Consider the following 49748-nt stretch of genomic DNA (forward strand, 5'->3'; position numbering starts at 1 on the left):
CCCGCGCCCGCGCTGAAGGCGGGCGGCGAAGAAGCCGCGCTCGGCAAGCTGTCGACGCCGTGGCCCGCGCTCGCCTGCCTCGCGCTCGGCGCGGCGCTGACGCAGGCGCCACCCGTCTTCGACGTGCCGATCGCGGGCTATCTCGCCGTCGCGTTGCTGTTGATCGGCGGCATTGCGCTGATGCCGCGCGTGACGTCGATGCTGTTCCGCGCGCTGTCGGCGGCATCCGCTTTACAGCGACACCCGCAGCGACGCCCGCGACGGCGCTCGCCCATGATCGCGCTGGCGCTCGCGCGGCTCGCCAATGCGCCGGGGCAGGCGTCGATCGCGATGGGCGGCGTGCTGTCGAGCTTCACACTGATCGTCGCGATGGCGATCATGGTCGCGAGCTTCCGCGTGTCGGTGGAAGACTGGCTCGCGCATCTGCTCTCCGCCGACATCTACGTGCGCGTCGCGCCGAACGGCGACACGGGCGGCCTGGACCTGCAGCAACAGGCGCAGGTCGCGGCGGCGCACGGCATCCGGCACGCGGCGTTCGCGCGCACGTCGCAACTGACACTCGATCTGCTCGCGCTGCTCGCGCTGCTCGCGCGCGAAATCGATGCCGCCGATCCCGGCGCGACGCTGCAGATCACCGGCGCGGTCTCGCCGCCGTCCGCGTTGCACGAAGGCGAGACGCCCGTGTGGGCGTCGGAGGCGATGGTCGATCTGTACGGCTATCGCGTGGGTGAACGGCTGACGCTGCCGATCGGCGAACGCGGCGCGACGGTCGTCGTCGCGGGAATCTGGCGCGACTACGTGCGGCAGACGGGCGCGCTGCAAATCCGGCTCGCCGACTATCGGCGTTTGACGGGCGACACGGGCGCCACCGATGCCGCGCTCACGCTCGAGCCCGGCGTCAGCGCCGCGCAGGCCATCGCGGCATTGCGCGCGCTGCCGTTCGCGAACGCGCTCGACTTCTCGCAGCCCGGCGAGATTCGCGCGCGCACGTTGACCATCTTCGATCGAAGTTTTGCCGTCACGTATCTGCTCGAGGCCGTCGCGATTGTGATCGGGCTGTTCGGCGTCGCCGCGACGTTTTCCGCGCAGACGCTGTCGCGCTCGCGCGAGTTCGGGATGCTGCGCCATGTCGGCGTGACGCGCGCGCAGATCCTCGCGCTGCTCGCCACGGAAGGCGGCCTGCTCACCGCGCTCGGCATTGCGATGGGCTGCGCGCTCGGCTTCGCGATCAGCCTGATACTCGTGTTCGTCGTCAATCCGCAGTCGTTTCACTGGAGCATGTCGCTGCACGTGCCGTGGGCGCTGCTGTCGACGCTCGCGCTCGTGATGCTCGCTTCGTCGTGTACGACGGCCGTGCTGGCAGGCCGCCGGGCCGTATCCGTCGACGCCGTGCGCGCCGTCAGGGAGGACTGGTGATGCGCCGCGCCTTTGCTTTGCTCGCCGTGCTTGCGTGCGCGTGCGGCGCATCGTCGGTGCTGGCGGAGGGCAACACGTCTGCACAGTTTGAGGCCGTCGCGCCCGGCAAGCCCATCGACCTGCCGCGCGACACCGGCGCGCATCCCGCGTTTCGCACCGAATGGTGGTACGCGACGGGCTGGCTCGATACGCCCGACGGCCAGCCGCTCGGCTTCCAGATCACGTTTTTCCGCTCGGCGACGGGCCATCCGGCAAACGACCCGAGCGCGTTCGCGCCGGCACAACTGATCATCGCGCACGCCGCACTGAGCGATCCGAAGCTGGGCCGGCTGGTGCACGATCAGAAGATCGCGCGGCAGGGCTTCGGCCTTGCGTATGCGAAGGCCGACAATACCGACGTGCGGCTCGACAGCTGGCGCATGGTGCGCGCGGCGGACGGCCACTACGACGTCACCGCCGACGCCGCCGGCTTCGCGCTGCACCTGACGTTCACGCCGACCCAGGCGCCCCTCGTGCAGGGTGCGAACGGCTACTCGCGCAAGGGACCGCGGCCCGAACAGGCGAGCTACTACTACAGCGAGCCGCACCTGCGCGTGACGGGCAGCGTCACGCGTCCGGCCGCCGATGGCGCGGGCCACGCCGACGCGGCCACGGCCGTGACGGGCAGCGCGTGGCTCGATCACGAGTGGTCGAGCACGCTGCTCGCCGCCGATGCCGTCGGCTGGGACTGGCTCGGCGCGAATCTGGCGGACGGCGCGGCGCTGATGGCGTTCAAGGTGCGCGCCGCCGACGGTCATGCAGTCTGGGCGCACGCGGCGCTGCGCGCCGCCGACGGACACATCACGCAATACGGCCCCGGCGACGTCGACTTCACGCCGACGCGCCAATGGCGCTCGCCGCGCACCGATACGCCGTACCCCGTGGCGACCGTCGTCCGTACGGGCAACCTTCACTGGCAACTGACGCCGCTCATCGACGATCAGGAACTCGATTCGCGCGACTCGACGGGCGCGCTTTATTGGGAAGGCGCCGTCACGCTCTCGCGCGGCGGCCGGCAAGCCGGGCGCGGCTACCTCGAGCTGACGGGATACGGTAAAAAATTGACGGTCGAGGGACGCTGAGGGTTGTCACGCAAGGGCGCGCGCGAATTTAAGGGTTAACCCTCCGTTTTTTGGAAGAGTCACTTCCACCGAGGGGTCTTAATCTTAAGCGGCTACATACCTACACTACCTCCATACCGATTGCAAACAGGGCTGTTTGCAACGGCAAAGCAAAATACTGGAGGTTCATCATGAAGTCGCTGATCAAGGCTGTTGCCATTGCTGCCGCTCTCGCTATCCCCGCTGTGTCGTTCGCTCAGTCGAACCAGCCCGTGACCCGCGCGCAAGTTCGCGCGGAACTGGTCCAGCTGGAAAAGGCGGGCTACCGTCCGGGCGCAGGCACGGAAGCGCACTATCCCGATGAACTGCAAGCTGCCCAGTCGCGCGTGAACGCGCAAAACGGTGCAGCAAGCGGTTACGGCGGCGTCGCGAACAGCGCATCGCAATCGGGCGGCTCGCGGGTGTCGTCGGAGGACTGGTTTGCGATGTACGGCCGTCCGTAAGTCAATGACGCAGGTCGCCGCGACGGCATCGGCGGAGGTTTCGTAGACGCTGTTGCTGTGGCGGCCTCGCGGGCGCGTGGCGAGGATCTATCCACAGAATCTGTTGAGAGCACTGTGGAAAAGCTTGGGGCAATAGCGCCAAGTCGCTGATGCGACTGGGATCGCCGGTCGAGGCGCCACACACGTCAAACGCTGCGCGTACGCGAGTGTCGAGCGGGTTTAATGCGCGAGGATATCCACAGATTCCGTGGGTAAGGCTGTGAGCAACTCGCGCACGACCAGCGCAAGTCATTGACGCAATTCAGTTTGCCCGACCTGCATGCACGTTAGCGTCGCTCCTGGCGGTTGCCGCGTGTCGCGCGCGAGACGCGGTTGTCCACAGTTTTTGTTGGCAAAGCTGTGGGTATCCTGAGCACGGCATCCGCAAGTGCTTGATCCTGATGGGATTGGCGGCAGTGCATGCACGCCGCGATTGACGTGTCGCCCGCGCGTCGCAGCCGGTTGTCCACAGATTTCGTGGGTAAGGATGTGGACAAGCTGAGCACACCACGCACAAGTACCTGTTGCGAAAGGAAGATCGGATCGCGTGCGTGTGCGGTGCAACGGCCGTCATGCGCTGTGTACCGTGATGCGAAGGATCGTCGGCTAGAATTCCCGGACCATTCATCAAAGGGCCTTCGACGCAAGGCCGAAGTGACTGACCACGGGAGCCCCTCATGCCGTACGATCCGCAGAACCCGTTCGCCCGCATCCTGCGTGACGAACTGCCGTCCATCCGCATTTACGAAGACGAGCACACCGTCGCGTTCATGGACATCATGCCGCAGGCCGAAGGCCACGTGCTGGTGCTGCCGAAGGAGCCCGCGGCCGAGATATTCGAGCTGTCCGACGATGCCGCCGCCGCCGCGATCCGCACGACGCGCAAGGTGGCCGTCGCCGTGAAGGCGGTGCTCAACCCGCCCGGCATGATGATCGCGCAGCTGAACGGCGCGGCCTCCGGGCAGACAGTGCCGCATGTTCACTTTCACGTGATTCCGCGCCACGACGGCATTCCGCTCAAGATTCACGCCGCCGAGCGCGCCGATCTCGACGAGTTGCGCGCGCTCGCCGAGCGCATCAAGGCGGAACTGAACAAGTCCGCCTGACGCGAAGCGCCGCAGAGGCGGCGTCAGCCCGGACGGCGAAAGTCGTTATCGACCCACGACGCCGCGCTCGCCCGGGTCAACTTGAAGCTTGGCGCGACTTTCACTTGCGCGAGCTGTTCGCCGAACGGATCGAATGCCGTGAGCAGCGCGTACGGATCGTGTTCATCGGGGATGATGTCGAGCGTCACTTCGACGCTCACGTCGCCCGACTCCACCACCAGCCGCTTGTGCAACTGCGCGTGCAGTTGCTGCTCATGCCGGCGCAGCACTTCCGATGCTGTCTTCACGAGCGTGTTGAACGCCGACACGTCGAGCGGCTTCGGATTCTTCTTGTCGCGGCCCATCGTCCACGGGCCCACCAGCGCGGGCTCGGCCTCGCCATCCTTGATCATCTCGACGGCCCAGCCGTCGTCGTCTTCGTTCTTGATGACGCGCGCGGTCCAGCCGTTGTCGTGCCACAGGCGGTCTTCGTGTACAGCTTCGGACGCGCTGTCGGCGTCGGATTCGGGGAGTTGCGTGTCGGTCATTGCGGAGCGTTCGGGTTGTGGGGCGCGGCGCATCGGCGTTGCGCGCCTCGTGCGAAAAACCGGCATTTTACCCGCGCTCGCTGCGTCAACCGCTCTCCTACAACCAATGGACAAGCCGGCGCGCGATTTACCGCTTAAATCAAAGTTCAATCAATCCGGCAATCAAATTGCGAAACAATCAATTGCGTATCGAACAACAGAAATCATGTGTATTTAGAAAGAGCAAAAAAAAAGCGGCCCGAAGGCCGCATAAAAACAGATAAAAAAGACTACCCTTGGTCAAGGGGCAATATGCATTCTATAAGCTGGAGCCAGTCCGAGCGAGCGCATCAGCTGGAAGAGTACCTTTCCAAAAATCGCATGAATTGGCGCTTGCCATCGGTCCACGGAACGGCTTTTATCGGGTTAACCCGCGTCGATTTCAGCCTTCGACGTCGCGTTGTTGCAACAATGTGACAATTGACAAGCCCTCATCATCGCGCACCGGCGGGCCAAAAATCCTTTAAAGAAAAATACTTAGCGACGTTATTTCTTCTGTTCCCGATTCCGGAAATGATTGTTGCGCCAAATTAAAGTAACCGATTCTCCATTAGTAATACACTTCGCTCCCCGACTCGACAGAACGCATCCAACGCGTTTTCTGCATTGGGATCTTCACGCAAAGTCTCGGAGTAATAAAGCATGAAAAAAACCCTTATCGTCGCGGGCATCCTCGGCGCGTTCGCGGCAAGCGCCAACGCACAGAGCAGCGTCACCCTGTACGGCACGCTGGACGCCGGCCTCATCTACACGAACAACCAGGCTGGCCACAGCAACTGGCAGCAAGGCAGCGGCTCGGTGTCGGATACCTACTTCGGTCTGCGCGGCAGCGAAGATCTCGGTAACGGCCTGCACGCAATCTTCACGTTGGAGAGCGGCTTCAACCTGAACAACGGCAGCTTCCGTGAGAACAACACGCTGTTCAACCGTCAGGCGTACGTCGGCCTGCAAAGCGACCAGTACGGCGCGCTGACGCTCGGCCGCCAATATGACTCGGTGGTCGATTACCTGGCGCCGCTGTCGGCTGCGGGTTCGGGCTACGGCAACAACCTGGCCGGCCACCCATTCGACAACGACAACCTCGACAACTCGTTCTCGATCAAGAACTCCGTCAAGTACACGAGCGCGAACTACGCCGGCCTGCAGTTCGGCGGCCTGTACGGCTTCTCGAACAAGGCGGACGGCTTCGCCGACAACCGGGCGTGGAGCGCGGGCGCTTCGTACAAGAACGGTCCGTTGAACATCGCGGCCGCTTACCTGCAACTGAACAACGCAGGCAGCAACAACACGAACGGCGCGATCTCGGCCGGCGCGGGCGGCGCGGCGCAACTGGCTGCGCAGACGCAACGCACGTACGGCGTCGGCGCGAACTACACGTACGGCCCGGCGACCGCCGGCTTCGTGTACACGCACTCGCAGATGGACAACCTGCAGAGCGCGAACGTCGGCGGCACGTTCATCAACGGCCTGTCGGGCACCAACCTGCACCTCGACAACTATGAAATCAACGGCCGCTACGCGTTCACGCCGGCGCTGTCGGTTGCCGCTGCGTACACGTTCACGGACGGCAAGGTGTCGGGCTCGAACGGCGAAGGCTCGCCGAAGTGGCACACGGTTTCGCTGCAAGGCGACTACTCGCTGAGCAAGCGCACCGACGTCTACCTGGAAGGCGTCTACCAGCACGCTTCGGGCAGCCTCGGCGACTTCGGCGCAAACGTCGCAGCGATCAACACGCTGACGCCGTCGTCGACGCAAAACCAGACGGCCGTCGCAGTGGGCCTGCGTCACCGCTTCTAAGCCTCTTCCGACGACGCCATGTCTCTGTGCAGCGGATGACGGTCCGCTGCGGCCATCGTCGTCATCGACGAAAACGCGCGCGTGCTGTTTAACGCGCGCGTTTTTTTTATCTTCGACGCGACAGTGTTTGCTCTTCCAACGTTTCTTCGACACGTTCTGCAACACTTTTTATTCGGTTTACTAATGATCTGACGGCACCGGACGTTAAATGCTCACAAGCGCCAGATATTTCCTACAAGGCGCCCGAATGGAAAACAACATCGGAGAGCATATGACGACGACATTCCAGCGCGCGAGCACGCTCGCGTTGATGCTGGCGGCCAGTTCGGCCGCACATGCCGGCCTGGATTGCAGCGGCTCGCACGGCGGCTGGCAGTGGCAGACTTCGGATAGTTGGACGGGCACCGACAAACTCGGGCATTTCGCGGTATCGGCGCCGTTCGGCGCGATCGGCGGATATCTGGCGCGTGACACGGCGCATCCCATTGTCTACGGCACGCTGATCGGCACGGTGCCCGGACTCGCGAAAGAAGTGATCGACGGCACCTGCCGCACCGACGGCTTCTCGTACAAGGATCTCGCCGCCGACGCGCTCGGCGCGCTGACGGGCGCGGCGCTGGCGCACTGGGCGATCACGTATCGCCGCAATGCGCACGGGACGACGGTGGGGCTGGCGTACACGAACCGGTTCTAGGCATCGTCGCCGACGGCGGAACTCGCGACCGGTTTCGAAATGTTTTCTAACACGATGCCGCATTCGCACATGAGGCGCGCCGGTATACTTCAAGCTAGGACGTGTTTGCAATCGTTGACACTCTTTCGACGATGCGCGCGCCCTCGGCGCAGTCGGCTTCCTTCGCGAAGCATCGGTGTTGGCTTGCGCCGCAGCACAAGGACGCCGACGACAATCATGAAACGACTCATTCTTCTCGCTCCCCTCGCCATCCTCGCCGCGTGCGGCTCGTCGCGCGGCCCCGAAGGCAGCGCCTCCGCCGAACCGATGGTGTACGTGTCGTCGGCGCGCCCCGTGTCCGACATCGCGCGCTGCCTCGACAGCCGCCTGTCGCGCGTGCATGCATCGAAGGCCAACGGCATCACCGATCTGACGATTGGCTCGTCGTCGAACGGTTCGTATTTCATTACGCTGACACCTTCGGGTCACGGCTCGGTGATCAAGGTCGTGCGCGGCTCGGGCGACGATCCACCCGAGGAAGAAATGCGCTTTGCGATTGCGCGTTGCGCGACTTGATGTGTAAGTCTTCGTAACGGCACGATCGCCAGCCATAGCCCGCGCACGTCGCGGGCTATTTTTTTATGCATGCTTCTGCGAAGATGGCCGCCCATCTTTTTCCGCGCCCACCGGCAGCGCGACTTCAATGGCATCGAGCAACGCACATCACGCGACGGGTTGGGCGGCCGGCATCATCTCGGCGGCGCTGGCCGCGCAGCACGGATCGCACGGTCCGTTTCACGTGTGGCTGTGGCTCGCATTCGCCGCGGGCGTCGCGGGCGCGACGGCGCCGGACTGGCTCGAAGTGGCGTGGTGGTCGCGCAAGAAGCGTTTATGGATCACGCATCGCACGGCGACGCACTGGGGGCTCGGCTGGCTCGCCGCGTTGTTCTTCGCGTGGCACGCGATGCCGCATCATCCCGAGGCCGCCGTCGCGTTTGGATTCGCATGCGGCGGCGTGATGCACCTGCTCGCCGACTGGCCGAATCCGCTGGGCGTCCCCTGGATTCTCGGCCGTCATTCGCTGAACCTGTGGAACAGCGGACATTGCGACTTGCTCGTCGTCGCGGCGTCATGGGCGGGCGCGTGGTTCGTCGTTTCGCACGTGTGGATGCGCGGCACGGCACCATTGACGATGCTGAAGCACTTGCTATAGCTTTCTCGTCTCATGCAAAAACGCCTTCCAGCAAGGCTCAAAACGACACAGGGAGACACGCATGGAAGACCTCTTCCGTTCCGTGAACGCATTGTTCGCCTTCATCGCGCCGATCTCGGACTTTCTCTGGGACTTCCCCACCAACTTTCACGGATACGCCCGCATTCCCGTGCTCGGACAGCTTCCGTTCGCGATCCTGCTGCTGGTCGGCGTCGGCGTTCACTTCACGATCCGCACCCGCTTCATCCAGACGATGCGCCCCGGCGACATCGTGCGCATCATGCTGCGCAGGCAATCGTCGCGTACGGGCGTGAGCGCGCTCGCTTCGTTCATGCTCGGACTCGCGATGCGCGCGGGTCCGGGCAATATCGTCGGCATCACGGGCGCGATTTCCGTGGGCGGGCCGGGCGCGTTGTTCTGGATGTGGGTCGCCGCGTTCTTCGGCATGGCGACGGCCTTCATGGAGTCCACGCTCGCGCAGTTGTTCAAGGAGAAGAAACACGACGAGTTCGTCGGCGGGCTGCCGTTTTATGGGCGGCGCATTCTCGGTGACAGGCGAATGGTCGGCACGTTTTGGTCGCTGGTGTTCATCGTCTACGCGCTCTTTAACGTGCCGCCGCAAACCTTCAACGTGTTCACCGCGATCGGCACGATCGCCGATACCGTCGCGGGCACGCATCTCGCGCGCCAGTCGGGCGTCTACTACGCGATCGCGGCGTGCCTGATCGCCGCGTGCTCGTTCATCATCATGGGCGGCATCCGCCGCGTGACTGCTTACACCGATGTGCTCGTCCCCATCAAGGCCGCGCTGTTCTGCCTGATGTCGCTCGTCATCATCGCGATCAATCTGCCGCTGATTCCATATTTCTTCCGCGAAGTGTTCGTCGGTGCGTTCGCGCCGCATGCGCTGTTCGGCGGCGCGATTGGCACCGCGCTCGCACAAGGCGTCAAGCGCGGGCTGATGTCGAATGAAGCGGGACAAGGCACGATCACGATGGCGGCCGCGATCGCCGACAACGATCACCCGTGCGAACAGGGCTTCGTGCAAAGCCTCGGCGTGTTCTTCGACACGATGGTGATCTGCACGATGACGGGCTTCATCGTCGTGATGGCGCACGTGTGGACGGGCAGCGTCGACGGCCAGGCGTGGGAATCGGTGCGCGCGTCGAAGATCACCGTTTATCTCGCTTCCGTGCAGACGCTGGTGCCCGCGTCCGTCGGCAATCTGATCCGCATCACGATGTGCGTCTGCTACGGCCTCTTCGCGTTCACGACGCTGCTCGGCATGATTTCGTTCGCCGAAATCTCGGCTAACTTCATTTCGCGCAGCCGTGGCTTCATCGTGGGCATTCGCGTGACGGGCTCGCTCGTGTTCGTGCCGTTCGGCGCGCTGACCGTGCTGGCGGGACTCGAACTGCCGAACCTGTGGGCACTGTCCGACCTGATGAATATCGTGATGGTGCTGCTGAATGTGCCCATCGTGCTGGTGGGACAAGGTCTCGTCTACAAGGCGCTCGCGCATTATCGGGCAACGCGCGGGCGCGCCGAGCGTTTCGTTTCGGCAGAAATCGGCGTGCGCACCGACTACTGGACGGCCGCCCAGCGCAGCGCCACGCCGCATCGCGACGACCATGAAGCCGCGCCGCGCGAGCGCATCGGCGGCTAGCGAATCAGCTCACACGACGTTCTTCTCGACGATCGGCCGGTTCTCGAGCACGCGCTCGAAGCCAAGCGACGACAGATCGAGCGTCTCGTAGCGGCCGCGCAGGATCAGCTCGCTGACGCCGCGTCCCGTCGCCGGACCTTGCTGCAGGCCGTGTCCGCTGAAGCCGTTGGCGAAGATGCAGTTCTCGATATCCGGATGACGGCCGATAATCGCGTTCTGATCGAGCACGTTGTACTCGTAGTAGCCGGACCAGCAATGCTCGACGCGCAGCGCTTCGAACTGCGGCACGCGGTTCGCGAGCGTCGGCCAGATCACGTCGTCGAACAGCGCATGATCGACTTCGTCGAGGGGCAGATCGTCGGGATCATTGTCGGGCGACGGCGACGTGCCGCAGATGAACGACTGGCCCTCAGGACGAAAATAGACGCCCGTCGGGTCGATCAGCAGCGGACAATGCGCGAGCTTCGCGGGCGAGCTCACATTGAAGATGCTGCGGCGGCGCGCGAACACAGGCAGCTCGATGTCCATCATCGACGCCACGCGGCGCGCCCACGCACCCGCCGCGTTCACGACGACATCGCATGCAAACGTCTCGCCGCTTGATGTCGCCACGCGCGTGACGCGGCGCCCTTCACGATGCAGCGCGGTCACGTCGTCGGCGACATAGCGTGCGCCCAGCGCCTGCGCCTTCTTGCGCAGCGCCTGCACAAGACCGTAGCCGTCGAACCAGCCTTCGCCCGTTTCGCCGAACGCGCCTGCGCTCAGGTCGCCCGTGTTCAGCCACGGAAAGCGGGCATCGAGCGACGCCTTGTCGAGCAACGTGATGTCGGCGCCGAGGCGCTGTTGCAGCGCGTGATTCTCGCGCAGCGTCGCTTCACCCGAAGCTGTGGCGAGAAACAGATAGCCGCCTTCGTGCAGATCGATGGAAGGCTTTTCGCCGTCGATCTCCAGCCGCTCGCCGATCGAGCGCAGGAACTCGATGCCGAACAGCGACATCCGGATCGACAACGGCGTCGAGAACTGCTGCCGGATCGACGCCGCCGATAACGCCGACGACGAGCGCGCATACGTCGGATCACGCTCGATCACGGTCACGCTGACCGTCGGGTCCGACAGCCGCAAGAAATAGGCGATCGAACTGCCGATCACGCCTCCACCGACAACGACGACTTTCGAACTCACAGGCCACTCCAGACGAAGCGGGTCGACGGGCAACGGCTGCCCGCGACGGATTGAATGACGTTCAGGCAGGCTGACGGAAGGAACACGGCGCGCGAGGCGTGCCGCGTTCGAACCTCAGCCGATGTTGAAGTCGATGCCTTGCGCGAGCGGCAGCGCCGACGAGTAGTTGACCGTGTTCGTCGCGCGGCGCATGTATGCCTTCCATGCATCGGAACCCGACTCACGCCCACCGCCCGTTTCCTTCTCGCCGCCGAACGCGCCGCCAATCTCCGCGCCGCTCGGTCCGATGTTCACATTCGCGATGCCGCAATCGCTGCCGGAAGCCGACATGAAACGCTCGGCTTCGCGCAGGTCGGTGGTGAACGCGCACGACGACAGGCCGTGATGCGCGGCGTTGTTCGCGGCGATCGCGTCGTCGAAGTTCGTGTAGCGCAGCACGTAGAGAATCGGCGCGAACGTTTCCTTCAGCACGACGGCCGTTTGCGACGGCATTTCGACGAGCGCCGGGCGCACGTAGTAGCCGCCTTCGTGGCCCTTCACTTCGACGCGCTCGCCGCCGAACACCTTGCCGCCTTCCGCCGTGGCCTGTTGCAGCGCTTCCTGCATGCGCGCGAACGACTGCTTGTCGATCAGCGGTCCCATCAGCGTGCCCTTTTCGAGCGGATTACCGATCGGCACCTTTGCATAAAGCTGCTTCAGGCGCTCGACGGTCTGTTCGTACACGCTGTCGTGCACGAACAGGCGCCGCAGCGTCGTACAGCGCTGACCCGCCGTGCCGACCGCCGAGAACAGAATGCCGCGCAGCGCGAGCTCCTGATCGGCCGTCTGCGCGACGATGCCCGCATTGTTGCCGCCGAGTTCGAGCAGCGACCGGCCAAAGCGCTTCGCCACTTCGACGCCGACCGTACGGCCCATTTCCGTGCTGCCCGTCGCGCTGACGATCGACGCGCGCGGGTCCGCCACCAGTTTCGCGCCCACGTCGCGCCCGCCATTGACGACGGCCGTGAGACCCGCGGGCGCATCGCCGAATTCGTTCAGGGCTTCGTCGAGAATCCTGTTGACGGCGAGCGCCGTGAGAGGCGTTTTCTCCGACGGCTTCCACACGACGGCATTGCCGCACACCAGCGCCAGCGCCGCGTTCCACGACCACACCGCTGCGGGGAAATTGAACGCCGAGATCACGACGCAGGTGCCCATCGGATGCCACGATTCCGACATGCGATGGCCGGGACGCTCCGATGCGATCGTCAGACCGTAAAGCTGGCGCGACAGGCCGACCGCGAAGTCGCAGATGTCGATCATTTCCTGCACCTCACCCAGGCCCTCTTGCAGGATCTTGCCCATTTCCAGCGTGATGAGGCTGCCGAGCGCCTGTTTCTTCTCGCGCAGACGCTCGCCGAGAATGCGCACGAGTTCGCCGCGGCGCGGCGCGGGCACGTTGCGCCATTGCTCGAAGGCCTGTTTCGCGTTGGCGAGCACCGTGTCGACTTGCGCCGCGCTCTGGCTCGCCACGCGGCCGATGAGTTCGCCCGTGATGGGCGAATGAACGGCGATGTCGCCCGCTTGTGCTGCGTCTGCAATGCCGAGTTCGGCGAGAATGCTCGATGCGTTCATTCCGGGTTCCTTTGATTTCCGATACGAAACAAAAGTAAGTTCGGAAACTATACACGCCGGCTTTTATGGCGACAAGCGGCGCTGCGACATGTTCCTGCGTGATGTGATCGCGCGTGAAATCAGGGGAAAATCAGGGTTTTCCTGCGTTTGTACGCATCGTGCCTTTCGGCGGACCACGTGATCGGGCACACTGCACAGGTTGTTTCAGATCGGAAAACGTTCGCCTGTCCGGCATGGCAGCCGCGCTGTCCGGCAGGTCGCGCGTGCGCGAATGTTATGATCGGAAACGCAACGAAAGCGTCATGCCGCACTGTCAATCAAGCTCATGGACACCTCACTGACCAAGTCGACCGAAACCTCGACGTCCGACCTCGGCCGGCGCGTGCGCGCCGCGCGCCTCGCCCACGATCTCACGCTGGAAACGGCGAGCCGCCTGTGCGGCGTGTCGCGCTCCACGTTGTCGAAAGTTGAAAACGGGCTGATGTCGCCAACCTTCGACGTGCTGCAGAAGATCGTCGTGGGACTCAAGATCGATCTGGGCGAACTGTTCGGCTCGACGCCGAAGCTCAACGCGAGCGGCCGGCGCGCGCTCACGCGCAAGGACGCGGGCCAGCGCCATGCGTATCGCGGCTATCAGATGGAACTGCTGGCGACGGATCTCGCGCACAAGGCGATGCTGCCGTTTCGCATCCGCATTACGGCGCACACGCTCGACGCGTTCGACGATTGGGGCCGCCACGAAGGCGAAGAGTTTCTGTATGTGATCAGCGGCAGCGTGTGCCTGTATTCGGAGCTGTATGCGCCGACGCATCTGAACGCCGGAGACAGCCTCTATTTCGACAGCCGCACGGGGCACGCGGCCGTTTCGACGAGCGAAGAAGACGCGGAAGTGCTGTGGATGGCGACGAATGCCGATCTGCGGCAGCCGGGCACCGGCGCATCGAAGAAATAAACGGCGTTATGTGGCCGCGCGCGCCTGCGCCAGCGCGCTGAGATTGCCTTCGCCAAAACCGTGATGCCCCTTGCGCTGCACGATTTCGAAGAAGATTTCTCCTTCGCGGCGCAGCACGAACGTCTGGAAAAACAGCAGCGGCACGCCATCGGCGCCGATCTCGCCGTCGACGAGAATCCGCCCGCGCCTGAGCCGTTCGATATCGAGCCCGTGGCCGGGCAGGCGCGCGTCGAGCTGATCGTAGTAGCGCGGCGGCGGCTCGACGAGTTCGATGCCGTTGGCCAGCATGCTGTCGATGCACGCGAAGATGTCGTCGGTGGCGAGCGCGATGTGCTGCACGCCTTCGCCCGGATGGTCGGGCAAATACTCGTGCATCAGATTCGTGCGCGGCGTGCCTTCCTCGTAGAGCGGAATGCGGATCGCGCCGCACGGCGACACCATCACGCGCGATTCCGCCGACACATGCCAGTTCGCGTGCAGTTCGTGAATCTCGCGGAAATTCAGTAGCTCGCGATAGAAGTCGAGCCATTCCTGCATGCGCCCCGCGCCGACCGTTTGCGTCAGATGATCGACGGCGACGAGGCCCGTGCCCGCGTGGCTCAAGTCGGCCTGCGCGGTGCTCATTTCGATCGGACGAAAGTCGATGTCGAAGATCGAGATATCGCCGAGCCCGCCTTTCTGGCCGCCGCGCCCGCGCCAGCGATCGACGAAATAGATATGTGAATCGCCGATGCCCTGGATAGACGGAATCAGAAGTTCGCCCTTGCCGATGCGCTCGCCTTCATAGGCCCACGCGCCCAGTTCGACGGCACGATCGAAGGCCTTTTGCGCATCCGCGACGCGAATGCCGATGGCGCAGACGCCCACGCCGTACTCCTGCGCATAGCGCTCGGCGAACGAATCCGGCTCGGCGTTCAGCAGGAAATTCATGTCGGCCTGGCGAAACAGCGTGACGTCCTTGCTGATGTGACGCGCGATCGGCTTGAAGCCGAGCTTCTCGAACGTTTCCGCGAGCGCCTGCGGATGGCGCGCGGCAAATTCGACGAACTCGATGCCGGCCGTGCCGAGCGGATTGTGCTGCGGGTCCTCGACGGCCTTGAGCGCATCGGCAGGGGTCGGCAGGTCGCTGGGCATGGGGATCTCCGTGGGTCGTGCGGGGTCGTGCTGGGTGGTGCCGGGTCGTACTGCTTCAACTCGGGCTGGCGACCGCTCGGGGCCGCCGCGCACCGTGTTTTACACCGCGCAGCGCCCTTCTTGCAACCTCGATTTTGTACTAATCAGTTCATAGCGGCGTTTTTTGACGCGCCGCTTTTGCGGGCAGCGCGCTGCGTTGCGGCTTGCCGCGCTCCTTCATCGCGCCGGGCGCGGATTGCGCAGGACGCTTTGCAGCGGGCTTCGCGCGGCCTTTCGCGGCCGGCTTGTCCGCGCCGCCCGCCGCGCGCGCTCGACATCGCGCGCGAGCCGCTCGCGCGCCACCTTGCGCACGGCGTCGATCAGCGCGCGGCCGACGGGCGTCGGCTGCGTATCAGAGCGCAGGATCAGCCCGACGGGCTCCTCGGTGCCCGCCACGGGCAACGGCAAAGGAACGAGCAAGCCATGCGCCAGTTCGTATTCGATCGCGCTGCGCGGCACGAACCAGACCGCATCGTTTTCGAGCGCGAGCGCGCGCCCCACCGACACCGACAACACCTCAAGAAACGACGACAACGGCGGCACGGCCCACGCGCGCAGCAGGCTTTCCGCCGACTGCCGGATCAACGTGCCGTACGGCGGCACGACGACGGGGAACTGCTGCAATTGCGTCGCCGGCGCGACCGCGCCCGACGCCATCGCATGTCCCACGCGCACCACGGCGATGAGCGGTTCACTGTACAGCTGCTCGAACGTCAGCCCGACCATCCGCTCCGGATCGGCCAGTCTGCCGACGGCGAATTCGATCGCGCCCGCCTTTAGCCGCTCCAGCAATTCGGTGTTCGAACCCGTGTTGAGCCGCACAATCGCGTTGCGCCATTGCACGCGAAAGAGGCGCATGACAGGCGGCACGAGCGACGTGGCGACAGTCGGCAACACGCCGATATCGAGCGTCGCCGCCGCCTCGCCCTGCGCACGCGCGAGCAGGTCGACGCCCTGGCGCAGCGCGCTCACGCAGGCGCTCGCGTGCGGCATGAAGAGCTGCCCTTCGCGCGTCGGCACGGCGCCGTGCCGGCCGCGCTCGAACAGGCGCACGCCGAGAATCTCTTCGAGTTCGGCGACTGTCTTCGATACGGCAGGCTGTGTGATCGACAGGCTTTGCGCCGCCTTCTGCACGCCGCCGAATTGCGCAACGGCCAGAAAGCACTGCAGGTGCCGGAATTTCACGCGGCTGTCAGCGAGGCTTCGTTGCATAACGGGACGTTATACGAGATACGAAAAAACGTCATTTTGCATAACTTCCCGGCTTCTATAAAGTCTCGTCATCCACTATCCATAAACGAATCCCCAAGGAGACATCTGATGGACGATTCCATTCTGAGTCCGCGCGACTTCCCCTCGCATCCCGCGTATGTCCATGCGCCGTACGGCTCGTCCGTCAAGCGCGGCCCGACGCGTCCGCTGATTCCGCTGAAGGAGCGTCTGCGCGACCAGCGCGTGCCCGTCTACGGCGCGGAAGATCTCGGCCCGCTCGACAACGACCTGACGCGCAATGCCGCGAAAAACGGCGAGCCGCTCGGCGAGCGCATCATCGTGACGGGCCGCGTGCTCGACGAAGGCGGCCGCCCCGTGCGCAATACGCTCGTCGAAGTGTGGCAGGCGAACGCCGCGGGCCGTTATGTGCACAAGAATGACCAGCACGACGCGCCGCTCGATCCGAACTTCCTCGGCGCGGGCCGCTGCCTGACCGACAACGACGGCCGCTATCGCTTCATGACGATCAAGCCCGGCGCATATCCATGGGGCAATCACCCGAACGCATGGCGCCCGAATCACATTCACTTCTCGCTGTTCGGCGACTATTTCGGTTCGCGGCTTGTCACGCAGATGTACTTCCCCGGCGATCCGCTGCTGCAATACGACCCGATCTTCCAGGGCACGCCCGAAGGCGCCCGCGACCGACTGATCTCGCGCTTCACGCTCGACGTGACGGAAGAGAACTACGCGCTCGGCTACGAATTCGATATCGTGCTGCGCGGCCCGAACGAAACCCCGATGGAGCGCTAATCATGACAACGCTTAAGCAAACCCCTTCGCAAACGGTCGGGCCGTACTTCGCGTATGGACTGTGCCCCGAGCAGTACAACTTCGACCTGAAAAGCCTCTTTACGAACGTAGTCGCGGACCGCGAAGCGGCGGGCGAGCACATCACGCTGGTCGGCCAGGTGTTCGACGCCGACGGTGCCGCGATTGGCGACGCGATGATCGAAGTGCAGCAGGTGGACAGCGAAGGCCGCTATCCGCAATCGCGCGAAGACGTGACAAAGACGGGCTTTCGCGGTTTTGCGCGCTTCGGCACGGGCACCGATCCGCACAAGCGCTTCGTCTTCGAAACGGTGAAGCCGGGCCGCGCATCGCCCGATGAAGCGCCGCACCTGAATGTGATCGTCACGATGCGCGGCATGCTGCTGCACACGTTCACGCGCGTCTATTTCGACGACGAAGCGGACGCGAACGCCAAAGACCCCGTGCTCGCGAGCGTGCCCGCCGAACGCCGCGCGACGCTCGTGGCAAAGCGCGAATCGAATGGCGGCAATGCTGTGTATCGTTTCGACATCCACATGCAAGGCCCGAACGAAACCGTGTTCTTCGACCTGTGATGCAACGCACGTCATGAACCGTGCGTGCATCGCGCGCAAGGTTCATCGCGTGTTCATAAACATTGGTTACGAGCCGGATGCGCGAGTCCACCCGCGCAACGAAACTCCGAGCAACATTTCCAGGCCCGCTTCGACGCGGGCTTTTTTTTCGTGTGCTTCTTATGCAGGTAAGCGCGTCAGCTGCGATAGTCGGAAGCGGAATTGTCGATGAGCCGCAAAGCTGCTTCCCACGCGAGTTGCGCAATGCCTTCCTCATCGTCGCGCGCGAACTGGCTTGCCGTGAGCTTGCGCACGGACTCGGGCGGCAAGGTCAATTCCGCGTTGCCTGCCAGCGCGTTGATCTGGATCTGGCACGCGCGCTCGAGAAAATAGATCTCCTGAAACGCCATCGCCACCGACTTGCCGCCCGCCAGCAAACCGTGATTGCGCAGGATCATCGCATTGCACGCGCCCAGATCCGCGACGAGCCGCTCGCGCTCGCCAAGATCGAGCGCAATGCCCTCGTAGTCGTGATAGGCGAGCGCGCCGTAGAACTTCAGCGCATGCTGGCTGATAGGAAGCAGCCCCTGTTTCTGAGCCGAAACGGCCGACCCCGCAGGCGTATGCGTGTGAATCACGAAGCGCATGTCAGGGCGCGCCATGTGAATTGCCGAGTGAATCGTAAAGCCCGCTGCATTCACGCGATAACGCTGCGGTTGCGCGGCAACGCGCTCCGCGGCTTCAACGACGCGTCCATCGCGATCGATCTTCACGAGATCCGTTGCGCGCATCTCGTGAAAGAGCACGCCATAGCGGTTAATCAGAAAGTAATGCTCTGGACCGGACACGCGCGCGGTGATGTGCGTGTCGATCAGATCGGTCATGCGGAAATGCGCAACGAGCCGATAAAGGGCAGCAAGCTCGCACCGTGTCGTCCATTCTTCGCTGCTGTATCCGGCATGCTGCGCGGTCGTATCAGACATGAAAGTGACCCCGGTGAAAACGTTGCGGTGAAACGGCGTGCGCTAAAACGCCGATGCCGATTTAAACGCGAAAGTGCTCGATATCCTGACCGGCATTGATCGCGCGCGTGAGCCAGTCGGGGCGGTCGCCCGTGCCGTCCCATTCGTGGCCGAACGCGTCGCGGTATTTCGGCGTCGCGGCATCGGCAATGAGCGCCGCTTCGAGCACTTCGAGCGTAATGCCGAATTCGTCCATGCGGCGCCGAATCCATAGGATAAGCCGCTCGCGCGCTTGACCGTCGAGGTCGAGCGTCCGATGTTCTTCTCGCTCTTTCATAACGTGCCGATAACGTATCGAACTACGCGGCCTTTAAGCACGCGTTAAATAGATTTAAAGGCTTCGCTCTTTCAGCCAAGCCTTGAGACGGACCCGCCAAGGTTTGCCGGCCGTCAGTGCCGGCGCTTTTCGACAGATTGAATGGCGGCGAAAACTCGCACGTTGCCTACTTGAATTTCGCCATTGGCTTGGGTGACCCCGAAGCCGAACCCCTGGTGTTGGCCCGATTCTAGCACCCATTCGCGCGTTCGCGTCGCTTTAGCGCATGCACCGACATGCCCGGAAAGCGGCTCTGGCTCTATGTTTGCGAAAAATGCCCGCGAGTACTTCATCATAAGCAGGCTATGTTTTACCGTGCTCCTGATCGATCGCACTCGATGACTTCACCCGCCCGCGCAATTCGAATTTCTGGATCTTGCCCGTCGATGTTTTCGGTAATTCTCCAAAGAACACCGCTTTAGGCAATTTGAATCCAGCGAGCAATTGACGGCAATGCGCGATGATTTCTTCAGCGCTCGCTTGCATGCCGTCTTTCAGTTCGACGAACGCGCACGGCACCTCGCCCCACTTCGGGTCCGGCATTGCGACAACGGCAGCCACCGACACGGCGGGATGCCGGTACAGCGCGTCTTCTATTTCGATGCTCGAAATGTTCTCGCCGCCGGAAATAATAATGTCCTTGCTGCGGTCCTTGATGCGTACATAGCCATCTTCAGTGATCACACCGAGATCGCCCGTATGGAACCAGCCGCCGCGAAATGCGGCATCCGTTGCGCGCTCGTTCTTCAGATAGCCCTTCATGCAGATATTGCCGCGAAACATCAGCTCACCGATCGTCTCGCCGTCGCGCGGCACGGGCTCGAGCGTGTCCGGGTCGCGCACGTCGACTGCCGCCTGCAGGTGGTAACGCACGCCTTGACGCGCGTTGAGCCGGGCGCGCTCGTCGTCGTCGAGGGCATCCCATGCGTCCTGCTTCGCGCACACGGAGGCGGGTCCGTACACTTCCGTGAGGCCGTAGACATGCGTCAGATCGAAGCCGATCGACTTCATCCGCGCGATCACGGCAGGCGACGGCGCCGCGCCCGCGACCATCGTCGATACGCGATGCGCGATGCCCTCGCGCCATTCGGCAGGCGCATTGGCGAGCGCGCTCTGCACGATGGGCGCGCCGCAATAATGCGTGATCCTCTCGCGGCGAATCAGCTCGAACACGAGCTTCGGATCGAACTTGCGCAGACATACGTTGACGCCCGCGCGCGCCGCGACCGTCCACGGAAAACACCAGCCGTTGCAGTGAAAGAGGGGCAGCGTCCACAAGTACACGGCATGCTTCGGCATGTCCCATTCGAGGATATTGCTGAGCGCGTTCAGATACGCACCGCGATGGTGATAGACGACGCCCTTCGGCTCGCCCGTCGTGCCCGACGTGTAGTTGAGCGCGATGGCATCCCATTCGTCGGCGGGCGGCGCCCATGCGAATTGCGGGTCGCCGTCTCGCACAAACGCTTCATAGTCGGTCGCATTGGGGAAATGGCGGGCGTCGGCCGGCTGCGCGTCGCTCACGCTGATGATGCGCAACTGCGGCAGTTCCCGCGCGGCACGCAGCGCAAGCTCGCCGTATTCCGTATCGACGATCAGCGCCTTTGCCTCGCCATGACGCAGCATGTAGAGGATCGACGCGATATCGAGCCGCGTGTTCAGCGTGTTCAGCACCGCGCCCGCCATCGGCACGCCGAAATGCGCTTCGATCATGGGCGGAATGTTGGGCAGCAACGCCGCGACGGTATCGCCGCGCCCGATGCCCGCGCGCTGCAACGCGCTCGCAAGGCGCCGCGCGCGCTCGTAGGTCTCGCGCCATGTGCGGCGTACGTCGCCATGCACGACAGCGAGCCGGGCGCCGTAGACTTCGGCGGCGCGTGCGATGAAATCGATGGGTGTCAGCGGAACGTGATTGGCCTCGCGCCGGGCGAGTCCCGCGTCGAACATATGCGTCATGCTGTGTCTCCTTGCTCCCGTGCCGTGCAAGCGGGCTGCGCCGAAGCATGCGGCTTTCGTCGGCCGGTGCGGTTGTTTTCAGTTCAGTCGCAGCGCTTTATCCGGAGGCAGCGTTCTCGCGATTCGCGCGCGAACGCAACGCAGCCGCAAATGCACACGCAAACCCGGCGCCTGAATATCGGCCGCAGAAAAATAATGTCATACGGGAACGCGGCTGTTTGTGCAAAGCGGCAGCGCCCGATGTTCTGCTCGCGGCAAGCGCTCGAACGCGAAACGCGCCGCGCGAACAGAACACATGCACGCCTGAAAACAGCGCACGCCCGAAGCGATCAGACGCGCGGCAGATCGTCGATGAACTTCTCGACGTGGCCATCCGGCACGTCGGTATCGATGCCGTCGTGACCGTCGGCATGCGAGACGGTTTTGATTTTCGGTCCGAGCAGATTCATCCCGCCCAGCGTGAAGAACGACCAAACGGCATTGCCCGCGTGAATCGCCGTCACGACATCCGCGACTTCAACGATTTCATGCGGCGACAGCCATTCATTCGTTTTCGGATTGACGAGAGCCCAACGGACATGGGTGACGCGGTCAGTCATCGGGTTAATGCGTACGGCATCGATAGCATAGGTCGCCATTTCCACCTCCATCGTCGTCACCCAGGCATCGTAGCACTTATGTCAGGTTAGACGAAGTGGACAGGAACAGCACGGCTTTGCGGCCTCGTTAAGCGATTGCGTAGCATCGGGCGAGACGGAACGCGGCCCGCAGGCCGCCCACCGATGGGACCCATTCGAAGGCAAACGCCGCTGCACAGTGGCATGCCCGGATGTACTCTGCGGCGCCGACCGCCGCGTGACCGCCTCCATGCTCGGAATGACTGCATCTTCGAATGGCTTCCATTTTCTATAACGGTCGTGCGCAAATCCGTCTGAACCCGGGTTTGCCCCAATACCGCACATGATGCCCGCGCGCGCGCGCGCATACATGCAGTACGATGGGCTGAATTCATAACGGGAAGCAAAGCCATGTCGATCGAAGTCGGGACGGCGTCATGGACGGACGCCACGCTCATCAAGTCGGGCCGCTTTTATCCGAAAGGGTGCACGAGCGCGGAGGCGCGGCTGCGTTTCTATGCGAGCCAGTTCCCGATGGTCGAAGTGGACGCCTCGTACTACGCGATGCCGAGCGCGACGACCAGCGCGCAATGGGCCGCGCGCACGCCCGAGCATTTCACCTTCAACGTGAAAGCGTTCCGGCTTTTCACCGGGCACCAGACCGAGCGCAAATTCTTCCCGCCCGACATCCAACCGCTTCTTCCGCAGAACGACAAGAGAAATCTCTACTACCGCGACATACCGCCCGATATCGTCGACGAGATGTGGCGGCGTTTTTTCGAAGCGCTCGAGCCATTGCACGCGGCGGGCAAGCTCGGTGCCGTGCTGTTCCAATTCGCGCCGTGGATTTCCACTGCACCGCGCGATCAGGCGCACGTGCGACATTGCGCCAGCCGGATGGCGAGCTGGCTGACAGCATTCGAATTCCGCAACGCGACATGGTTCGACGAGCGGCACCGCGATTCGACGCTCGCATTCGAGCGCGAACACGGCCTCGTGCACGTCGTGATGGACGCGCCAGAAGGTGTGTCGAATCGCGCGCATACCGTGTGGGAAGCGACCTCGCCGGAACTCGTGATCGTGCGCATGCACGGCCGCAATGCGGACACCTGGAGCGGCAGCACGACGGCAGCAGGCCGCTTCAATTACGACTATTCGGAGCGCGAACTCGAAGACATCGCCGGGCCCGTGCGCGAGATCGCCAAACGCGCGGGCCGCACGCATGTGGTTTTCAACAACTGCTTTGAAGACGCCGCGCAGCGCAACGCGCATTCGATGATCCGCATCCTGCAGCAAGAGCGCTTCGCCTAAGCGCGCTTTACAGCGTTTTCCGTTTGCAATTCACTTTCTATCGACTAGCCTCGTCTTATTCGAATCCATTACAAACCGCTTTCATAAGACGAAAAAGGCCCGCGATGCTCACGAGCAATCACAGCAAGGTGCGCCGATGCTATTGACCGGCTACGTGCAGGCGAGCGCACCGGGCATCGTGCAGTTGTGGGTCGGCGTATTCGGCGTGGCGGCGCCGCCCGCGCTGCAGGTGACGATCGACCGGCAAGCCGCGAATCCGCTTGCCGCGCCGCAGTTCTTTCCCATCCGCGATTTCAGCGTCGACGGCGCGGAGCAACCGGTCAATCACCAATGCGTGCTGCGTTTCAAGGTGTCGGACGAATCGCGGCCGCGCCAGATTTGCATCGATGCGGGCGGCGAGTCATTCGAATTCGCGAGCACGTCGCTGCCGAAAGCCGTGCCGACGCTGATGGGCGGCAGCTTCAACATCCTGTTGTCGTCGTGCTATTCGCAACCCGAGGATGTGAACGGGTTGCTCGGCACGATCGTCTCGCAGATCAAGGTGCAACCGCATCTGACCGTGCTGGCAGGCGACCAGGTCTATCTCGATCAGCCGCTCACGCAGCACGTGCCCGATCAGAATCCCGATCGCGCGCGGCTGCTCGCCAACAAGTACTACCTGAACTGGCTTTCCGGCGCGCTGCGTGTGCCGGGACTGCAAGCGGTGCTGGAGCGCGCACCCGTCGTGTGCATCCCCGACGACCACGAGTTCTGGAACAACTACCCGTTTGCACAGAAGCAGTTGCCCGACACGTGGACGGATGCCTCGCGCCAGTTGCTGGGCGACACGGCGCGCGCGCTTTACGAGGACTATCAGATCGGCGGCGCGCCGGGTGGCGCGGGCGGCGCGATACGGCTCGACATCGAGCCGTTGATGATGCTGTTCGTCGATATGCGCTGCGACCGCGACAGCACGTTCAAGTCGCTGATGGGCCCGCAAGCCGTCGCCGCGATGCAGACGTGGGAAAAAGATCTCGTCGATGCGCACGCGGCGGGGCGGCCTGCCGTCGGTCTGCTCGCGTCCGGACAGGCGCTCTTCATCGATCCGCCCGACACCGACTGGCGCAAGAAAACCTTCGACGCCGAAATGCCGAACTATGCGCAGTTCGACGTGTTGCAGGCGACGCTAGGCCGGCTCGCGGACAATGGCATTCCCGTCGTCTACCTGACGGGCGACGTGCACTGGGGACGCGTCGCGTCGGGCCGCGATCTGCAGACGGGTACGGCGCTGTATGAAGTGATTTCGTCGCCGTCGCGGCTGATTCGCGTGCCGTTTCTCGACACGGCGAAAGAAGCCGTCAACGCCGTCAAAGGCATTTTCGGCCCGCGCAACGCGTGGCCGCGCCACGCCGATCCCGATCCCGTACCCGACCGCTTCGGCATCAATCATCGCTTCGCGATCAACCAGGAATTCGGCCACCGCGGCGATCAGGTGGCGATGGTGTCGTTCACGCGCGTGGGCAGCGGCGTGGACATGCAGGTCAGCTACTACGGCATTTCCAGCGACAAGACGATTTCGCAATCCGTATCCACGACGCGCTTCGAATTGCGGGCGCGCGCCAATTAAAAGAGGCGAGAGCCATGCTCAAAATCGTACGTTCAACGACGACGCAGTCGAATCCGCAGTTCACACCATTCGAGCGCAACGCGGGCGAGAGCAACACCGCGTGGGGCGAGCGCGCGGTGCTCGACATGCAGGCGGGCGGCCCCGACGCATGGACGTATGTGGTGCTGCTTGGCGGCAGCGATACGCTGGCGTTTCGCGTGCGCATCGCGCAGTCGCATCTGCGTCACGACATGCTGCCGTCGTTCTGGTCGGAGTCGATGCTGGTCAGGCTGGCAGGCGCGACGCTCGCGCATGCCGAAGCACTGCACGTCCCTTTGCATCAGCCGGAAGGGCCGGCATTTGCGGCGCGCGTGAACGGCGTGGTTGCGCGTCCGCTGACGGACTTCGACGACACGGCGCGCTTTCCTAACATCGCTGTGATCGCGTTGCCCATCGCGCAGGACAAGGTGGTCGGCAAGGTCGACAGCTTCCGGCAGTCGCGCGCGACGCTCGATGCGCTCGAACACGTGTTGCGCTGGCTTGCGTATGCATGGGGCGCAGCGCGCACGCCGAACCCGCTGCACGACAACTACGGCTTGCCGTCGACGTGCATGATCGAGACCGTGTGCGCCGCCGCCAATTTCGATCTGACTCCGGGACTCGAATCGCGCGCGTCATGTCCCGAAGCGATCTGGGCCGCAGCGAACTACTGGCATGAGTACTTCGAGAAGTTCAACGGGCGCGAGCCGATAGGGCGCTATACGACGCCCCACACGTATCCCATCGAAGAGCCAGCCGCACCCGCTGCGCCCTCCGCATCGACTACTTCGCCGACCGCTTCAAACCCTGACAAACGCAAGAAAAAATGAACAGCGGATTCAAGGCTGCGATGCGCTCGCCGGGCTTGCGGCGGGTGTCGATGCCGACGCGGGCGCTTGCGCGTCGCTATTGACATTGACGGCAGCGGACGCGCTCGCGGCCGCGCCCGGCTCGCCCGGCTCGCCCGGCAACGGCAGAATGGGCGGCTGCGACGCGCGGGCGACACGATCTGCGGCGGCTCGATGTCGGTGGGCGCGGACGCCTCGACAGCGGGCGAAGCGCTCGCCACCACGGGCGCAGCCGGTGCCTGACGCGGCTTCACGCGCGGCGCAGGCGCAGCCGTTTCAGGCTTGCGCGTCGACGGAAAAAGATACTGCCCCCACGCGCGCAGCTTCTCGCGCAACGTATCGAACAGGCCGGGCGGCGGCTCCTGCGCGAACTTCGCGCGCGGATCGACAAGACGCGAGCGCAACGAACGCTGGAAGAAGTCGCCGACGATCGGCAACGCGCTGTGCGCGCCCTGCCCCCAGTAGTCGCTGCGCAGCGTGACGCGGCTGTCGTTGAAACCGACCCACGCGCCCGCCACGAGCTGCGGATGCATCAGGATGAACCAGCCATCCGCGTTGTCCTGCGTCGTGCCCGTCTTGCCCGCGACGTCGGCGCGGATGCCGAAGCGCGTGCGGATCGCCGAGCCCGTGCCCTTGTTGACGACGGAGCGCATCACGTCGAGCAAGGTCTGCGCGCTCGCCACCGGCATGACGCGATCGGCGCGCGAAGGTTGGAACTCGGCGAGCGTTTCGCCCTTGCGGTCCTCGATGCGCGTGACGAGCATCGGCGCGACGTACGCGCCTTCGTTCGCGATCGTGCCGTACGACGACACCATCTCTTTCAGCGTGACGGGGCTCGTGCCCAACGCGAGCGACGGCACGGCGTCGAGCTCGCTTTCGCGCACGCCCATCGCTCGTGCGAGGCGCGCGACCTTGGCGGGACCGACGGTCTCCATCAGTTGCGCGGTGATACGGTTGCGCGAATAGGCGAGGCCGTCGCGCAGCGTGATCGGCCGGCCGCTTGGCGCGTCTTCGTCGCTGGGCTTCCAGATTTCACCGCCTCTCAGCGGAATTTCGACAGCCTGATCGGGGAAGGTGTCGTCGGGCTTCGCGCCTTGTTCGAACGCCGCGCCGTACACGAACGGCTTGAACGTCGAGCCCGGCTGACGCCGCGCCTGCGACACGTGATCGTACTGATCCTGCGTGAAATCGCGGCTGCCGACCCACGCCTTGATTTCGCCTGTGCGCGGATCCATCGCGACGAATGCGGCCTGTACGCGCGTCTTGCTATCGCACAGCGACTTCATGAACGCATGATCCGCCGACAGATGCTTGAGCGCGTCGCCATCGCTGACGCCGGATTCTCTCGCGCTGCGATACTCGGGTGTCTCGCGAATGAATGCGTCGAACAAATCCTTGTGACCGGTGCATGTGCCGCGCGCATTCCATGCAGCATTCGCGATCGACTGCAACTGGTTGCCTTGCAGCGTCAGCGCCTGCGTCGCCATGGTTTGCAGACGCGCGTCGATCGTCGTGCGAACGATGAGCCCATCGGAATAAATGTTGTAGTCGTTCGCATCGGCCCATGAAATAAGCCACTTTTTCAGCTGTTGCGCGAAGTGCGGCGCGGGACCGGGCGGCTCCTGCTGTCGCTCGAAATCGACGCGCAGCGGCCTCGCCTTGAGCGCATTGAATTGCGCAGGCGCGAGCCGCCCGTATTTCACCATCTGAGCGAGCACGATGTTGCGCCGGTCGAGCGCGCGCTCCGGATTGATCACCGGGTTGTAGTAGCTGTTGCCCTTCAGCATGCCGATCAGCGTGGCGCTTTCTAGCACCGTGAGATTGTCGGCGGACTTGTCGAAATACGTGCGCGCCGCCATTTCGATGCCGTAGGCGTTGTAGAGAAACGGCACCGTGTTCAGGTACGTTTCGAGAATCTCGCTCTTTGTATAGACGGCCTCGATCTTGAACGCCGTGATGGCTTCCTTGATCTTGCGCGTGAGCGTCGGCGCGCGGCCGATGTCGTCAGGATAGAGATTGCGCGCGAGCTGCTGCGTGATCGTGGAGCCGCCCTGGCGGTCGCCCGAAAACGTATGCAGCGCCGCGCCTGCCGTGCGCTTGAAGTCGATGCCGTGGTGCTCGTAAAAGCGGTGGTCTTCAGTGGAGATCAACGCGTCCACCACGTGTGGCGAGATGTCGGAAAGCTTCATCCACACGCGGTTGGTCGGCTTGAATTCGGCGAGCAGCTTGCCGTCGGCGGAATAGATTTGCGCGGGCTGCTCGATCTTCGCCTTGCGAATATCCCCGATACCCGGCGTGAACGGAATCAGGATCAGCACATAGAGCAGCACGAGCGCGGGAATCGCGGCAACGGACAGCGCCACGCCGCGCCATGTCGGATGACGCAAACGTTGCACGGCGCTCATGGCGAGCGGCTGCATAAGGGCCCATGCACTTGCGGATACTTTCTGGAGAAACGACAGGATCGAGCGTCCCACGCTAACGCACCATCGGCAGAAAAGGCTGCATCCTACCAAAACAGCGTGGACGTATAAGCGTTTTGCAAGAATCGGCAGATCGGCGCCCACGCGAAGGCGCAAAAAAACGGCTGAACCTGCGAACAGGTTCAGCCGCTGCGTTTGCGATGCCAGGCGCTAGGTCAGGCGTGCGCGCGCTTCGGCGTCACCGTCGACACGACGAACGTCACCGCGATATTGATGACGAGCGCGATCAGGCCGATGTACAGCGGCCACGTCGAACCGCCGACATGCAGCGCGAACACGGGTTTGAGCCCTTGAGAAATGGCGAGGCCCGTGCCCGCCACGATCCCCACCAGCCAGCCGAGGAACAGCCCCGGCGTGTTCAGACGGCGCGTGTACAGCGTGAACACGATGGCCGGGAAAATCTGCAGAATCCACACGCCGCCGAGCAGTTGCAGGTCGATTGCGTATTGCGTCGGCAGGAACACGATGAAGAGCAGCGCGCCGAACTTCACGACGAGCGATACGATCTTCGCCGTGGACGCTTCCTGCGCCCCGCTCATGTTCGGCGACACCAGCGGACGCCACAGGTTGCGCGTGAACAGATTGGCCGCGCCGATCGACATGATGGCTGCCGGCACCAGCGCGCTGATCGCAATGGCCGCCGCCGCGAAGCCCACGAACCACGACGGGAACAGCGTGCCGAACAGTGCCGGCACGATGTCGGAGGCCGATTTCACGTGCACGCCCGCGGCAATCGCCATGTAGCCGAGCAACGCGATCAGGCCGAGCAGCAGCGTGTAAGCCGGCAGAAAGATCGCATTCTTGCGCACCGTCTGCGCGGACGACGACGACAGCACGGCTGTCATCGTGTGCGGATACATGAAGGCCGCAAGCGCCGAGCCCAACGCCAGCGAGGCATATGCGGTGAACTGCGTGGGCTTCAGGATGATGCCCGTCGCGCCGCCCTTCGCCTGGAAGTACTGGTCGGCTGCGTCGAACACGTGGCCGTAGCCGCCGAGCTTCTGCGGAATCAGCCACACCGCCGCGATCACGACGATATAGATCATGATGTCCTTGACGAACGCGATCATCGCGGGCGCACGCAGGCCGCTCGTATACGTATAGAGCGCGAGGATGATGAACGCGATGATCAGCGGCGCTTCGCCCGTCACGCCGAGGCCCTTGATCACGACCTGCATGCCGACCAGCTGCAGCGCGATGTACGGCATCGTCGCGACGATGCCGGTGAGCGCGACGGCGGCGGGGAACCACTTGCCGCCATATTCGCCGTGCACGTAGTCGGCGGCCGTGATGTGGTTCTTCGCGTGCGCGATCTTCCACAGCTTGGGCATCACCGCGAACACGAACGGATAGACGATGATCGTGTACGGCAGCGCGAAGAAACCGTAAGCGCCGACGGAATACACCAGGGCGGGCACGGCGATTACCGTATAGGCCGTATAGAAATCGCCGCCGACGAGGAACCACGAGATGATCACGCCGAACTGGCGGCCGCCGAGCCCCCATTCGTGCAGCTGCGTGAGGTCGCCTGCTTTCCAGCGCGCCGCAACGAAACCGAGCACCGTCACGAGAAGGAAGAATGCGATGAAGACGGTCATCGCGACCGGGCTGATGGGATTCAGATCACTCATTTAAGACCCCGGTACACGACGTAGATCAGCAGCGACGTGAGCGGAACCCACAGAAACTGATACCAGTAGAAGAAAGGAAAGCCGGCGAATGACGGGCGCGTATCGTTATAGAAGGGCAGCCACAGCAACGCGATATAGGGGATCAGCAAGATGAGCCAGAGCCATGAACGGCCGGCCGGTTCGGTAGGTTCCACGATTGTCCCTCTTTGGTCTATCTGATTGATTCGCTTTGCGGGCACGCGTTGCCGCGGTGCGTGCATGTGCACACAAGAGCGGGCCCCTCAAAGGTACGCGCATTATCTGCGAAATCGCTCATTGCTGCTCGCAGCGTAACGGTCCTTTGCGGGCAAAGGCTTGACTGCGCAACGCGCCTGATGCAACGCCCGATCAAATTGCCCGATTGCGTCGCGGCTATTTGCGGGTTGCTTCGCTAAAGGTCTTCGCGAAGCGGTCGCGCAGGAACTGCGTGAACGCACGTATCGTCACGGAGGCCTGCCGATGCTGCGGATAGACGGCATAAAGCGTCAGCGGCGGCGATACAAAATCGGCGAGCACTTCGATCAGCTTGCCGCTCGCGAGCGCGTCGGCCACGATGAATTCGGGCAGACGCGCAATGCCCAGCCCTGCCACCGCGGCATCGCGGACCACTTCGCCGTTATTCACGCGCAAGGGGCCGCGCACTTCGAAGGTCTGGCTCGCGCCGTCGATAAGGTACTCCCAGCCACTGCGCCCCTCTTCTCCATACAGCAGGCACGCATGACGTGCGAGGTCGGCGGGCGTCGCGGGCGGGCGGCGAGCCTTGCGATAGGCGGGACTGCAACACGACACCATCCGCAGCTCGGCGAGCTTTTGCGCAATCAGCGTGGAGTCGGCCAGCGTGCCGATGCGCAATGCCATGTCGAATCCTTCGCCCACCACATCGACGACGCGATCGCTCAGCTCCATGTCGACGCGCACGTCGGGATTCGCGCGCAGAAAGCCGGCGACCAGAGGCGACAGGTGGATCATTCCGAACGACATCGGCGCGCTCACGCGCAACAGCCCGCGCGGGTCCGAACGTCCCGACGACATCGCCTGCTCGGCGTCCTCCACTTCGCCGAGGATGCGCGTCGCGCGCTGATAGAACTCGTAGCCGAGGTCGGTCACCGCGAGCTTGCGCGTGTTGCGCACCAGCAGCCGCACGCCGAGGCTCGCTTCGAGCGCCATCACGCGGCGGCTGACGAACTGCTTCGACAGTTGCAGGCGGTTTGCGGCCGCCGTGAAATTGCGTGCGTCGACGGTCGCGACGAAGATTTTCAGGTCGTCCAGTTGCATGGGGTCTATTGCCCGGATTCATACGGGCTCGCGCTGTTTGTCCACTCCATTGTGACAGTGATTCACACCTGGCGCCGATTATTGTCACCCTGATTGACCTACACTTTCATCACTGCTTCTGACAACGGCGCCGCCGCTGCCAAGAGAGGCAAAAGCAATCGATAAATGGAGGTGGAAAAAATGATCGACATCAGACACGCCAATGAACGCGGCCGCGCTGAACACGGCTGGCTCAGCTCGCGTCACACGTTCTCGTTTGCGAACTACTACGACCCGAAGCAGATCGGTTTTTCGGACCTGCTCGTGATCAACGACGACCGTGTCGCGCCCGGCCGCGGTTTCGGCAAGCATCCGCACCGCGACATGGAAATCTTCTCGTACGTGCTGGAAGGCGCGCTCGAACATAAGGATTCGATGGGCACGGGCTCCGTGATTGTCCCCGGCGACGTGCAACTGATGAGCGCAGGCACGGGCGTCGCGCACAGCGAGTTCAATCACTCGGCTAGCGACACCGTGCACTTCCTGCAGATCTGGATTGCGCCGTCGGTGAAGAACGCGACGCCGCGTTATCAGCAGCAGAACTATTCGGCGCAGGACAAGCGCGGCACGCTGCGACTCGTCTTGTCGCCGGATGGCAAGGACGGCTCGCTCGAACTGCGTCAGGATGCGCGCGTGTATGCGGGTCTCTTCGACGGCAGCGAAAAGGCCGGCCTCGATATCGCCGCCGATCGCTATGCCTATGTGCATGTGGCGCGGGGCAGCGTGAAGCTGAACGGCGTCGAACTGAACGAAGGCGACGGCGCGCGGATTCGTAACGAGCGTCACCTTGAATTCACGGAAGGCCGCGATGCGGAAGTACTCGTATTCGACCTGCGTAACAACGAAGTATCGGAACTGTGGTCCTGAACGGCTAGAGCCCACATGCCCAACTGATTGAAACAGGAATGAACATGAACGCCTTTATCGAACAACGCAAGGATGCTTTGCTGCTCGTCGCACGCGTGCTGCTGGTCGTACTTTTCGTGCTATTCGGCTGGAGCAAACTCACCGGTTTTTCCGGCACCGAACAGTACATGGCCGCAACGGGCGCGCCCGCTCCCGCCTTGTCCGCCGTGATTGCAATCGTGATGGAACTCGTTGTTGGCGTCGTGATTGCCGTGGGCTTCAAGACGCGCGCGCTCGCGCTGCTGCTTGCGCTCTACACGCTCGGCACCGCGTTTATCGGCCATCATTTCTGGACGCAGACAGGCATGGAGCACTTCGTCAACATGATCAACTTCTACAAGAACATCAGCATAATCGGCGGCCTGCTGCTGTTGTTCGTGACGGGTCCGGGGAAGTACTCGATCGACCGCCTATGAGGTATTGAAGCAGCGCCGATGTAGTCACGCGGGCGGCCTGAGGGCCGCCCTTCTCGTTGAAGAAACGGGCAGCACGGTTTTAAGGGCCATGTCGCCCGTTTTTCGTTTCGCGCAGCGCAGAACATGCATTGCGTCTGACCGTGCTATATAAAGAAAATCCAAGGGAAAACCCGTAATCGCAGTCGACTCAACACGAGCAGTACAGCATGAAACGCATCGCCGCCTTTTGCCTGACGACGTGGTCCGCCGCGGCCCTTCTCTATTTCGGCCAACACTCGGTTTCGCTCATCGTACTGAGCGGAGTCATCGTGTTCGGCGGATTCGATCTTCTGCGCCCTTAAGCCTTGCTGCGTGGCGCGCAGGGTCGCGCTGTGCCGCGCTTGATGGAAAGCCATCATTATTGGCCGTGAGGCTTCGCTCTCCTTCCACTATCTTTGTGCAAACGGAATGTGTTCCTGAAGCGTCGCGCTGATGGAAATCCCGCAAACACGAAGTAGAGTCGGGCGCGCAACGCGCTAGCTCAGGAGACGACTCATGTCCTCGACTTCCGCCGTCGACAGCGCCGCCACGCCGCCCGGCCCCGCCGACCCCTCCTTTGGGGCTCGCATTGCCGAGCAGTGGTATCAGCCGCGCATTCCGCGCGCGGTCCTCAAGGAACTGATGAAGCGCGACGATGCAGCCGGCCTGCGCAACTTCGCTCCGTGGCTCGTATTGCTGGTGAGCTCCGGCGCGGTGGCCGCCTTCGCGTGGGGCACATGGTGGGCCGTGCCCGCGTTCTTCGTGTACGGCACGATCTATTCATCGAGCGACGCCCGCTGGCATGAGCTGTCGCACGGCACGCCGTTCAAGACGCGCTGGATCAACGACGCGTTCTATCACCTGTCGTCGTTCATGACGATTCGCGAAGGCTACTGGTGGCGCTGGAGTCATGCGCGTCATCACACGCACACGTACTTCCAGACGCGCGACCCCGAAATACAGGTGACGCGTCCCACGAAAGTGCTGCCGATCATCGCGGATTTCATCGGACTGGTCGGCTGCACGATCGAGATAAAAAAGATCGTGCGCCATGCGTTCGGCCGCATCGACGCTGCCACGGATGCGTTTCTACCCGCCAGCGAAAAGCCCAAAATGATCTGGTCGTGCCGCATCTATCTGGCTGTCGTGATCGGCACGATCGCGCTGGCGATCGCCATGCGCAGTGTCCTGCCGTTGATGTTCGTGTGGACGCCGCGCTTCTATGGCGGCTGGCTGCATCAGCTGCTCGGTCTCATGCAGCACGCGGGCCTGGCCGTGAACGTCAAGGATCATCGGCTGAACACGCGCACCGTCCATACGAATTTCGTGTTCCGCTTTCTGTACCTGAACATGAACTATCACCTCGAGCATCATTTGCTGCCGATGGTGCCGTTCCATGCGCTGCCGCGCCTGCATGAAGCGATCAAGGATCAGTTGCCGCCCGCGTACCCGTCCGTCTATGCCGCGTATCGCGAGATGGTGCCCGCGCTGTGGAAGCAGCGCAAAGACCCGGCGCATGTAATCCAACGCATCGTTCCCTCGCCCTGACACGCGGGCAGGCGGACACGCCTGACGGATGCAACATCACGACAGGAGACAGCATGAGCGTCGACACGAACGCAAACATCCATTGGATCGCCGCCTGCGCACCCGGCGACATCGACGAAGAAGACGTGATGCGCTTCGATCACGACGGCGCGAGCTACGCGGTGTATCGGATCGCGGACGGCTACTATGCGTCGGACGGCTGGTGCACGCACGAGCATGCGCATCTTGCCGACGGCTTCGTCGTGAATCGCGAAATCGAGTGTCCGTTGCACCAGGGGCGCTTCGACATTGCTAGCGGCAAGGCGAAAAGCGCGCCCGTTTGTGTCCATCTGAAAACCTATCCCGTGCGCGTCGAAGACGGCAAAGTACTGCTTGGTGTGCCCGCGAGGGATGCATCATGAACGCGCGGCCAGCGATGGTGATCGTCGGCGCGGGTCAATGCGGCGCGCGCACCGCGCACGCGCTGCGCGAGAATGGCTGGGACGGCGAGATCACGCTGCTCGGCAACGAAGGCGTCGCGCCGTACGACCGCCCGCCGCTGTCGAAAGCCGTGCTGCTTGGCGAGCGGACCACAGCACAATGCGCGTTCTACGACGACGCCTTCTATAGCGACCAGCGCATCGATTTGCGCGTCGATGCCGGCGTGCAGCAGATCGATCGCGGCGCGCGCAAAGTCGTGCTGCGCGACGGCCGCAGCATCGACTATCAGCGTCTGTTGATCGCGACAGGCGCGGAGCCGTGGCGCCTCGACGCGCCGGGCGCACAGCTCGACAGCGTGCATCTGCTGCGCACGGCAAGCGATGCGAACACGCTCGCCGCAGTCCTCACGCCTGGGCGGCACATTGCGATCGTGGGTGCGGGCTTTATCGGGCTCGAAGTCGCGGCCTCGGCGGTGGCGCGCGGCTGCGACGTCACTGTCGTCGAAGCCGGCGCGCGCGCGTTGATGCGCGCGGTGCCGGAAGTGGTGGCGGGCTATCTGATCGACAGGCATCGGCAGATGGGCGTGCGGATTCACTTTGCCGCGCAGATCGAACGGCTGCTCGGCACCACGCACGTAACGGGCGTCAAGCTCAAGGACGGCACGCATATCGCATGCGATTGCGTGATCGTCGGCATTGGCGTGAAGCCGCGCACGGAGCTGGCGGAGGCGGCTGGCATCGACGTCGCGGACGGCATCGCCGTCGACGATACGTTGCGCACGAATGATCCGCACATCTTCGCGGCGGGCGACGTCTGTTCGTTTCCGCACCGGCTGTTCAGGCGTCGCATCCGGCTCGAATGCTGGAAGAACGCGGAGGACCATGCGCGCATCGTCGCGCGCAACATGCTCGATCGCGGCGAGACCTACTCGGAAGTGCCGTGGTTCTGGTCGAATCAGTACGACATGACGATTCAGATTTCGGGCATGCCCGCGTTTGGCGTGCAGAGCGTTGTGCGCGAAACAGGCGACACGTCGCGCATTTTCTTCGCGCTCGATCGCGACGGCGTGCTGGTCGGCGCCAGCGGAGTCGGCAAGATCAGCGAGATCGGGCGGGACGTGCGCGTCGCGCAAACGCTGATCGGACAGCGCGCGTGCATCGAGCCTGCGTTGCTCGAAGACGGCAGCGTGAAACTCAAAGGGCTCGTCGCTGCGGAGGCGCTGTGACGCAACGGCTCGCCGTCTATCGGTCGCCGCGCGAGGTCGCGCAGGCGGAAGCGCCCGACCTCAATCGGTAAGCGGCAGGTTCTCGCGCAACAGCACCGTCACGGGAATCTGCTGCGTCAACGTTACGCCGGGACCTCGATGATAGTGACGCAAGATCACTTCGATCGAATGCAGCGCTTCGCCGACCGGGTTCTGGTCGAGCACGGCGTCGAGCACGCCTTCGATCAGCAGGCGGCGCGATGTGTCGTTGAGTTCGTGTCCGATCAGCACTGTGTTCTGCACGCGGTCGAGCGCGCGCAGCGCGTTACCGATGCCTTCGTCACCGACCGAGATGTTGTAGATGCCGCGCAGGTCCGGATAGCGGCGAAACGCGTCGCGCGCGAGCCTTTCCGTCATCGACGACTGCTCGCGGCTCTCGACCGTCTCGACGATGTCGCAATTCGGAAAACGCCGCCGCAGCACGGAACGAAAGCCGCTTTCGCGCTCTTCATGGCCGAGAAAGTCATGCATGCCCGTCATCACGAGCACCTTGCCACCCGCATCGCCGAGAAAGCGGCCCATCAGCTCGCCGGCAACGCGCCCCGCGCAGCGGTTGTCGATGCCCACATAGGCGAGCCTGCCCGTGCCGGGCAGATCGCTCGCCAGCGTCACCACGGGCATCCGGTGGCTCGCATGACGCAATGCCGCTGTGATGTCGGGATGCTCGTAAGCGACGATCACGAGCGCATCGGCCTTGCGCGTTGCCCGCTCGATCGTCTCGACGACGGCCTGCGGATCGAGGCTGTCGAAGTACGTGACGGCGCAGATCACGCGCTGTGCTTCGAAGGTCTTTTGCGCGAGCTCGAAGCCCTGTTTCAGATGCACGTAATACTGCGCGACGGGTTGCTGCAGCAGGATCGCGATGCGCAGCCAGCGCACCGACACGGCTTCCAGCGCGCGATCGATCTTCAGCTTGCGCGCCCATTCGAGCACGCGCGTTTCCTTGTCGCGCGATACGCCGCCGCGTCCGTTCAATACCCGATCGACGGTTGCCTCGCTGACGCCCGCGGCGCGAGCGATGTCGCTCATGTTCGTCTTGCGGCGGCGGAGTTCGGACATGATGTCAGGCGTCGTGACGGGAATACCGGCAATCATCGCATCGACGCCGCGCGCGCAGCAAGCCGCGCTATCCACTAACCACTGCAGTGCCTTGCTCTCGACACGGAAGGAGACAACACATGGGGCAATTCGATTCGAAAGTCGCCATCGTCACGGGCGGATCACAGGGACTCGGCGCGGCGATTGCCGCGCTATTCGTCGAACGCGGCGCGTGCGGCGTCGTGATCTGCGGACGCGCCAAAGAGAAAGGCGAAGCGAAGGCGCGTGAGTTGAGCGCACTTGGCGCAGCGCGCGATGCGAAGGTCGTGTTCGTGCAGGCGGATCTCGCGAACCTCGACGACTGCCGCAACGTGATCGCGAGCACCGACGCGCAGTTCGGCCGCATCGACGTGCTCGTCAACGCTGCGGCATTGACCGATCGCGGCACGATACTCGACACCGATGCCGCGCTGTTCGACCGCATCTTCGCGACCAACGTGCGCGCGCCGTTCTTTCTGATGCAGGAAGCGATACGCGTGATGTTGCGCGAGCGTATCGAAGGCACCATCGTCAATATCGGCTCGATGTCGGCGAAGGCCGGGCAGCCGTTCATCGCTGCGTATTGCGCGTCGAAGGGCGCACTAGCGACGCTCACGCAGAACACCGCGTATGCGCTGCTGCGCAACCGCATACGCGTGAACGGGCTGAACCTCGGGTGGATGGCATCGGCAGGCGAAGACCGCATTCAGCGCCAGTTTCACGGCGCCGACGACGACTGGCTGCAACAAGCCGCCGCCGTGCAGCCGTTTGGCCGCCTGATCGACCCGGCCGAAGCGGCGCGCGCCGTCGCGTTTCTCGCCAGCGATGAATCGGGTTTGATGACGGGCTCGATCGTCAATTTCGACCAGACGATCTGGGGCGCTTATGAGACCGCCCCGCACCCTGCTGAGCCGCTGAAGATTGCTTGAGCCGCACTGCATTGCGTGTCGCGCGTTTTGCCCGGCACGCAATGCAACGCTTATTCCTTCGCTTATTCGTTGATCCGCAGGTCCGGGTTCTTGTGCGCGATCTCCGACACCCAGTCGACGAACGCGCGCAGCCGCGAACTGAGATTGCGGCGATGCGGATACACGACGGACAGCGGCGTCGATGGGCTCTCGAAGTCTTCGAGAATCTCGCGCAGCGCGCCTTGCCTGATGAGCTCCGACACCATGAAGCGCGACGGCTGGATGATGCCGTGCCCGAGCGCGCCCGCGTTGATGTACACCGAGCCGTCGTTGACGGCGAGCACGCTCTTCATCTGCACCTTCACGACTTCATCGCCGACGTTGTACTCGAACGGAAATGTTCTGCCCGTGCGCGCCGACACGTAATTCACGGCCCGATGCCCGGCGAGTTCTTCGAGCGTTTTCGGTATTCCGTGCCGCTCCAGATAGGCGGGCGACGCGCACGTAACGATGCGCGCATTGCCGATGCGCTTCGCGACGAGACTCGATTCCTCCAGCATGCCCATGCGAATCACGCAGTCCACGCCGTCCTGGATCAGATCGATGTTGCGGTCCGCGAGGCCCAGGCGCACATCGATCTCGGGATAGCGCTGGTAGAAATCGTCGAGCGAAGGCAGCAGCAACGCGCGTGCAAGCGTGCCCGACGTATCGACGCGAATCGTCCCCGCCGGGCTCTCACGCTTGTTCGACAGCGACGATTCGGCGTCCGCCACTTCCGCGAGAATGCGCACGCAGCGCTCGTAAAAAAGTGCGCCGTCTTCCGTGACGCTCACCTGACGCGTCGAACGGTTCAGAAGACGCACGCCGACGTGCTCCTCCAGCGCCTGAATCGTCCGGCTCACCTTGGCGCGCGGCAAGTCGAGCATTTCAGATACTTTTGAAAAGCTGTTCGCGTCCACCACGCGCGTGAAGATCTCCATTGCCTCGAAGCGGTCCATTTCCTGTGCCCTGTCGTTGTATGGCGGCGAGCCACCTGCCGCTGCAGATGCTGCCCAAGCAAGCGAAGCGACATTGTGCCGCTCGCGCTGCCGGCTGCATCCTGCGTGCAGCCTGGCGGCTACAAAAATATCACGGAGAAAATCGTCATGGGCGAGAAGGGGCGCGAACGCCAGGGCTTTGGCTGCGCGACTCATTTGCGCAAATGACATCGCCCGGGTCGCGGACATTGAATCGGCTTTAAAACGATTTGCCGATTTAAACGCCCGGGCGCAGCCGGCGGGCGCTTCGATATGATTAATAGTATTTATCGATCCTCAATTGACGGACTATTTACTGCTAAAGCCGCGTTTTATCCTTGATGCGGCTGTCGTGGGTGTTGGTTTATAAAAACGCTTAAATCCGGACACGCCATTCTCGAAACGCTCTGTTTCAACACGTTGCGCCGGGTCGCGGCAACAACGCGCCGCCCTGGTCCTGCCGGACCGCGGATTTTCGGCCGCACTCGGGCAATCAGCAGACTAGTATTATTTTCCGGCCCACGCTTTTGGGCGCGCAATAATTGCCTATGTGCGTTCGCGCAAAAATACTTGGCAATTCCGCGTCATTTCCGATTGAAATTTAAAAATCACCGCATTAGGATGAGAACCCCATCGATGCTGTGCGCATGCATCTATGGACCAATAATTTGAATCGTATTCACCGTTCGCGAAGGGCCGCCAAGTCATTCATACTCGCGAGCGAAAGCGATGCGCCCTTCAGGAGACGTACATGCTGAGCCCACACGAATTTGCGACGCTCATGCTGGTCAAGGACGCGACGCCTCAGTCCGATTTTGATCCGCAAGATCTGCTGGCGCTTGCCGACCGCGAGTTCATCACGATTGGCGCGCCGCCTCAGACGTGTTTGCAGCCACGATTGACGGAACGCGGGCACGCGCTGCTCGCCCGTCTCGGCAGCGCGCTGTCATGACAGCGTCATATCCGGGCGCGCGGCAAGTGCGGCTCAAATAACGCTGCAGCCGGCGATCCTTCCCATTTGACCGGTTGGCATCGATTGTCAGACGACGCCGATGCCAGTCGATCCTTCGTGCATCAACCATACGAGGCCATTCGATGTTTATCACCATCGACGAAGCGACTGCCGCACAGAGAGCCGGGGTTCAGACGTACTTCAACATCGCGAACGAGGCGGTCAACGGCCTCGAGAAACTCGTTCAGTTGAATTTCCGCGTACTGCACGAGAACGTGGAGCGCAGCATGAAGGCGCTCTCGAACGGCGAGCTGCCCGTGGTCGGTGCAGCGAGACGCGGCGACCTGTCGGTGATCGAGCGCGCGGCGCTCTATAACCAACAGTTGCTCGACATCCTCGCGAGCACCCAGGCAGCCATTATCAAGCACGCGAGCGCGCACTACGAATCGCAGATCGGCGTAGTCAAGGCCGATTTCGACGAAGCGGCGCAGCGCGCGCCCGCAGGCGCGGAAGTCGCGGCAACGGCGATGAACTCGGCCGTCACGGCAGCGAATGCCTTTTACGAAAGCATCTGGAAAACGGCGCGCCAGGCCGTCCAAACAGCGGAGAGCAACCTGAATGTCGTGACACGCGGCGCAAGCGGCGTCTCCCACGCGGCCTGAACGGGCAACGCAAGAACCAGTAGCAGGAACCGGACGCGATCCCCGCGTCAGGCGCATTTTCAGCCCGCTTTCGAGCGGGCTTTTTTTCGTGCATTGCGCACGCTCAGCCGCTGTATCGAGATCGCAAACGCGTCCTCTGCGTCATGTAGTCAAGCTATTTGCGTTGCGTGCTGACCGTATCGCCGGGCACGATGGGCGGCTCGAAATCCGCATCCGTCGGTGCGCCGTGCGCGGCCGACTCCCCTCTCTTGCCGCTAGCCGGCTTTTCATCCGCGCGCTTGCTCTTCGCGGGCGGCGGCGCTTCGGGGCCTGCCGGTTCATCCATTGTGTTCGGCTGACCGTCGCTCGTGCGTGCCATGTCGTGCTCCTTCCTCGCGCAATTCATCGCGGCATCGGGCATCGCACGTTCCCATGCGGCCCGAATGCAATAGCTACACGCAGGCGAAGCGCATTGACATGCCGCCGCGCCTGTCTGCTGCTGTCCGTCACGCCGTCACGCCGTCGCCACAGCGCGGCGCGCGCCCGTTGGCGCGCGACGGATCGACGCATTACCGGCCGAAGTAAACGCCCTTCGTGCCGTCGTTCGGGCGGGGCATCGGTTGCGCCACACCCGTCGACGTCGTGCCGTACTTCACGCCTCCGTAACCGTCACTCTGGCCTTGCTGGCCGGACGCCCGGCTTTCCGCTGCTTGCGCGTTGGCCGGATAGTTCGTGCGGTCGCCGTCGCCCGGACGATAGCCCTGGTTCTCGACGTTGATCAGATCCTGCCGTACTTCGCCTCGCGTGGCCGGCTCGCCCGGCGGGACGGTCGATTGCGCAATAGCCGTGGCGGAAATACCCATGACGGCGGCAAGAATGGCAGCTTGCTTGAGCAGTTTCATGACTTCCTCCATGAAGTAGGTAGTACAACCTTCATGGCGCAAACGCTGTACCAGCCGACGCTTGATGATGCTGGTCAAAGACACCGCCGCTACTTTCTCGATGCCTTCGCGGAGCGTGTAACCGATGTGCCTTTTACAACGGCATGGTTGCGAGCACCACAAATGAGCGCGACACCTTCCGCTGCCGTTGCGCGTAACGATGCGCGCGTGTCCCCTGCGCGCGAACGCAAAGCAAGGCTATGCAGGATCGCCGAAGCGACGCGCGCGAGTACGGCGCAATCAGCCTCTGCGCGTAGTTCGCCGTCCGCCTGCGCGCGCCGGATGCGCTTTTCGAATGCACGATCGAAGGCTTTCAGGCCTTGCGCCAATCTGGTGCGCACGTCTTCATCGACCTTCGATTCGACCACGGCCGTGCCGATCAGAAAACATCCGCGCGGCTCGCCGCCCACCGGCAGATAAAGCGCCAGCGCTCCGTCGTAGACACGCTGCAAGGCCTGCGTCAACGGAATATCGTCGGCGAGCGCCATCTGCATGGCTTGCACGCCCGCTTCGACATAGCGGTCGAGCGTGCTCAGATACAACGCGTGCTTGTCGCCGAATGCGGCATACAAGCTCGGGCGATTCATGCCTGTTGCGTCGCTCAACGCATCGAGCGATGTGCCCGTATAGCCGCCGAGCCAGAATGCATCTGTCGCATGTCCGAGTGCGTCGTCTGCATCGTATGCGCGGGGCCGCCCGCGTGCGCGCTTTTCGCTTTTTGTACTGTCTCGCATATAAATATTTGACACCGTCGATTTTTGTTCACTATAGTACAAAAACAATTCAATGACGGGAGACATCAGCATGGACTTGTACTTTTCGCCGCTGGCGTGCTCGCTTGCCACGCGCATTGCGCTGTACGAGGCGGGCGCGCAAGCCAGCTTCATTCAGGTGGATACGAAGCACAAGACGCTGCGCGACGGCACCGATTTCTATCCCGTCAACGCACTCGGGCAGGTGCCCGTTCTGCGCACCGACGATGGCTGGCTGCTGACCGAGAACACGGCCATCCTGCCGTACGTCGCGGATCAGTTTCCCGCTGCGCGGCTGGCGCCCGTGGCGGGGACGCCGGAACGGGCGAAGCTGCAGCAATGGCTTGGCTTTATCAGCACCGAACTGCACAAGGCCGTGTTCGTGCCGCTGCTGGACCCCACCGCGCCTCACGATTACGCCCGCCAGAAGGTCGCGCGCCGGCTCGACTATTTGCAGGCGCATCTGTCCGGGCACGACTATCTCGTCGGCGGCTTTACCATTGCGGATGCATATCTTGCCGTCGTGTTGAACTGGGCGAAGTATTGCGACATCGATCTCGCGCAGTGGCCCGCCATCGACGCGTATTATCGACGCATCGTGCAGCGCCCTCAGGTGGCGAGAGCGTTCGCCGAAGAGGTCGCGCTGTACAAGGAAGAGCAGGCGCGTCAATAACGTCTTGAGAGGCTCGTCGATGAAGGTCAACCGGATCGTGTGCAACGTCGAAGTGCAGCAGACAGCGCAGGCGCAACGCTTCTATCACGATGTTCTCGGCCTCGAACTGCTGATGGATCACGGCTGGATTCGCACCTACGGCACAGATCAGGCGATGACCGTGCAGATCAGCTTCGCGCAGGAAGGCGGGTCCGGCACGAGCGTGCCGGATCTGTCGATCGAAGTCGACGACGTGGACGCGGCGTGCGCGGCGATGAAGGCAACGGGCTTCGCGGTCGAATACGGTCCCGTCGACGAGCCTTGGGGCGTGCGGCGCTTTTATGTGCGCGATCCATTCGGCAAGCTCGTCAACATTCTCGCGCACTGTTCAAGCGCAGCACGCGCGTAAGCGCATAAGCGCACGGCCTGCGCGCATCGCAGAGCCGCCGCTTTCGTATTGCCATCGAACGGACACACCACTGCGCGCGCAATCGCTTTACCATTGACGCGCGCAGTGTGCGCTGCCCACCGGGAGAACATTCATGGACCTGGATTCGATCCGCAAGAACGCGTTTGCGATGCCTGTACACAATCCCGCTTTTCCGCGCCCGCCGTTTCGATTCGTGAATCGCGAGTACTTCATTATTTCGTATGAGAGCGACCCGGACGCGATTGCCGCTGCCGTGCCGGCGCCGCTGAAGCCGGAAAACTCGCTGGTGCATTACGAGTTCATTCGCATGCCGGATTCGTCGGGATTCGGCGACTACACCGAAAGCGGGCAGGTCATTTCAGTGCGCGATAGCGAAGGACGTCTCTGCAATTACACGCATTCGATGTATCTCGACGACGAAGGCCCGATTGCGGCAGGCCGCGAAATCTGGGGCTTTCCGAAGAAGCTGGCGCGTCCGCACATCAGCGTCGACGGCAACGACACGCTGCTCGGCACGCTCGACTACGGCACGCAACGTATCGCGACGGGCACGATGGGCTACAAGCATTGGGCGCTCGACATGGAAACCGAACGCGCGAAGCTCGCCGATACGCCGAACTACCTGCTGAAGGTGATTCCGCACGTCGACGGCAGCGCGCGCGTGTGCGAACTGGTGCGCTTTTTTCTGCGCGACGTGACCGTGCTCGGCGCATGGGCGGGCCCCGCTGCGCTGGAGTTGCGGCACCACGCGCTCGCGCCCGTCGCGGATCTGCCCGTGCGGCGCGTGGTCGGGGCGCGTCAGGTCGTGGCGAACCTCACGCTCGATATCGGCGAGGTTGCGTTCGACTATCTGGCGAATGCCGGTTAGCACGCGAACGGCCCACACCGGAAATCAACGGGACTGCTTGCTCTCGATCAGTTTGACGAGCGTGTGCAGCAAGCGGTTCGACGGCGTGGCGACGCCCAGTGCTTCGCCGCGCCGCACGATCAGCCCGTTGAGGTGATCGATCTCGCTGCGCTTGCCGCGCGACAGATCCTGCGCCGTCGATGAGTACTGTCCCGGCATCGTCTCGGCGATCATGCGCACGGCCCGGTCGATGTCGCCGGGAAGCGTGACGCCGTCGGCCTTCGCAACGGCGCGGCACTCGTCGACGATATCGCGCATCGCGGCCGTCACGCCCTCGCCCTGCACGAGCCGGCCGTAAGGCAACTGCGTGATCGCCGACAGCGCGTTGTACGCGCAGTTGAGGATCAGCTTCGCCCACAGCGCGCCGCGCACGTTGTCGGAGATTTCGGTGGGCACGCCCGCCGCGATCAGCGCCTGCGCGACCTCCGCGCTCGCCTTCGACGGCTCGATCACCAGCTCGCCGCGCCCGTGATGACGCACGTGCCCGGGCCCCGCCATTTCCGTCGCGACATAGACGACGGCCGCCGCCACGTCCTGCGGCACGATCTTGCGGACTTCGTCGGCATTCTCGACGCCGTTCTGCAGCGTCAGCACCAACGCGTCGGGCGCGAGAAACGGCTTGATTTCCAGCGCGGCGCTCGACGTATCCGTCGACTTCACGCAGAACAGCACCAGCTTCGCGCCTTCGACGGCACTCGCTTGCGTGCTGGCCGCAAGCGGAATGGTTTCGTCGAATGACTGCGCTTCGAGGCGCAGGCCGCGACGCCCGATCGCGTCGACGTGTTGCGGGCGGCCGATCAAGACCACCTCGTGTCCCGCGCGCGCCAGCATCGCGCCGTAATAGCAGCCCACTGCGCCAGCGCCCATCACCGCGACTTTCATGATCAAGACTCGTTGTTTGGACCAGAAGGGTCCGAAGTTATCACAGCGTTAGCACAGCGGTCACCACAGCGAACGCGCCGCTGCGGCCGCGCTACATGAGCGTGGGGCTCACGCCGCGTGCTTGCGCACGGCGAGCAACGCATCGGCGAACGCACCGGGCGCTTCTTGCGGCAGATTGTGCCCCGCGTTGTCGATCACGCGGTATTCGTACGGCCCGGTGAAATGCGGCGCATGATACGCTGTTCCCCCTATGGGCATCACGCCGTCGGTGCTGCCGTCGAGCGAGATCGTCGGAACGCGAATGGGAGGCTGCGCGGCAAGCTGACGCTCCATCGCGTCATAGCGCGGATCGCCCGCCACCAGCGCGTAGCGGTGCCGATACGAATGAATCACGACGTCGATGAAGTCGGGGTGATCGAACGATGCCGCCGTGCGTTCATAGGTGGCGTCGTCGAATTGCCAGGTGGGCGACCACATCGTCCACAGCAGCCGGCACAGCGCCCGGCGGTTTTCCGTGAGCCCGGCGCGGCCGCGTTCGCCGTGAAAATAGTACTGATACCAGTGGCGCGCCTCGTTTTCCGGCGACGCGGGCTTCACGGAGGCCGCGATGTCCTGGATGTTGTAGCTGTTGACCGTGACGAGCCCCTGCGCGCGTTGCGGATAGAGCGCCGCGACGATGCATGCGGCGCGCCCACCCCAGTCGTAGCCGCCGAGCAGCGCACGTTCGATCTTCAACGCGTCGAGCAGCGCGAGCAGATCGGCGGCAAGAGCAGCTTGCTGGCCGGAGCGCGGCGTGTCGGCGGAAAGAAAGCGCGTCGGACCGTAGCCGCGCAGATACGGCACGATCGCGCGCGCCCCGTGCGCGGCAAGCAGCGGCGCGACTTCGTCGAAGGCATGGATGTCGTAAGGAAAGCCGTGCAGCAGCACGACAGGCCATCCTTCCGTATCCCCCGCTTCTTCATAAGCGATGTCCAGCAGCTCGGTGCGTACATGTTTCAGCATGATCGACGGCTCCCTGGCGGCGAACGCTCATGGTAGCGCCGTCGCGCAATCGATGCCGGGCGCTCGCCTGGATGCATTCAACTAAATATCTTTGCCACCGCCAGTCGCTTTGCTACAAACGGATGTCGCATTGATATGATGCCTACCGTATGGCGGTCCGCTACATTCGACATGGACGTTGCCCGCAACACGTCGCCATCCCGTTGCCGCGAGACGAACCACACAGAGCACGCATGAACAAGGCACACGATCCGGCGACTCCGCCGTGCGGCGCATTCCCGCTCTCCGACGCCCAGCCGCATGCCGAATTCGTCGAGAGCGCTGCCGCTCTTGGCGCGCCCATTGCGCGCGAGCCCGCGCCCGCACCTGGTTCCGCGCCGACGCCTGCTTTCAACGGCATGCGCGCCACCGCGATCCTGCTCTTCGGCTATGCGATTCTCATCACGGGCAACGGCCTGCTCGGCACGCTGATCTCGTTGCGGCTCATCCAGCAGCAGGCGCCGTCGATCATCGTCGGCGTCGTGCAGTCCGCGTACTACGTCGGCTTCATGCTGGGCGCCGTCTACGGCGGCGAGCTGATCGGACGCGTCGGACATCATCGTGCGTTCGTCTCGTTTGCGGCAGCGTCCGCGTGCTGCGCACTCGGCTACGCGATATGGAATACGGCGCCCGTCTGGGTGCTGTTGCGCTTCATCACGGGTTTTTGTCTGGTCGGCATCTTCACGGTGGTCGAAAGCTGGCTGCATCAGGTCGCGAGCAACGCGCAACGCGGCCGCGTGTTTTCGGCGTATCTGATCACGAACTATCTCGGTGTCGGCACGGGCCAGTTCCTGATCGGTCTCGCGGACCCGGCGGGCTTCGAACTCTTCAGCGCCGTCAGCGCCCTGTTCACCGCGTCGCTGATTCCCGTCGCGCTCGCGGGCACGGCGCCCGGCCCCGCCGTCGCGCACGATTCGCCCGCCAGCACGGCCGGGGCCGCGTATCGATCGCGTCTCGCGCGCGGCTTGTCGGGCCTGCAGTCCATCCGCCGATGGGCGCCGCTCGGCATCTCCGCGTGTCTCGCAGCGGGCCTGATGTACAGCGCGTTCTACGCGATGCAGCCCGTGTTCATGCGGCGCGTTGGCTATACCGTACCGGACGTCGCGCATTTCATGGGCTTTGCGCTGCTCGCCGCGCTCGTACCGCAATGGCCCGTCGCCCGCCTCGCCGACCGCTTCGACCGGCGCAAGGTGCTGCTCTGCATCGCGGCCGTCGCGGGTGCGCTAAGCGTATTGCTGTTTCTCGTGCGCGACGGCGCGCTGATCGAAGCGCTCGGCTATCTGTACGTCGCCGTCGCGTTTTCGATGTACGGCGTCGTCACGTCCTATGTGAACGACTGCATTCCCGCCGACGAGCGGATCGCCGTCAGCGCGGGCCTGCTGCTGCTCTTCTCGCTGGGCGCGAGCGGCGGCCCGACGATCGCGTCGGCCATGATGTCGCTCGCCGGGCCTGCCGGCCTCTATCTGTTCACGAGCGTCGTGCTGGGCACGCTCGCCGTGCTGACGCTGCGCAGCCTGCGCGCGTCGGCGGCGACGCAACGGGTTGCCGACGCTCGCTAGTGCGCGCCGGGACACGGTGCAAGATGGCCGACGCCCGAACCGGCAATTACGTGCTAACGATTCGCTTGCGAGGTCTTTCGAAGCGCGTTGCTAAAGCGCGATGTGTTGGAAAACGTTCGTGCGCGACAGAAGCCTTGTGACAAGCGCGGCTTGCGCAATGTTCGTGGGTCGAAAGGCGGCAAGACGAGAGACGCCAAGACTTGCACGCGAGCGCGTGAGCGATGCTGCGGCGACTTCGACAAAAGCGCCGATCCGCTCAGCCTTCGCAGCGGAAAAATTCGATGCTCTGGCCCGACGCGACCGCGCGGCGCAGCCATTCGGGCAAATCGCCACGTCCGTCCCACACATGGCCCATCGCGTCCTGATAGCGGATTGCGCGCGCGTTTTTCTCGTCTTCGGCGAGCGAGTGTCGAAGCGCGTCGACGGTGATGCCGAACTCGTCCATCCGGCGCTGTATCCACGCGATCAAACGTTCTCTCGCCTGCTCATCCAGTTTTGCGATTGTGGTAGACATTGCTCGTGCGATTCGAAGTGGGACGAGATCAGCAATCCATTCGTACGGGCGAGGCCATGACGGACGGGTTCAATTGCGCCGCCGCGCATCGATGCGAACAGCCGAGTCGAACAGCGCCTCGGCACGCGCCAGTTCATCGAGTGCGCGGTCCAGTTGGGCGACGGCGGCCGCGTGCCCGGCGCGCGGCATGCCGTCATCCAGCTCGCCGCGCACCGCGCGAAACGCCTGATCCACGTTGCGCGTCGCTTCGACAAAACGCTGTGCGGCCTGAGCCTGCCTCGAGTGCGTCATGGTCGACATGGCATTCCTCCATCGGATTTCTGGTTCGGACATTCCGCGCATGGAAACGCCGCTTGCGCCGACGGCTCCTGGCACAGCCGGAGCCTTGCGAAATATCCGCTACGACACGTGGCCGATTTTCTCCCTGCTGACGGGAGAACACCAGGTCTGGATTGCAATAACAGGCACATTTTAACGCGCGCGCGCAAAATGTTAAGTTTTCCCAGGTTTATGCGCCGGAAATGCGCCCCGCATCGACGGCAAAGCCGGTGTGCGCCGCGCTGAATGCCGCCATCGCTTCAACGGGCGGCGTGTCGAACAGGTCGCGCGTGAAGCCGCGCACGCGCTCTTGCGAAGGCCGCGTTCGCAAGCGGCCGACAAGTTCGATGAACGCGGCGAAGTCGCCGTCGCGCGTGGCCTTGTTGACCTCGGCGAAGTCGCGCGCCTTGAGCACGCTCGGCTGCGTGAGCCGCACGCAGTAGGGCGCTTCGAGTTCGACCGCGAGCGCGACGGGATAACGCTTGCCGCCCGTCTCGCCCGCGCGCGCGAGGCAATCGACCACGGTCGCGCTCTGCCCGGAGCCGGGCGGCTTGCCCGAACTGACGCTGCGCAAATGCTCGGGATAGATGGAAAGCCGCGTGCCCATGCTCAGATCAGCCGGCGACGAACACACCAACGCGTAATGCTGCTCGCGGCGGCGCCCCGACGGCAGCACGGCGCGACTGACGATGAACGCATGCGGCGGAAGCTGCCGGACCTGGCCGACGCTGTCGACCCACGCGTTCCACAGCAGCATGTCTTCGCGTTTGCGCACGCTTGGCTTCGGCCTGCTGGACGCGGGCGAAAAAAGCGCGAGCAGCGAGCCTGTGCGGTGCGCCGCGACTTGCGCGGCATTGCCGGGCGATTGACCGACGCCCCACAGGAAGCGCCCGCCGCCCAGGCGCCGCTCCCATTCCTTCTGGAGAACGAGGCTGGGCAGTTCTTCGCCGGACTCGATGCCTGTCCTGATCCAGCAAAACGTGGGCGGTAGGTGCTTCAGTGTCATCAACTTCCTCAGGATGCCTGGTCGGCTTCGGGATTCCGGCTTGCCGTCTGGATGGCCATTCAGGTGCCGTTCCAGCCGTCATTGCGTGAATTCGATCCGCCAATTCAATAAGCGTTAATGTATAGCTATAATGAATGGAATGGAAGCCCCGAACCACGATTTTCCCGTGCAGGACCTGTTGCGCCGGTTGACGGCGGACACGCGTTCGTCCAGTGAAATCGCGCGGCTTTCTGGGGTCAGCCAGCCTACGGTGTCGAGACTTCGGCTGTCGAAAGGCAGGCGGGTGCGCCGTAGCGCGTCATTCAATAAGCTATGCAGTTTCTATGGCGTCGAGCCGCGCCATGCGGGCGGCCGCGCGCATGGCTACAACGAACTGCTGCGCAATGCGATCGTCGATGCATGGGACGGCTCGGAAGAGCACGGTCGCGCGCTGCTTGTCGTGATCGAAGGACTGAAGGGGTTGAGCACGAAGATCGACTGAGCGATGCGCGTGGAGAGGTGACGGGCGGGCCGTCGTGGTGGACTGCGGGGGAGTTTGCGGCGAAGCCGGCTCCGCGCGTTCAGCGCGAGCCGGCTTTTACGACTTAGAACTGCTCTTCCGACAACGCAAGCACGCCTTCGGCGCCCTTCGCACTGACAATCGACGCCTCAAGCGCCACCGCCTGCGGCAGCACATGCTCCGCGAAGAACTGCGCCGTCGCAATCTTGGCGCCATAGAACGAGGGGTCATCCGCCTGCTTGCGTTGCGCCGCGAGCATCGCGCGCGCCATCTGCCAGCCGCCCAGCACGGTCCCCGCCAGCTTCAGATACGGCACGCTACCC

54 protein-coding genes and 1 pseudogene are annotated in these 49748 nt (G+C 63.4%); 31 read left to right on the plus strand and 24 right to left on the minus strand.

Annotation, left to right across the window (positions count from 1 at the left end):
- From H3V53_RS28870 to H3V53_RS28885, 4 genes are all read left to right on the plus strand, one after another.
- Positions 1-1416, plus strand: a 1416-nt coding sequence (locus tag H3V53_RS28870; RefSeq protein ID WP_336600827.1) for an ABC transporter permease, incomplete at its 5' end; no start/stop codon positions are given.
- Complete coding sequence (locus tag H3V53_RS28875) at positions 1416-2537, plus strand: lipocalin-like domain-containing protein (RefSeq protein WP_336600828.1); 1122 nt, start codon at positions 1416-1418, stop codon at positions 2535-2537. The genes H3V53_RS28870 and H3V53_RS28875, both read left to right, overlap by 1 nt.
- Positions 2538-2707: 170 nt before the next feature.
- Positions 2708-3019, plus strand: coding sequence for a DUF4148 domain-containing protein (locus H3V53_RS28880; protein ID WP_336600829.1), 312 nt, complete (start codon positions 2708-2710; stop codon positions 3017-3019).
- 716 nt (positions 3020-3735) lie between these two features.
- The gene (locus tag H3V53_RS28885; RefSeq protein WP_054924658.1) at positions 3736-4164 is read left to right on the plus strand and encodes an HIT domain-containing protein; all 429 of its coding nucleotides are present in this window, start codon (positions 3736-3738) and stop codon (positions 4162-4164) included.
- Positions 4165-4187: 23 nt separating this feature from the next.
- On the opposite strand, the gene H3V53_RS28890 is transcribed toward H3V53_RS28885, so the two are convergent.
- Positions 4188-4691, minus strand: coding sequence for a hypothetical protein (locus tag H3V53_RS28890; RefSeq protein WP_336600830.1), 504 nt, complete (start codon positions 4689-4691; stop codon positions 4188-4190).
- On the opposite strand from H3V53_RS28890, the gene H3V53_RS28895 reads away from it, so the two are divergent.
- The 6 genes from H3V53_RS28895 to H3V53_RS28920 all read left to right on the plus strand — a co-directional run bounded on the left by H3V53_RS28895 (position 4681) and on the right by H3V53_RS28920 (position 10079).
- Positions 4681-4908, plus strand: a complete 228-nt coding sequence (locus tag H3V53_RS28895; RefSeq protein ID WP_336600831.1) for a hypothetical protein — start codon at positions 4681-4683, stop codon at positions 4906-4908. The genes H3V53_RS28890 and H3V53_RS28895 overlap by 11 nt on opposite strands.
- A 464-nt stretch (positions 4909-5372) precedes the next feature.
- Entirely contained in the window at positions 5373-6527 is a 1155-nt protein-coding gene (locus H3V53_RS28900; RefSeq protein WP_336600832.1) for a porin, read from the plus strand.
- A gap of 271 nt (positions 6528-6798) precedes the next feature.
- Complete coding sequence (locus H3V53_RS28905) at positions 6799-7221, plus strand: hypothetical protein (RefSeq protein ID WP_336600868.1); 423 nt, start codon at positions 6799-6801, stop codon at positions 7219-7221.
- Positions 7222-7437: 216 nt separating this feature from the next.
- Positions 7438-7776 carry a hypothetical protein gene (locus H3V53_RS28910; protein WP_054924661.1) on the plus strand — a complete coding sequence of 113 codons (339 nt, stop codon included), beginning with the start codon at positions 7438-7440 and terminating at the stop codon, positions 7774-7776.
- Between the two features lie 127 nt (positions 7777-7903).
- A complete protein-coding gene (locus tag H3V53_RS28915; RefSeq protein WP_054924662.1) occupies positions 7904-8413 on the plus strand; it encodes a metal-dependent hydrolase in 510 nt (169 codons plus the stop codon).
- Positions 8414-8474: 61 nt separating this feature from the next.
- Complete coding sequence (locus H3V53_RS28920; RefSeq protein WP_336600833.1) at positions 8475-10079, plus strand: alanine/glycine:cation symporter family protein; 1605 nt, start codon at positions 8475-8477, stop codon at positions 10077-10079.
- A 9-nt stretch (positions 10080-10088) separates the two neighbouring features.
- Here the strand turns inward: H3V53_RS28920 and H3V53_RS28925 are convergent, their stop codons facing one another.
- Together H3V53_RS28925 and amaB are read right to left on the minus strand one after the other, a co-directional pair.
- Positions 10089-11261 carry an NAD(P)/FAD-dependent oxidoreductase gene (locus H3V53_RS28925; protein WP_336600834.1) on the minus strand — a complete coding sequence of 391 codons (1173 nt, stop codon included), beginning with the start codon at positions 11259-11261 and terminating at the stop codon, positions 10089-10091.
- Positions 11262-11375: 114 nt separating this feature from the next.
- Positions 11376-12875 carry an L-piperidine-6-carboxylate dehydrogenase gene (gene amaB, locus H3V53_RS28930; RefSeq protein WP_336600835.1) on the minus strand — a complete coding sequence of 500 codons (1500 nt, stop codon included), beginning with the start codon at positions 12873-12875 and terminating at the stop codon, positions 11376-11378.
- A 325-nt stretch (positions 12876-13200) separates the two neighbouring features.
- Between amaB and H3V53_RS28935 the strand changes: the two genes are divergently transcribed.
- The gene (locus H3V53_RS28935; RefSeq protein ID WP_336600836.1) at positions 13201-13827 is read left to right on the plus strand and encodes a helix-turn-helix domain-containing protein; all 627 of its coding nucleotides are present in this window, start codon (positions 13201-13203) and stop codon (positions 13825-13827) included.
- Positions 13828-13833: 6 nt separating this feature from the next.
- Here the strand turns inward: H3V53_RS28935 and H3V53_RS28940 are convergent, their stop codons facing one another.
- Both H3V53_RS28940 and pcaQ read right to left on the minus strand, forming a co-directional pair.
- A complete protein-coding gene (locus tag H3V53_RS28940; RefSeq protein WP_336600837.1) occupies positions 13834-14961 on the minus strand; it encodes a 4-hydroxyphenylpyruvate dioxygenase family protein in 1128 nt (375 codons plus the stop codon).
- 216 nt (positions 14962-15177) lie between these two features.
- Positions 15178-16212, minus strand: a complete 1035-nt coding sequence (pcaQ, locus tag H3V53_RS28945; protein ID WP_336600838.1) for a pca operon transcription factor PcaQ — start codon at positions 16210-16212, stop codon at positions 15178-15180.
- Between the two features lie 108 nt (positions 16213-16320).
- On the opposite strand from pcaQ, the gene pcaH reads away from it, so the two are divergent.
- Together pcaH and pcaG are read left to right on the plus strand one after the other, a co-directional pair.
- Positions 16321-17025: a protocatechuate 3,4-dioxygenase subunit beta gene (pcaH, locus tag H3V53_RS28950; RefSeq protein WP_054924667.1), complete on the plus strand. Its 705-nt coding sequence runs from the start codon at positions 16321-16323 to the stop codon at positions 17023-17025.
- Between the two features lie 2 nt (positions 17026-17027).
- A complete protein-coding gene (gene pcaG, locus H3V53_RS28955; RefSeq protein ID WP_336600839.1) occupies positions 17028-17618 on the plus strand; it encodes a protocatechuate 3,4-dioxygenase subunit alpha in 591 nt (196 codons plus the stop codon).
- Between the two features lie 176 nt (positions 17619-17794).
- Here pcaG and H3V53_RS28960 read toward each other — a convergent pair whose 3' ends face one another.
- The 4 genes from H3V53_RS28960 to H3V53_RS28975 form a co-directional block, all read right to left on the minus strand.
- Positions 17795-18580: a class II aldolase/adducin family protein gene (locus H3V53_RS28960; RefSeq protein WP_336600840.1), complete on the minus strand. Its 786-nt coding sequence runs from the start codon at positions 18578-18580 to the stop codon at positions 17795-17797.
- A gap of 61 nt (positions 18581-18641) precedes the next feature.
- The gene (locus H3V53_RS28965) at positions 18642-18896 is read right to left on the minus strand and encodes an H-NS family nucleoid-associated regulatory protein (RefSeq protein ID WP_054924670.1); all 255 of its coding nucleotides are present in this window, start codon (positions 18894-18896) and stop codon (positions 18642-18644) included.
- A 342-nt stretch (positions 18897-19238) separates the two neighbouring features.
- Positions 19239-20891, minus strand: a complete 1653-nt coding sequence (locus H3V53_RS28970; RefSeq protein WP_336600841.1) for an acyl-CoA synthetase — start codon at positions 20889-20891, stop codon at positions 19239-19241.
- A gap of 329 nt (positions 20892-21220) precedes the next feature.
- The gene (locus H3V53_RS28975; RefSeq protein ID WP_054924700.1) at positions 21221-21529 is read right to left on the minus strand and encodes a hypothetical protein; all 309 of its coding nucleotides are present in this window, start codon (positions 21527-21529) and stop codon (positions 21221-21223) included.
- Between the two features lie 390 nt (positions 21530-21919).
- Here H3V53_RS28975 and H3V53_RS28980 point away from each other — a divergent pair, with 390 nt between their 5' ends.
- From H3V53_RS28980 to H3V53_RS28990, 3 genes are all read left to right on the plus strand, one after another.
- Entirely contained in the window at positions 21920-22819 is a 900-nt protein-coding gene (locus tag H3V53_RS28980) for a DUF72 domain-containing protein (protein WP_336600842.1), read from the plus strand.
- Positions 22820-22955: 136 nt separating this feature from the next.
- Entirely contained in the window at positions 22956-24425 is a 1470-nt protein-coding gene (locus H3V53_RS28985) for a metallophosphoesterase family protein (RefSeq protein WP_336600843.1), read from the plus strand.
- Positions 24426-24439: 14 nt separating this feature from the next.
- Entirely contained in the window at positions 24440-25273 is an 834-nt protein-coding gene (locus H3V53_RS28990) for a hypothetical protein (protein ID WP_336600844.1), read from the plus strand.
- A 9-nt stretch (positions 25274-25282) separates the two neighbouring features.
- On the opposite strand, the pseudogene H3V53_RS28995 reads toward H3V53_RS28990, so the two are convergent.
- The 4 genes and pseudogenes from H3V53_RS28995 to H3V53_RS29010 all read right to left on the minus strand — a co-directional run bounded on the left by H3V53_RS28995 (position 25283) and on the right by H3V53_RS29010 (position 30719).
- Positions 25283-27711: pseudogene (locus H3V53_RS28995) on the minus strand (penicillin-binding protein 1A).
- A 218-nt stretch (positions 27712-27929) separates the two neighbouring features.
- Positions 27930-29405: a monocarboxylate uptake permease MctP gene (gene mctP, locus H3V53_RS29000; RefSeq protein ID WP_336600846.1), complete on the minus strand. Its 1476-nt coding sequence runs from the start codon at positions 29403-29405 to the stop codon at positions 27930-27932.
- Positions 29402-29599: a DUF3311 domain-containing protein gene (locus H3V53_RS29005; RefSeq protein WP_054924677.1), complete on the minus strand. Its 198-nt coding sequence runs from the start codon at positions 29597-29599 to the stop codon at positions 29402-29404. The genes mctP and H3V53_RS29005 overlap by 4 nt, the downstream gene beginning before the upstream one ends.
- 217 nt (positions 29600-29816) lie before the next feature.
- Positions 29817-30719 (minus strand): LysR family transcriptional regulator, encoded by a 903-nt coding sequence (locus H3V53_RS29010; RefSeq protein ID WP_336600847.1) that lies wholly within the window; start codon positions 30717-30719, stop codon positions 29817-29819.
- A 180-nt stretch (positions 30720-30899) separates the two neighbouring features.
- Here H3V53_RS29010 and H3V53_RS29015 point away from each other — a divergent pair, with 180 nt between their 5' ends.
- The 6 genes from H3V53_RS29015 (at position 30900) to H3V53_RS29040 (ending at position 35291) form a co-directional block, all read left to right on the plus strand.
- A complete protein-coding gene (locus H3V53_RS29015) occupies positions 30900-31625 on the plus strand; it encodes a pirin family protein (RefSeq protein ID WP_336600848.1) in 726 nt (241 codons plus the stop codon).
- Positions 31626-31669: 44 nt separating this feature from the next.
- On the plus strand, positions 31670-32080 hold the full coding sequence (locus tag H3V53_RS29020) for a DoxX family protein (RefSeq protein WP_336600849.1): 411 nt from the start codon (positions 31670-31672) through the stop codon (positions 32078-32080).
- Positions 32081-32286: 206 nt separating this feature from the next.
- On the plus strand, positions 32287-32421 hold the full coding sequence (locus H3V53_RS29025) for a hypothetical protein (protein WP_265335314.1): 135 nt from the start codon (positions 32287-32289) through the stop codon (positions 32419-32421).
- A 193-nt stretch (positions 32422-32614) separates the two neighbouring features.
- Positions 32615-33646 carry a fatty acid desaturase gene (locus H3V53_RS29030; protein WP_336600850.1) on the plus strand — a complete coding sequence of 344 codons (1032 nt, stop codon included), beginning with the start codon at positions 32615-32617 and terminating at the stop codon, positions 33644-33646.
- Positions 33647-33699: 53 nt separating this feature from the next.
- Positions 33700-34047 carry a MocE family 2Fe-2S type ferredoxin gene (locus H3V53_RS29035; protein WP_336600851.1) on the plus strand — a complete coding sequence of 116 codons (348 nt, stop codon included), beginning with the start codon at positions 33700-33702 and terminating at the stop codon, positions 34045-34047.
- Entirely contained in the window at positions 34044-35291 is a 1248-nt protein-coding gene (locus tag H3V53_RS29040; RefSeq protein ID WP_336600852.1) for an NAD(P)/FAD-dependent oxidoreductase, read from the plus strand. Before H3V53_RS29035 ends, H3V53_RS29040 begins: the two co-directional genes overlap by 4 nt.
- Before the next feature lie 60 nt (positions 35292-35351).
- Here the strand turns inward: H3V53_RS29040 and H3V53_RS29045 are convergent, their stop codons facing one another.
- Entirely contained in the window at positions 35352-36464 is a 1113-nt protein-coding gene (locus tag H3V53_RS29045) for a LacI family DNA-binding transcriptional regulator (RefSeq protein WP_336600853.1), read from the minus strand.
- Positions 36465-36508: 44 nt separating this feature from the next.
- Here H3V53_RS29045 and H3V53_RS29050 point away from each other — a divergent pair, with 44 nt between their 5' ends.
- Positions 36509-37336, plus strand: coding sequence for an SDR family oxidoreductase (locus H3V53_RS29050; RefSeq protein WP_336600854.1), 828 nt, complete (start codon positions 36509-36511; stop codon positions 37334-37336).
- A gap of 62 nt (positions 37337-37398) precedes the next feature.
- On the opposite strand, the gene H3V53_RS29055 is transcribed toward H3V53_RS29050, so the two are convergent.
- A complete protein-coding gene (locus H3V53_RS29055) occupies positions 37399-38313 on the minus strand; it encodes a LysR family transcriptional regulator (protein ID WP_336600855.1) in 915 nt (304 codons plus the stop codon).
- A gap of 769 nt (positions 38314-39082) precedes the next feature.
- Between H3V53_RS29055 and H3V53_RS29060 the strand changes: the two genes are divergently transcribed.
- Both H3V53_RS29060 and H3V53_RS29065 read left to right on the plus strand, forming a co-directional pair.
- On the plus strand, positions 39083-39283 hold the full coding sequence (locus tag H3V53_RS29060; protein WP_054924684.1) for a hypothetical protein: 201 nt from the start codon (positions 39083-39085) through the stop codon (positions 39281-39283).
- Between the two features lie 143 nt (positions 39284-39426).
- On the plus strand, positions 39427-39945 hold the full coding sequence (locus H3V53_RS29065) for a phasin family protein (protein WP_336600856.1): 519 nt from the start codon (positions 39427-39429) through the stop codon (positions 39943-39945).
- 154 nt (positions 39946-40099) lie between these two features.
- Here the strand turns inward: H3V53_RS29065 and H3V53_RS29070 are convergent, their stop codons facing one another.
- From H3V53_RS29070 to H3V53_RS29080, 3 genes are all read right to left on the minus strand, one after another.
- A complete protein-coding gene (locus H3V53_RS29070) occupies positions 40100-40303 on the minus strand; it encodes a hypothetical protein (RefSeq protein ID WP_336600857.1) in 204 nt (67 codons plus the stop codon).
- 190 nt (positions 40304-40493) lie between these two features.
- Entirely contained in the window at positions 40494-40826 is a 333-nt protein-coding gene (locus H3V53_RS29075; protein ID WP_336600858.1) for a DUF4148 domain-containing protein, read from the minus strand.
- A gap of 89 nt (positions 40827-40915) precedes the next feature.
- Positions 40916-41599, minus strand: coding sequence for a TetR/AcrR family transcriptional regulator (locus tag H3V53_RS29080; RefSeq protein WP_336600859.1), 684 nt, complete (start codon positions 41597-41599; stop codon positions 40916-40918).
- Between the two features lie 70 nt (positions 41600-41669).
- Between H3V53_RS29080 and H3V53_RS29085 the strand changes: the two genes are divergently transcribed.
- From H3V53_RS29085 to H3V53_RS29095, 3 genes are all read left to right on the plus strand, one after another.
- Complete coding sequence (locus tag H3V53_RS29085) at positions 41670-42290, plus strand: glutathione binding-like protein (RefSeq protein ID WP_336600860.1); 621 nt, start codon at positions 41670-41672, stop codon at positions 42288-42290.
- A gap of 19 nt (positions 42291-42309) precedes the next feature.
- On the plus strand, positions 42310-42678 hold the full coding sequence (locus H3V53_RS29090) for a VOC family protein (RefSeq protein ID WP_336600861.1): 369 nt from the start codon (positions 42310-42312) through the stop codon (positions 42676-42678).
- Positions 42679-42811: 133 nt separating this feature from the next.
- Positions 42812-43567, plus strand: coding sequence for an acetoacetate decarboxylase (locus H3V53_RS29095; protein ID WP_054924690.1), 756 nt, complete (start codon positions 42812-42814; stop codon positions 43565-43567).
- Between the two features lie 24 nt (positions 43568-43591).
- On the opposite strand, the gene H3V53_RS29100 is transcribed toward H3V53_RS29095, so the two are convergent.
- Both H3V53_RS29100 and H3V53_RS29105 read right to left on the minus strand, forming a co-directional pair.
- Positions 43592-44488 carry a 2-dehydropantoate 2-reductase gene (locus tag H3V53_RS29100; protein WP_054924691.1) on the minus strand — a complete coding sequence of 299 codons (897 nt, stop codon included), beginning with the start codon at positions 44486-44488 and terminating at the stop codon, positions 43592-43594.
- Between the two features lie 108 nt (positions 44489-44596).
- The gene (locus H3V53_RS29105; protein WP_336600862.1) at positions 44597-45490 is read right to left on the minus strand and encodes an alpha/beta fold hydrolase; all 894 of its coding nucleotides are present in this window, start codon (positions 45488-45490) and stop codon (positions 44597-44599) included.
- 233 nt (positions 45491-45723) lie between these two features.
- Between H3V53_RS29105 and H3V53_RS29110 the strand changes: the two genes are divergently transcribed.
- Positions 45724-47088, plus strand: coding sequence for an MFS transporter (locus H3V53_RS29110; RefSeq protein WP_336600863.1), 1365 nt, complete (start codon positions 45724-45726; stop codon positions 47086-47088).
- A 256-nt stretch (positions 47089-47344) separates the two neighbouring features.
- Here the strand turns inward: H3V53_RS29110 and H3V53_RS29115 are convergent, their stop codons facing one another.
- Complete coding sequence (locus H3V53_RS29115) at positions 47345-47602, minus strand: H-NS family nucleoid-associated regulatory protein (protein WP_054924693.1); 258 nt, start codon at positions 47600-47602, stop codon at positions 47345-47347.
- Between the two features lie 69 nt (positions 47603-47671).
- Positions 47672-47902: a hypothetical protein gene (locus H3V53_RS29120; RefSeq protein WP_054924694.1), complete on the minus strand. Its 231-nt coding sequence runs from the start codon at positions 47900-47902 to the stop codon at positions 47672-47674.
- Here H3V53_RS29120 and H3V53_RS29125 point away from each other — a divergent pair.
- Complete coding sequence (locus H3V53_RS29125; RefSeq protein ID WP_336600864.1) at positions 47892-48077, plus strand: hypothetical protein; 186 nt, start codon at positions 47892-47894, stop codon at positions 48075-48077. The two genes, H3V53_RS29120 and H3V53_RS29125, sit on opposite strands and share 11 nt — an antisense overlap.
- A 33-nt stretch (positions 48078-48110) precedes the next feature.
- Here H3V53_RS29125 and H3V53_RS29130 read toward each other — a convergent pair whose 3' ends face one another.
- Positions 48111-48926, minus strand: coding sequence for a hypothetical protein (locus H3V53_RS29130; protein WP_336600865.1), 816 nt, complete (start codon positions 48924-48926; stop codon positions 48111-48113).
- A gap of 139 nt (positions 48927-49065) precedes the next feature.
- Between H3V53_RS29130 and H3V53_RS29135 the strand changes: the two genes are divergently transcribed.
- Positions 49066-49407, plus strand: a complete 342-nt coding sequence (locus tag H3V53_RS29135; RefSeq protein WP_336600866.1) for a helix-turn-helix domain-containing protein — start codon at positions 49066-49068, stop codon at positions 49405-49407.
- Positions 49408-49510: 103 nt separating this feature from the next.
- Here the strand turns inward: H3V53_RS29135 and H3V53_RS29140 are convergent.
- A partial coding sequence (locus H3V53_RS29140) for an acyl-CoA dehydrogenase C-terminal domain-containing protein (RefSeq protein ID WP_336600867.1) occupies positions 49511-49748 on the minus strand: 238 nt, incomplete at its 5' end.

The organism is Paraburkholderia bengalensis, from assembly GCF_037126505.1.
In the GTDB taxonomy this organism is placed as follows: domain Bacteria; phylum Pseudomonadota; class Gammaproteobacteria; order Burkholderiales; family Burkholderiaceae; genus Paraburkholderia; species Paraburkholderia bengalensis.

Bases quoted from the DNA above. Each gene is read 5' to 3' on its own strand.
- H3V53_RS28875 (WP_336600828.1), top strand. From the start codon at position 1,416: ATGCGCCGCGCCTTTGCTTTGCTCGCCGTGCTTGCGTGCGCGTGCGGC.
- H3V53_RS28880 (WP_336600829.1), top strand. From the start codon at position 2,708: ATGAAGTCGCTGATCAAGGCTGTTGCCATTGCTGCCGCTCTCGCTATC.
- H3V53_RS28885 (WP_054924658.1), top strand. From the start codon at position 3,736: ATGCCGTACGATCCGCAGAACCCGTTCGCCCGCATCCTGCGTGACGAA.
- H3V53_RS28890 (WP_336600830.1), bottom strand. From the start codon at position 4,691: ATGACCGACACGCAACTCCCCGAATCCGACGCCGACAGCGCGTCCGAA.
- H3V53_RS28900 (WP_336600832.1), top strand. From the start codon at position 5,373: ATGAAAAAAACCCTTATCGTCGCGGGCATCCTCGGCGCGTTCGCGGCA.
- H3V53_RS28905 (WP_336600868.1), top strand. From the start codon at position 6,799: ATGACGACGACATTCCAGCGCGCGAGCACGCTCGCGTTGATGCTGGCG.
- H3V53_RS28910 (WP_054924661.1), top strand. From the start codon at position 7,438: ATGAAACGACTCATTCTTCTCGCTCCCCTCGCCATCCTCGCCGCGTGC.
- H3V53_RS28915 (WP_054924662.1), top strand. From the start codon at position 7,904: ATGGCATCGAGCAACGCACATCACGCGACGGGTTGGGCGGCCGGCATC.
- H3V53_RS28920 (WP_336600833.1), top strand. From the start codon at position 8,475: ATGGAAGACCTCTTCCGTTCCGTGAACGCATTGTTCGCCTTCATCGCG.
- amaB (WP_336600835.1), bottom strand. From the start codon at position 12,875: ATGAACGCATCGAGCATTCTCGCCGAACTCGGCATTGCAGACGCAGCA.
- H3V53_RS28935 (WP_336600836.1), top strand. From the start codon at position 13,201: ATGGACACCTCACTGACCAAGTCGACCGAAACCTCGACGTCCGACCTC.
- H3V53_RS28940 (WP_336600837.1), bottom strand. From the start codon at position 14,961: ATGCCCAGCGACCTGCCGACCCCTGCCGATGCGCTCAAGGCCGTCGAG.
- pcaQ (WP_336600838.1), bottom strand. From the start codon at position 16,212: ATGCAACGAAGCCTCGCTGACAGCCGCGTGAAATTCCGGCACCTGCAG.
- pcaH (WP_054924667.1), top strand. From the start codon at position 16,321: ATGGACGATTCCATTCTGAGTCCGCGCGACTTCCCCTCGCATCCCGCG.
- pcaG (WP_336600839.1), top strand. From the start codon at position 17,028: ATGACAACGCTTAAGCAAACCCCTTCGCAAACGGTCGGGCCGTACTTC.
- H3V53_RS28960 (WP_336600840.1), bottom strand. From the start codon at position 18,580: ATGTCTGATACGACCGCGCAGCATGCCGGATACAGCAGCGAAGAATGG.
- H3V53_RS28965 (WP_054924670.1), bottom strand. From the start codon at position 18,896: ATGAAAGAGCGAGAAGAACATCGGACGCTCGACCTCGACGGTCAAGCG.
- H3V53_RS28970 (WP_336600841.1), bottom strand. From the start codon at position 20,891: ATGACGCATATGTTCGACGCGGGACTCGCCCGGCGCGAGGCCAATCAC.
- H3V53_RS28975 (WP_054924700.1), bottom strand. From the start codon at position 21,529: ATGGCGACCTATGCTATCGATGCCGTACGCATTAACCCGATGACTGAC.
- H3V53_RS28980 (WP_336600842.1), top strand. From the start codon at position 21,920: ATGTCGATCGAAGTCGGGACGGCGTCATGGACGGACGCCACGCTCATC.
- H3V53_RS28985 (WP_336600843.1), top strand. From the start codon at position 22,956: ATGCTATTGACCGGCTACGTGCAGGCGAGCGCACCGGGCATCGTGCAG.
- H3V53_RS28990 (WP_336600844.1), top strand. From the start codon at position 24,440: ATGCTCAAAATCGTACGTTCAACGACGACGCAGTCGAATCCGCAGTTC.
- mctP (WP_336600846.1), bottom strand. From the start codon at position 29,405: ATGAGTGATCTGAATCCCATCAGCCCGGTCGCGATGACCGTCTTCATC.
- H3V53_RS29010 (WP_336600847.1), bottom strand. From the start codon at position 30,719: ATGCAACTGGACGACCTGAAAATCTTCGTCGCGACCGTCGACGCACGC.
- H3V53_RS29015 (WP_336600848.1), top strand. From the start codon at position 30,900: ATGATCGACATCAGACACGCCAATGAACGCGGCCGCGCTGAACACGGC.
- H3V53_RS29020 (WP_336600849.1), top strand. From the start codon at position 31,670: ATGAACGCCTTTATCGAACAACGCAAGGATGCTTTGCTGCTCGTCGCA.
- H3V53_RS29025 (WP_265335314.1), top strand. From the start codon at position 32,287: ATGAAACGCATCGCCGCCTTTTGCCTGACGACGTGGTCCGCCGCGGCC.
- H3V53_RS29030 (WP_336600850.1), top strand. From the start codon at position 32,615: ATGTCCTCGACTTCCGCCGTCGACAGCGCCGCCACGCCGCCCGGCCCC.
- H3V53_RS29035 (WP_336600851.1), top strand. From the start codon at position 33,700: ATGAGCGTCGACACGAACGCAAACATCCATTGGATCGCCGCCTGCGCA.
- H3V53_RS29040 (WP_336600852.1), top strand. From the start codon at position 34,044: ATGAACGCGCGGCCAGCGATGGTGATCGTCGGCGCGGGTCAATGCGGC.
- H3V53_RS29050 (WP_336600854.1), top strand. From the start codon at position 36,509: ATGGGGCAATTCGATTCGAAAGTCGCCATCGTCACGGGCGGATCACAG.
- H3V53_RS29055 (WP_336600855.1), bottom strand. From the start codon at position 38,313: ATGGACCGCTTCGAGGCAATGGAGATCTTCACGCGCGTGGTGGACGCG.
- H3V53_RS29060 (WP_054924684.1), top strand. From the start codon at position 39,083: ATGCTGAGCCCACACGAATTTGCGACGCTCATGCTGGTCAAGGACGCG.
- H3V53_RS29065 (WP_336600856.1), top strand. From the start codon at position 39,427: ATGTTTATCACCATCGACGAAGCGACTGCCGCACAGAGAGCCGGGGTT.
- H3V53_RS29070 (WP_336600857.1), bottom strand. From the start codon at position 40,303: ATGGCACGCACGAGCGACGGTCAGCCGAACACAATGGATGAACCGGCA.
- H3V53_RS29075 (WP_336600858.1), bottom strand. From the start codon at position 40,826: ATGAAACTGCTCAAGCAAGCTGCCATTCTTGCCGCCGTCATGGGTATT.
- H3V53_RS29080 (WP_336600859.1), bottom strand. From the start codon at position 41,599: ATGCGAGACAGTACAAAAAGCGAAAAGCGCGCACGCGGGCGGCCCCGC.
- H3V53_RS29085 (WP_336600860.1), top strand. From the start codon at position 41,670: ATGGACTTGTACTTTTCGCCGCTGGCGTGCTCGCTTGCCACGCGCATT.
- H3V53_RS29090 (WP_336600861.1), top strand. From the start codon at position 42,310: ATGAAGGTCAACCGGATCGTGTGCAACGTCGAAGTGCAGCAGACAGCG.
- H3V53_RS29095 (WP_054924690.1), top strand. From the start codon at position 42,812: ATGGACCTGGATTCGATCCGCAAGAACGCGTTTGCGATGCCTGTACAC.
- H3V53_RS29100 (WP_054924691.1), bottom strand. From the start codon at position 44,488: ATGAAAGTCGCGGTGATGGGCGCTGGCGCAGTGGGCTGCTATTACGGC.
- H3V53_RS29105 (WP_336600862.1), bottom strand. From the start codon at position 45,490: ATGCTGAAACATGTACGCACCGAGCTGCTGGACATCGCTTATGAAGAA.
- H3V53_RS29110 (WP_336600863.1), top strand. From the start codon at position 45,724: ATGAACAAGGCACACGATCCGGCGACTCCGCCGTGCGGCGCATTCCCG.
- H3V53_RS29115 (WP_054924693.1), bottom strand. From the start codon at position 47,602: ATGTCTACCACAATCGCAAAACTGGATGAGCAGGCGAGAGAACGTTTG.
- H3V53_RS29125 (WP_336600864.1), top strand. From the start codon at position 47,892: ATGGTCGACATGGCATTCCTCCATCGGATTTCTGGTTCGGACATTCCG.
- H3V53_RS29120 (WP_054924694.1), bottom strand. From the start codon at position 47,902: ATGTCGACCATGACGCACTCGAGGCAGGCTCAGGCCGCACAGCGTTTT.
- H3V53_RS29130 (WP_336600865.1), bottom strand. From the start codon at position 48,926: ATGACACTGAAGCACCTACCGCCCACGTTTTGCTGGATCAGGACAGGC.
- H3V53_RS29135 (WP_336600866.1), top strand. From the start codon at position 49,066: ATGGAAGCCCCGAACCACGATTTTCCCGTGCAGGACCTGTTGCGCCGG.